The sequence below is a fragment of the Luteibacter sp. CQ10 genome, assembly GCF_040900725.1.
Lineage (GTDB): Bacteria > Pseudomonadota > Gammaproteobacteria > Xanthomonadales > Rhodanobacteraceae > Luteibacter.
In genome coordinates this window covers 742,341-800,011 of the sequence record NZ_JAEUYM010000002.1, presented here as the reverse complement: position 1 = coordinate 800,011, position 57,671 = coordinate 742,341, and the positions used below count along the sequence as shown (strand labels likewise).

The 57,671-nt window shown below is 67.6% G+C and carries 45 protein-coding genes and 1 riboswitch (2 of these 46 cut by a window edge); of the genes, 17 read left to right on the top strand and 28 right to left on the bottom strand.

Features of this window, described 5'->3' with window-relative positions:
- The 5 genes from JNG39_RS12390 to zwf form a co-directional block, all read right to left on the bottom strand.
- Positions 1 to 709, bottom strand: partial view of an EamA/RhaT family transporter gene (locus JNG39_RS12390; RefSeq protein WP_368311737.1) — the 5' portion only. 131 nt of this gene lie to the left of the window's left edge; 709 of the gene's 840 nt are visible here — the first part of the coding sequence; its start codon is at positions 707 to 709; its stop codon lies beyond the left edge, outside the window.
- A 228-nt stretch (positions 710 to 937) separates the two neighbouring features.
- Positions 938 to 1,582 (bottom strand): bifunctional 4-hydroxy-2-oxoglutarate aldolase/2-dehydro-3-deoxy-phosphogluconate aldolase, encoded by a 645-nt coding sequence (gene eda / locus JNG39_RS12385; RefSeq protein WP_368311735.1) that lies wholly within the window; start codon positions 1,580 to 1,582, stop codon positions 938 to 940.
- Between the two features lie 16 nt (positions 1,583 to 1,598).
- Positions 1,599 to 3,410, bottom strand: a complete 1,812-nt coding sequence (gene edd / locus JNG39_RS12380) for a phosphogluconate dehydratase (RefSeq protein ID WP_368311733.1) — start codon at positions 3,408 to 3,410, stop codon at positions 1,599 to 1,601.
- On the bottom strand, positions 3,407 to 4,108 hold the full coding sequence (pgl, locus tag JNG39_RS12375; protein ID WP_368311732.1) for a 6-phosphogluconolactonase: 702 nt from the start codon (positions 4,106 to 4,108) through the stop codon (positions 3,407 to 3,409). The genes edd and pgl overlap by 4 nt, the downstream gene beginning before the upstream one ends.
- Positions 4,105 to 5,631 carry a glucose-6-phosphate dehydrogenase gene (gene zwf / locus JNG39_RS12370; protein WP_368311731.1) on the bottom strand — a complete coding sequence of 509 codons (1,527 nt, stop codon included), beginning with the start codon at positions 5,629 to 5,631 and terminating at the stop codon, positions 4,105 to 4,107. Before zwf ends, pgl begins: the two co-directional genes overlap by 4 nt.
- 183 nt (positions 5,632 to 5,814) lie before the next feature.
- Here zwf and JNG39_RS12365 point away from each other — a divergent pair, with 183 nt between their 5' ends.
- From JNG39_RS12365 to nagA, 3 genes are read left to right on the top strand one after another with little or no spacing between them, the layout of a single operon-like run.
- A complete protein-coding gene (locus JNG39_RS12365) occupies positions 5,815 to 6,567 on the top strand; it encodes a GntR family transcriptional regulator (protein WP_247375376.1) in 753 nt (250 codons plus the stop codon).
- A 9-nt stretch (positions 6,568 to 6,576) separates the two neighbouring features.
- Positions 6,577 to 7,617, top strand: coding sequence for an SIS domain-containing protein (locus JNG39_RS12360; protein ID WP_368311730.1), 1,041 nt, complete (start codon positions 6,577 to 6,579; stop codon positions 7,615 to 7,617).
- Between the two features lie 41 nt (positions 7,618 to 7,658).
- Entirely contained in the window at positions 7,659 to 8,810 is a 1,152-nt protein-coding gene (gene nagA / locus JNG39_RS12355) for an N-acetylglucosamine-6-phosphate deacetylase (protein WP_368311729.1), read from the top strand.
- Positions 8,811 to 9,018: 208 nt separating this feature from the next.
- Here the strand turns inward: nagA and JNG39_RS12350 are convergent, their stop codons facing one another.
- Positions 9,019 to 12,048, bottom strand: a complete 3,030-nt coding sequence (locus JNG39_RS12350; protein ID WP_368311728.1) for a carboxypeptidase regulatory-like domain-containing protein — start codon at positions 12,046 to 12,048, stop codon at positions 9,019 to 9,021.
- Positions 12,049 to 12,270: 222 nt separating this feature from the next.
- Positions 12,271 to 12,510, top strand: a riboswitch (cobalamin riboswitch).
- A gap of 141 nt (positions 12,511 to 12,651) precedes the next feature.
- Here JNG39_RS12350 and JNG39_RS12345 point away from each other — a divergent pair.
- Positions 12,652 to 14,550: a TonB-dependent receptor gene (locus JNG39_RS12345; RefSeq protein ID WP_368311727.1), complete on the top strand. Its 1,899-nt coding sequence runs from the start codon at positions 12,652 to 12,654 to the stop codon at positions 14,548 to 14,550.
- Positions 14,551 to 14,761: 211 nt separating this feature from the next.
- Entirely contained in the window at positions 14,762 to 17,929 is a 3,168-nt protein-coding gene (locus JNG39_RS12340) for an efflux RND transporter permease subunit (RefSeq protein WP_368311726.1), read from the top strand.
- Positions 17,930 to 17,960: 31 nt separating this feature from the next.
- Here the strand turns inward: JNG39_RS12340 and JNG39_RS12335 are convergent, their stop codons facing one another.
- The 4 genes from JNG39_RS12335 to JNG39_RS12320 form a co-directional block, all read right to left on the bottom strand.
- A complete protein-coding gene (locus tag JNG39_RS12335) occupies positions 17,961 to 19,346 on the bottom strand; it encodes an MATE family efflux transporter (RefSeq protein WP_368311725.1) in 1,386 nt (461 codons plus the stop codon).
- Positions 19,343 to 19,909, bottom strand: a complete 567-nt coding sequence (locus JNG39_RS12330) for a DUF2239 family protein (protein WP_368311724.1) — start codon at positions 19,907 to 19,909, stop codon at positions 19,343 to 19,345. The genes JNG39_RS12335 and JNG39_RS12330 overlap by 4 nt, the downstream gene beginning before the upstream one ends.
- Positions 19,910 to 19,971: 62 nt before the next feature.
- Positions 19,972 to 20,751: a dioxygenase gene (locus JNG39_RS12325; protein ID WP_368311722.1), complete on the bottom strand. Its 780-nt coding sequence runs from the start codon at positions 20,749 to 20,751 to the stop codon at positions 19,972 to 19,974.
- Between the two features lie 119 nt (positions 20,752 to 20,870).
- Positions 20,871 to 23,828, bottom strand: coding sequence for an EAL domain-containing protein (locus JNG39_RS12320; RefSeq protein WP_368311720.1), 2,958 nt, complete (start codon positions 23,826 to 23,828; stop codon positions 20,871 to 20,873).
- A 253-nt stretch (positions 23,829 to 24,081) separates the two neighbouring features.
- Here JNG39_RS12320 and JNG39_RS12315 point away from each other — a divergent pair, with 253 nt between their 5' ends.
- On the top strand, positions 24,082 to 24,612 hold the full coding sequence (locus JNG39_RS12315; protein ID WP_368311719.1) for an acyloxyacyl hydrolase: 531 nt from the start codon (positions 24,082 to 24,084) through the stop codon (positions 24,610 to 24,612).
- Positions 24,613 to 26,154: 1,542 nt separating this feature from the next.
- On the opposite strand, the gene JNG39_RS12310 is transcribed toward JNG39_RS12315, so the two are convergent.
- The 5 genes from JNG39_RS12310 to JNG39_RS12290 all read right to left on the bottom strand — a co-directional run bounded on the left by JNG39_RS12310 (position 26,155) and on the right by JNG39_RS12290 (position 31,248).
- Complete coding sequence (locus JNG39_RS12310) at positions 26,155 to 27,681, bottom strand: DHA2 family efflux MFS transporter permease subunit (protein ID WP_368311717.1); 1,527 nt, start codon at positions 27,679 to 27,681, stop codon at positions 26,155 to 26,157.
- A 74-nt stretch (positions 27,682 to 27,755) separates the two neighbouring features.
- Entirely contained in the window at positions 27,756 to 28,967 is a 1,212-nt protein-coding gene (locus tag JNG39_RS12305; protein ID WP_368311716.1) for an HlyD family efflux transporter periplasmic adaptor subunit, read from the bottom strand.
- Positions 28,968 to 28,992: 25 nt separating this feature from the next.
- Positions 28,993 to 30,447 (bottom strand): efflux transporter outer membrane subunit, encoded by a 1,455-nt coding sequence (locus JNG39_RS12300; protein WP_368311714.1) that lies wholly within the window; start codon positions 30,445 to 30,447, stop codon positions 28,993 to 28,995.
- Between the two features lie 24 nt (positions 30,448 to 30,471).
- A complete protein-coding gene (locus JNG39_RS12295; protein WP_368311713.1) occupies positions 30,472 to 30,927 on the bottom strand; it encodes a MarR family winged helix-turn-helix transcriptional regulator in 456 nt (151 codons plus the stop codon).
- Positions 30,928 to 30,996: 69 nt separating this feature from the next.
- On the bottom strand, positions 30,997 to 31,248 hold the full coding sequence (locus tag JNG39_RS12290) for a hypothetical protein (RefSeq protein ID WP_368311711.1): 252 nt from the start codon (positions 31,246 to 31,248) through the stop codon (positions 30,997 to 30,999).
- A gap of 140 nt (positions 31,249 to 31,388) precedes the next feature.
- Between JNG39_RS12290 and JNG39_RS12285 the strand changes: the two genes are divergently transcribed.
- A complete protein-coding gene (locus JNG39_RS12285; protein WP_368311710.1) occupies positions 31,389 to 32,177 on the top strand; it encodes a helix-turn-helix domain-containing protein in 789 nt (262 codons plus the stop codon).
- Between the two features lie 82 nt (positions 32,178 to 32,259).
- Here the strand turns inward: JNG39_RS12285 and JNG39_RS12280 are convergent, their stop codons facing one another.
- From JNG39_RS12280 to JNG39_RS12235, 10 genes are all read right to left on the bottom strand, one after another.
- A complete protein-coding gene (locus JNG39_RS12280) occupies positions 32,260 to 32,619 on the bottom strand; it encodes a hypothetical protein (protein WP_368311709.1) in 360 nt (119 codons plus the stop codon).
- Positions 32,620 to 32,761: 142 nt separating this feature from the next.
- A complete protein-coding gene (locus JNG39_RS12275; protein WP_368311708.1) occupies positions 32,762 to 33,457 on the bottom strand; it encodes a response regulator in 696 nt (231 codons plus the stop codon).
- Positions 33,454 to 36,114 (bottom strand): ATP-binding protein, encoded by a 2,661-nt coding sequence (locus tag JNG39_RS12270; RefSeq protein ID WP_368311706.1) that lies wholly within the window; start codon positions 36,112 to 36,114, stop codon positions 33,454 to 33,456. Before JNG39_RS12270 ends, JNG39_RS12275 begins: the two co-directional genes overlap by 4 nt.
- A 132-nt stretch (positions 36,115 to 36,246) precedes the next feature.
- Positions 36,247 to 36,819: a potassium-transporting ATPase subunit KdpC gene (kdpC, locus tag JNG39_RS12265; protein ID WP_368311704.1), complete on the bottom strand. Its 573-nt coding sequence runs from the start codon at positions 36,817 to 36,819 to the stop codon at positions 36,247 to 36,249.
- A gap of 10 nt (positions 36,820 to 36,829) precedes the next feature.
- Positions 36,830 to 37,636: a TorF family putative porin gene (locus JNG39_RS12260; protein WP_368311702.1), complete on the bottom strand. Its 807-nt coding sequence runs from the start codon at positions 37,634 to 37,636 to the stop codon at positions 36,830 to 36,832.
- 22 nt (positions 37,637 to 37,658) lie between these two features.
- Positions 37,659 to 37,859, bottom strand: a complete 201-nt coding sequence (locus tag JNG39_RS12255) for a hypothetical protein (RefSeq protein WP_368311700.1) — start codon at positions 37,857 to 37,859, stop codon at positions 37,659 to 37,661.
- On the bottom strand, positions 37,856 to 39,928 hold the full coding sequence (kdpB, locus tag JNG39_RS12250) for a potassium-transporting ATPase subunit KdpB (RefSeq protein WP_368311698.1): 2,073 nt from the start codon (positions 39,926 to 39,928) through the stop codon (positions 37,856 to 37,858). Before kdpB ends, JNG39_RS12255 begins: the two co-directional genes overlap by 4 nt.
- Positions 39,929 to 39,932: 4 nt before the next feature.
- The gene (gene kdpA / locus JNG39_RS12245; protein WP_368311696.1) at positions 39,933 to 41,741 is read right to left on the bottom strand and encodes a potassium-transporting ATPase subunit KdpA; all 1,809 of its coding nucleotides are present in this window, start codon (positions 41,739 to 41,741) and stop codon (positions 39,933 to 39,935) included.
- Positions 41,738 to 41,830, bottom strand: coding sequence for a K(+)-transporting ATPase subunit F (kdpF, locus tag JNG39_RS12240; RefSeq protein WP_368311694.1), 93 nt, complete (start codon positions 41,828 to 41,830; stop codon positions 41,738 to 41,740). The genes kdpA and kdpF overlap by 4 nt, the downstream gene beginning before the upstream one ends.
- Before the next feature lie 285 nt (positions 41,831 to 42,115).
- On the bottom strand, positions 42,116 to 44,506 hold the full coding sequence (locus JNG39_RS12235) for a prolyl oligopeptidase family serine peptidase (RefSeq protein WP_368311692.1): 2,391 nt from the start codon (positions 44,504 to 44,506) through the stop codon (positions 42,116 to 42,118).
- Positions 44,507 to 44,732: 226 nt separating this feature from the next.
- Between JNG39_RS12235 and JNG39_RS12230 the strand changes: the two genes are divergently transcribed.
- The 5 genes from JNG39_RS12230 (at position 44,733) to JNG39_RS12210 (ending at position 49,964) form a co-directional block, all read left to right on the top strand.
- A complete protein-coding gene (locus JNG39_RS12230) occupies positions 44,733 to 46,835 on the top strand; it encodes a prolyl oligopeptidase family protein (protein ID WP_368311691.1) in 2,103 nt (700 codons plus the stop codon).
- Positions 46,836 to 46,946: 111 nt separating this feature from the next.
- Positions 46,947 to 47,324, top strand: a complete 378-nt coding sequence (locus JNG39_RS12225; protein ID WP_368311689.1) for a BlaI/MecI/CopY family transcriptional regulator — start codon at positions 46,947 to 46,949, stop codon at positions 47,322 to 47,324.
- Positions 47,325 to 47,431: 107 nt separating this feature from the next.
- Entirely contained in the window at positions 47,432 to 48,568 is a 1,137-nt protein-coding gene (locus JNG39_RS12220; RefSeq protein WP_368311687.1) for a M56 family metallopeptidase, read from the top strand.
- Positions 48,489 to 48,860, top strand: coding sequence for a hypothetical protein (locus JNG39_RS12215; RefSeq protein WP_368311935.1), 372 nt, complete (start codon positions 48,489 to 48,491; stop codon positions 48,858 to 48,860). Before JNG39_RS12220 ends, JNG39_RS12215 begins: the two co-directional genes overlap by 80 nt.
- Positions 48,861 to 48,881: 21 nt before the next feature.
- Positions 48,882 to 49,964, top strand: a complete 1,083-nt coding sequence (locus tag JNG39_RS12210; RefSeq protein ID WP_368311685.1) for a hypothetical protein — start codon at positions 48,882 to 48,884, stop codon at positions 49,962 to 49,964.
- A gap of 107 nt (positions 49,965 to 50,071) precedes the next feature.
- On the opposite strand, the gene JNG39_RS12205 is transcribed toward JNG39_RS12210, so the two are convergent.
- Positions 50,072 to 51,007 carry an alpha/beta fold hydrolase gene (locus tag JNG39_RS12205; RefSeq protein ID WP_368311684.1) on the bottom strand — a complete coding sequence of 312 codons (936 nt, stop codon included), beginning with the start codon at positions 51,005 to 51,007 and terminating at the stop codon, positions 50,072 to 50,074.
- A 143-nt stretch (positions 51,008 to 51,150) separates the two neighbouring features.
- On the opposite strand from JNG39_RS12205, the gene JNG39_RS12200 reads away from it, so the two are divergent.
- Genes JNG39_RS12200 through hemC form a run of 4 tightly spaced genes read left to right on the top strand, consistent with a single transcriptional unit; the run spans position 51,151 to position 54,580 of the window.
- A complete protein-coding gene (locus tag JNG39_RS12200; RefSeq protein WP_368311683.1) occupies positions 51,151 to 51,819 on the top strand; it encodes an alpha/beta hydrolase in 669 nt (222 codons plus the stop codon).
- Between the two features lie 45 nt (positions 51,820 to 51,864).
- Positions 51,865 to 52,908: a sensor histidine kinase gene (locus JNG39_RS12195; protein WP_368311682.1), complete on the top strand. Its 1,044-nt coding sequence runs from the start codon at positions 51,865 to 51,867 to the stop codon at positions 52,906 to 52,908.
- Positions 52,886 to 53,599 (top strand): LytR/AlgR family response regulator transcription factor, encoded by a 714-nt coding sequence (locus JNG39_RS12190; RefSeq protein ID WP_368311680.1) that lies wholly within the window; start codon positions 52,886 to 52,888, stop codon positions 53,597 to 53,599. The genes JNG39_RS12195 and JNG39_RS12190 overlap by 23 nt, the downstream gene beginning before the upstream one ends.
- A gap of 60 nt (positions 53,600 to 53,659) precedes the next feature.
- Positions 53,660 to 54,580 carry a hydroxymethylbilane synthase gene (hemC, locus tag JNG39_RS12185; protein WP_368311678.1) on the top strand — a complete coding sequence of 307 codons (921 nt, stop codon included), beginning with the start codon at positions 53,660 to 53,662 and terminating at the stop codon, positions 54,578 to 54,580.
- Positions 54,581 to 54,728: 148 nt separating this feature from the next.
- Here the strand turns inward: hemC and JNG39_RS12180 are convergent, their stop codons facing one another.
- Both JNG39_RS12180 and JNG39_RS12175 read right to left on the bottom strand, forming a co-directional pair.
- Entirely contained in the window at positions 54,729 to 55,595 is an 867-nt protein-coding gene (locus JNG39_RS12180; protein WP_368311676.1) for a YdiY family protein, read from the bottom strand.
- Positions 55,596 to 55,683: 88 nt separating this feature from the next.
- Positions 55,684 to 56,607 (bottom strand): hypothetical protein, encoded by a 924-nt coding sequence (locus JNG39_RS12175; RefSeq protein ID WP_368311675.1) that lies wholly within the window; start codon positions 56,605 to 56,607, stop codon positions 55,684 to 55,686.
- Positions 56,608 to 56,799: 192 nt separating this feature from the next.
- Between JNG39_RS12175 and JNG39_RS12170 the strand changes: the two genes are divergently transcribed.
- Positions 56,800 to 57,671, top strand: the 5' portion of a protein-coding gene (locus JNG39_RS12170) for a helix-turn-helix transcriptional regulator (protein WP_368311674.1). The gene runs 121 nt beyond the window's last position; 872 of the gene's 993 nt are visible here — the first part of the coding sequence; its start codon is at positions 56,800 to 56,802; its stop codon lies off the right edge, out of view.

Here is a 57,671-nt window from a genome sequence, read left to right as displayed (position 1 = left end):
AGACGAGCGATGGCGAGTCGGGCAACGCCCGGTGACCTTTCACGTAGAACAGGATGTTCGCGAAGTTGAAGGCCCCCAGCAGCACGCCGAATGCGAGGTTGCGCCCGGCGATCGACGCCTTGCCGGTGCCCGCGCGAACGAACGCGGCGATCCAGCACGGCACCAGGGCGATCAGGAAGGAAGCGAGCAAGCCGCTGGCGAAACTGGCGCCGGCCTGGGCCACGAGCTTGAAGCAGATGTCGATGGCGCCGAAGCCCGCGAAGACGAGCAGTGGCGCCCACCAGCCGCCCTTTTCGGCCGCGCCTTTTCGCCAGAGCACGCAGCACACCGCCGCGAGCGCGATGGCGATGCCGAGCGCCTTGTGCAAGGTGATCGTGTCGCCGAGGAAGACGAATGCCGCGAACAGGGAGACGAACAGCGAGAGCCGCTGCGCGACGTCGGTGCGCACGATGCCCGCCGTTCGCACCGAATGGGCCAGCACGACGAAGATCGCGGGCAGGAGGATGCCCAGCGCGATCAGCGGCGGCCAGGTGGCCGGGGCGTCGACGGCCGCCTGCGGCGTGGCGCCGAGCAGCCACCAGGCCATCAGCGAGGCCACTACGTAGTTCGTGGCCACCGCCTGCACGATGTCGATGTTCGCGCGACGGGCGAGCTTGAGCAGGACGGAGACGGCGACGCTGAAGGCGACGGCGAGGAGGATGTAGATCATGGGGCGAAGGATCGCATGAACGGGGTGGCGACGACCGGACTCACCGCCCTGGCTTCCGGCGTACGCGGGAACGACGCGAGGTAGAAATCCCCCTATCGTTATCCCTGCGCACACGGGTTCCCCAACACCGGACAACGACAAGGGGCAAAAAGTACCTCGCCGTCATCCCGGCGTACGCCGGGATCCAGCGCGGGGCATCCGGTTATCGTCCCGGCGTCGGATCGGCTCTCAACGGCGAAGCAGCGACGCCTCGCGCGCCAGCGCTTCGATCCCGGCGAAATCCCCCGCCGCCAGCTTGTCGGCCGGGGTCAGCCACGAGCCGCCTACGCAGGCCACGTTCGGCAGCGCGAGAAATTCCGGTGCGTTGGCGAGCGTGATGCCGCCGGTGGGGCAGAAGCGGATCTGCGGCAACGGCGACGCCCAGGCGCCGACCAGCTTCGGTCCGCCCGCCGGTACGGCGGGGAAGAACTTCTGGAAGCGATAGCCGCGCTCGAGCAGTTCCATCGCCTCGCTCGAGGTGGCCGCACCCGGCAGCAGCGGCAATTCGGAATCGTCGGCCGCGTCGAGCAGCCTCGGGCTGCTGCCCGGCGAGACGGCGAACTTCGCACCGGCCTTCCACGCCGCATCCAGATCCTTCGCCGTGAGCACGGTGCCCACGCCGACGAACGCGCCTTCCACCTCGGCCGCGATCGCGCGCACCGCGTCGAGCGCGGCGGCGGTGCGCAGCGTCACCTCGATGGCCGGCACGCCGCCGGCGACCAGCGCGCGCGCCATGCCGACGGCTTTCGAGGCATCGTCGATGATCACCACGGGAACCACCGGCGCCAGACGCAGGGTCGATTCCACGAGTCGCTGTTTCGCTTCGTTGCTCATCTCTACTCCGGGGGAATCAGAAAACGCCCGCGCCCAGGTCGGCCGCGACGGCCGACTGGCGGAACATGGCGAAGAGTTCGCGGCCCATGCCGGTGTGGTGCACCGAGAGGTCCACGTCGTCGGGAACGCGGGCGTTCCATTCATCGGCGTCGACCAGCACCTCGATGCTGCCGGTCACGGCATCCAGGCGGACGAGGTCGCCCGTGCGGATGCGCGCGATGGGGCCGCCGGCTTCCGCTTCGGGCGTGACGTGGATGGCGGCGGGCACACGGCCCGACGCGCCGGACATGCGGCCGTCGGTGAGCAGGGCCACGCGGTGACCGCGGTCCTGCAGCAGGCTGAGCGTGGGCGTGAGCTTGTGCAGTTCGGGCATGCCGCGCGCGCGCGGCCCCTGGAAACGCACCACCGCGACGAAGTCGCGATCCAGCTCGCCGCGATCGAAGGCAGCCTTCACGTCGTCCTGTTCGTCGAACACGATGGCGGGCGCCTCGATCACCATGCGATCTTCGGGCACCGAGGAAATCTTGATGACGCCGCGACCGACGTTGCCCTTGAGCATGCGCAGGCCACCGTCGTGACGGAACGGTTCGGCGATGGTGCGCAGCACGCCGCGGTTGCCGCTTTCCTTCGACACCGGCTTCCAGACCAGCTTGCCGTCCTCGAGCGTCGGCACCTTGCGGTATTCGCCCAGCCCGCGGCCCATGATCGTGTGTACGTCGTCGTGCAGCAGGCCGGCATCGAGCAGCTGGTCGATGAGGAAGCCCATGCCGCCGGCCTCGTGGAAGTGGTTCACGTCGGCGTAGCCGTTGGGATACACGCGGGCCAGCAGCGGCACCACGGACGAGAGCGCGTCGAAGTCGTCCCAGCGCAGGTCGATGCCGGCCGCGCGGGCGATGGCGACCAGGTGCAGCAGGTGGTTGGTGGATCCGCCCGTGGCGTGCAGGCCGACCACGCCGTTGACCACGGCGCGCTCGTCGATGATCCGGCCCAGCGGCAGGTAGTGCTCGCCCATCCAGTCGGTGGCGAGCACGCGTTCCACCGTGGCGGCGGTCAGCGCGTCGCGCAGCGGCGTATCCGGAGCCTCGAAGCTCGCGCCCGGCAGGTGCACGCCCATGATCTCCATGAGCATCTGGTTGGAGTTGGCGGTGCCGTAGAAGGTGCAGGTGCCCGCGCCGTGGTACGAGCGCGCCTCGGCCTCGAGCAGTTCGGCGCGCGTGGCCTTGCCGGCGGCGAAGGCCTGGCGCACCTTCGACTTCTCTTCGTTGGGAATGCCCGACGGCATCGGTCCCGACGGCACGAAGGCGCTGGCCAGATGGCCGAACGACAACGCGCCGATCATCATGCCCGGCACGATCTTGTCGCAGATGCCGAGGTAGAGCGCGCCCTCGTACATGTCGTGCGACAGCGACACGGCGGTGGCCATGGCGATGAGGTCGCGCGAGAACAGCGACAGCTCCATGCCCGGGCGGCCCTGGGTGACGCCGTCGCACATGGCGGGCACGCCGCCCGCCACCTGAGCCGTGGCGCCGAGCGAGCGCGCGACGCCGCGGATCAGCTCGGGGTAGCGCTCGTAGGGCTGGTGCGCCGAGAGCATGTCGTTGTACGAGGTGACGATGGCGAGGTTGGCGGCGTGACCGTGGCGCAGCGCGTGCTTGTCGTTTTCGGCGCAGGCGGCGAAGCCGTGAGCGAGGTTGCCGCACGACAGGTGGTGCCGCTTCGCGCCCTTGCCGCGCGCCGCGTCGATCTTCGCGAGGTAGGCGGCGCGCGTCGCGTGGCTGCGCTCGACGATGCGCTGGGTGACTTCGGCGAGGACGGGATGGATGGTCATGGCGCCCAGTACACGTCGAGCGCGACACGCGCGTGGGTGAGCACCGAACGGATCGGGAAGTCCTCGCCGGCCTCGGCCTTGGCGAGCACGTCCTTCTTGTCGGCTCCTTCGATGTGCAGGAACAACGCGCGCGTGTCGAGCACCTTCGGCAGCGTGAGCGTGATGCGCGGTTCGCCCGCGCCGCCGGCACGCATCGACAGCACGGTCTTCGTGCCGTTCGGATCGGTCGCTTCGGCGAGGTGGTCGCCACCGGGGAAGAACGACGCCGTGTGGCCGTCGCCACCCATGCCGAGGATCACCACGTCGAACGGCAGGCCGAGCGCGTCGATGCGTTGGCCCACGCCGGCCAGCGCGGCGTCGACGTCGTCCTTGTGCGCGCCGTCGAACAGCGGCAGGAAGGTGGCCGTGTGCGCTTCGTGATGCAGCAGATGCTCGGCGACGAGGCGCGCATTGGAACGATCGCTGTCGGTGTCCACCCAGCGCTCGTCGACGAGCGTGATGGTGACCTTCGACCAGTCGATCTCCTGCTCGGCGAGCACGGCGAACATCGTCTTCGGCGTGCTGCCGCCGGACACGGCGAGCGTGGCCTTGCCGCGCGCCTGGATGCCGGCATCGAGCTTCGCGGCGACGTCGCGGGCGAGCTGGTCGGCGAGCGTCAGCTTGTCGGTGAATTCATGGCGTTGGATGGTGGCGTTCATGCGGACTCCTCGGCCCAGGTACGGCCGTCGCGTTCGATGAGCGCCACGGCGGCGCTCGGGCCCCAGGTACCGGCGGTATACGGCTTGGGCGTGTCGCCGCCGGCTTCCCATGCATCGAGGATCGGACCCGCCCAGTTCCATGCGGCCTCGACCTCGTCGCGGCGCATGAACAGGGTGGGATTGCCGCGCACGACGTCGAGGATCAACCGCTCGTACGCATCGGGCTGCTGCACGCCGAACGCCGTCGCGAAGCTCATGTCCAGCGGCACGTGACGCAGGCGCAGGCCGCCCGGACCGGGATGCTTGATGGTCAGCCACAGCTTCACGCCTTCATCCGGCTGCAGGCGCAGCGTGAGGCGGTTGGGCAGCAGCGGGCCGCTGGTGGGGTCGAAGATCGAATGCGGCAACGCGCGGAACGTCACCACGATCTCCGACACGCGGCTGGGAAGCCGCTTGCCGGTGCGCAGGTAGAACGGCACGCCCGCCCAGCGCCAGTTGCCGATCTCCGCCTTGAGGGCGACGAAGGTTTCGGTCCGGGACTGGTCGCTGCCCAGTTCGTCGAGGTAGCCCGGCACGCCCTGGCCTTCGGCCGCGCCGGCGCGGTACTGGCCACGCACGGTGAGCTGCGCCGCGTTGGCGCCGTCGATGGGACGCAGCGAACGCAGCACCTTGAGTTTTTCGTCGCGCACGGCATCGGGTGCCAGCGACGACGGCGGTTCCATCGCGAGCATGCACAGCAGCTGCAGGATGTGGTTCTGCACCATGTCGCGCAGCGCGCCGGCACGGTCGTAATAGCCCGCGCGATGGCCCACGCCCACGGTTTCGGCCACGGTGATCTGCACGTGGTCGATGTGCTGGGCGTTCCACAGCGGTTCGAACAATGCGTTGCCGAAGCGCAGCGCCAGCAGGTTCTGCACCGTTTCCTTGCCCAGGTAATGGTCGATGCGATAGGTCTGCGATTCGGTGAACACCTCGGCCACCGCGTCGTTGATGGCGTTGGCACTGGCGAGGTCGCGGCCGATGGGCTTTTCGAGCACCACGCGCGAACCTTCGCCGTTGAGGCCGAGCGAGCCCAGGCGCTGGCAGATGTCGGTGAAGATCTCCGGCGACGTCGAGAGATAGAACACGCGGATGTGGTCGGGCCTCTCGCCCATCAGCTGGGCGAAGTCGTCCCAGCCGTCGGGCTTGCGGGCGTCGAGCGAACGGTAGGCGATCATCGCCAGGAACGCCTCGAGCTGCGCGGGGGCCACGTGGGCCACGCCCTTCTCGATCGCGGCGCGCACCTGTTCGCGATAGCCGGCGTCGTCCAGGCCTTCGCGGGCCACGCCGACGATCCGGCTCTTCGCCTGGATCTGGCCGTCCACGAAACGGTGGTACAGCGCGGGAAGGAGCTTGCGCACGGCGAGGTCGCCGGTGCCGCCGAAGATGACGAGATCGAAGGGTTCGATCAGAGGGAGGGGAGCGCTCACGACAGTCGCCTCAATGGAATCGATGGGTATGCCCAAGGATCGTACCAGTGACATACCAGGGGCTACCAGCCCCGTACCAGTCGGCGGACCGTTATCGGGCCTTTAACGGGGCGCTGACGTCCGAAAAACGTTTCCTTTGAAATTTAAATCGAGTCAAACGACCGTTGGGATGGTGGGCGCCCGGGCGGCAGGGGCATGGCGCTTGCCCGAGTGGTCGGCTATTGGTATCTTCGCTGGATGGAAAGCGCCCTCGTCGCCGAGTACCAACGCCTGCAGCACGATCCGGCCGCCCGGCAGCCGCTGGCGTACATGCGCCTGCGCCGTGCCATCCGCAACGTGATCGAAAACGGCGAGGTCCAGGTAGGCCACGCGCTGCCCAGCGAGCGCGATCTGGCCCGGGTGCTGACCTTGTCGCGGGTGACCGTGCGCAAGGCCATCGGCGGCCTGGTGGAAGATGGCCTGCTCACCCAGCGCCACGGCGCGGGCACCTTCGTTTCCGAGCGCATCGTCAAGCCGCTGTCGCGGATGACCAGCTTCACCGAAGATCTCCGGGCCCGTGGGCTCAACCCGCGATCGGAGTTCTTCGAGCGCGCCATCGGCGAGGTCACCCCGGAAGAATCCATGGCGATGAACCTCTCGCCGGGTACCCAGGTGGTACGCCTGCATCGGCTGCGCTACGCCGGCGACGAACCGCTGGCGATCGAGCGCAGCGCGGTGCCGCTCTCCCTGCTCCCCGATCCGCAGCTGGTGGAGGATTCGCTCTACGAAGCCCTCGACAAGCTCGGCAATCGCCCGTTGCGCGCCCTGCAACGCCTGCGCGCGGTCGTCCTCGGCCCGGCGCAGACGCGCCTGCTGCGCCTGTCGGCCGGCAGTGCCGGCCTCAATATCGAGCGGCGCAGCTTCCTGGAAGACGGACGCATCGTCGAATTCACCTGTTCCTGGTATCGCGGCGATATCTACGATTTCGTCGCCGAACTGCAAAGCGACTGACGGAAGCCCATGTCGATGACCACCTCGCCGCAAGACACCCTGATGTACCGCGAAGCGCACGAGACGGCCGACGTCGTCGAGCGGCAGCTCCAGCTCAACGAAGCCGTGGTGTCCGCGCTGGCCGAGCGCCTGCGCGCGCATCCGCCACGCATGATCATCACCTGTGCCCGCGGCAGCTCAGACCACGCGGCGATGTACGCCAAGTACGTGTTCGAGACCCAGCTCGGTGTGGTGACCGCGTCGGCCTCGCCGTCGGTCACCTCGATCTACCACGCCGACCAGCACCTGGATGGCGCGCTTTACGTCGCCGTGTCGCAGTCGGGCAAGAGCCCCGACCTGGTCCGCAACGCCGAGGCCGCCAAGAAGGCAGGTGCTTACGTGGTGGCCCTGGTCAACGTGGTGGATTCCCCGCTGGCGGACATCGCCGACGTCGTGGTGCCGTTGCATGCCGGCCCCGAGAAGAGCGTGGCCGCCACCAAGAGCTACCTCGGCGCGCTGTTCGCCATCCTGCACATCGCCGCGCGATGGAGCGGCAAGGCCGATATCGCCGACGCGCTCACCGCCCTGCCCGCGCAGCTGCGCGAAAGCTGGAACGCCGACTGGTCCGCGTTGACCGACGGCCTGGTCGATGCGCACAACCTGTTCGTGGTGGGCCGCGGCTTCGGCTTCGCGGGCGCGCTCGAGGCCGCGCTCAAGTTCAAGGAAACCTGCGGGCTGCACGCCGAGGCCTTCAGTGCCGCCGAGGTCAAGCATGGCCCGATGGCGCTCGTGGGCCCCGACTTCCCCGTGCTGTTCTTCGCGCAGAACGACGACACCCTGCCCGGCGTGCTCGACGTGGCCGCCGAATTCCGCAAGCGCGGCGCCCGTGTATGGGTGGCCGCGCCCGGCGCCCGGGGCGAAGACATCCTGCCGCTGGTCGCCACCGCCCCCATCGCGGCGCCGCTGCTCACCGTACAGAGTTTCTACCGGGCCACCGCGGCGCTCGCGCTCAAGCGCGGCTTCGATCCCGACGTGCCGCCGCACCTGAACAAGGTGACGGAAACGGTCTGACGCGGGCTCCGGCGCATCGATCCATCCTCCAAGGACTTCCCATGACCATCGCCCTCGTCAACGGCCGGGTACTCACCGATAACGGATTCCAGGGCGGCTTCGCCGTGCTGGTGGACGGCGACACGATCACCGGCCTCGCCCTGCACTCCGATCCCCGCGTGCGCGCGGCGGAACGCCACGACCTGGGTGGCCGCACGCTGCTGCCGGGTTTCATCGACTGCCAGGTCAACGGCGGCGGCGGCGTACTGTTCAACGACGCGCCCACCGTCGACACCATCCGTGCCATCGGCGAGGCGCACGCGAAGTTCGGCACCACCGGGTTCCTGCCGACGCTGATCAGCGACGACGCCGACGTGATGGCGAAGGCCATCGACGCGGTGAACGACGCCGTGGCGCAGGGCGTGCCCGGCGTGCTCGGCATCCATCTGGAAGGCCCGTTCATCGCGCCGGAGCGCAAGGGCGTGCACGACGCGGCCAAGTTCCGCATCGCCGATGCCGACGACATCGCGATGGTGGCGCGCCGCCATGGCGGCGTCACCCTGCTCACGCTCGCGCCCGAGCGCGCCAGCCCCGAGGTGCTTCGCCAGCTGATCGACAACGGCGTGATCGTCTGCGCCGGCCACACCGCGGCCAACTACGAGGTCACGCGCGATGCGCTGGCGATGGGCGTGCGCGGCTTCACCCATCTGTTCAACGCGATGACGCCGTTCACCAGCCGCGAACCCGGCGTGGTCGGCGCAGCGCTGGAAGACGCGGCGAGCTGGTGCGGATTGATCGTCGACGGCCATCACGTACATCCGGCCGCCCTGCGCGTGGCCATCGCCGCCAAGGCGCCGCACAAGATGATGCTGGTCACCGACGCCATGCCGCCGGTCGGCTCCGACAACCCGAATTTCGTGCTCAAGGGCGAAACCATCACCGCCCGCGACGGCGTCTGCCAGACCGCCGACGGCACGCTGGCCGGTTCGGCGCTGGACATGGCCGGTGCCGTGCGCAACACCGTGAACATGGTCGGCGTCGCGTACGACGAAGCGGCACGCATGGCGTCGACCTATCCGGCCGCGTTCCTCGGCCTCGGCGGTACGCACGGACGCATCGCCGCGGGATGCCGGGCCGACTTCGTGGTGATGGATGACGCCTACGCCGTGGGCGAGACGTGGATCGGCGGCAAGCGGGTATTCGTCGCCGCCTGACGATGTCGCTTCGCAGGGTTCGCCGATACGATCGGCTCCCACCCCTTCGGTAGACAACCTTGCTACCGAAGGGGTGGGAGCCGATCGTATCGGCGAACCAAGGGTGCCTCTCGCGCAAAAAAAGCCGGCGACTCCGCGCCGGCTCGAGTACAGGGGAGAGGATGGAAAGCCGCCCGGATACGCTGCCCGGACGGCCGTGCGGGAGCCGTTAAAGCGAGAAGTCGTACCGCACTCCGAAGCGGAAGTACCGCGGCGACTGGAACGCGATCGGGCGACGGTAATCCGGATTCACCGCCGGCAGCCCGTTGGCGTCGACCGTATCCAGCTCACCGGTGTCCACCTGGCCCACCACGCGCTGCTTGCCCGCCACGTTGAATACGGCGGCGGTGAAGGCCAGCGGCTGCTCGGCCCCGGCCCACATCGGACGGTATTCAGCGTTGAGGTCGAGACTCCACGTCCACGGCAGGCGGCCACGCGAACCGCGGGGCGCCGGCTGGAAGCCGCATTCGAAATACGACGCGCCGTACTGGATGGCATCGACCGGATCCTGGCCCAGGCAGTTCTTCGGACGGCCGGTGGCCATCGCGACGTTGGCGCCGACCAGCCACTCGGGGCTGGCCTGCCAGTAACCGTAGGCCTTCAGCTGGTGCGTACGGTCGTTCGGCAGCGGGCCGTTCGAATACTGCATGATTTCCGGCGCGTCCCAGTCCTGCGTCACCGACGGGTCGAGCTGGCCGATGTCCGATTTCAGCTGGCCTTCGGAGTTGCCGTAGCTGCGCGAGAACGTGTAATCGACGCGACCGTACCAGTTGTCGGCCAACTGGTGCTCCAGGTAGAGCTCCAGCGAGTAGTACTTGCGCTTGAGCGGGGGGAACGCCACGCCGGCGGGCGAGGTGAAGTCGTCCTTGGTGAGGTGGAACGGCACCAGCGTGCCGTTGCCGTCCACGTCGACGTTGAAGGTGTTCGACTCGCCCGGATTGAACAGGTAGCAGCCCGGGATCGAGGCGTTGCTGATGTCGATGCCGTTACGCGCCGCGTACTTCTCGAAGGGACGACTGTCGCAGAAGTCGTCGATCGAGCTCCTCAGCTTGCGGTACGTGGCCTTGGCACCGAAGCTCCAGTTGGCGCCGAGGGCCTTGTCGAAGCCGAGGATGTACTCGTCCTGGTAGTACGCCTTGATGCCGACCGCCGCGATGGTCTTCGGATTCAGCGGCGTGCCGTCCTCGCCATTGAGATACGCGCGCGTGCCGATCTGTACCGGATCCGCCGGTGCCCCGGTGATGGGGTCGATTCGCGTATAGGTGTAGTACTCGGAGTAATACGTGGACGCCGATGCGCCGCGAATGGCCACGTTCGACGGAATCGCCAGGTGATAGCGGCCCGCGTTGGCGTACAGCTTGAACGTGGAATCGCCGAACACGTCCCAGGTGACGCCCAGGCGCGGGGCGAGCTGGTGGCGCTGCTTCACGTAGGTCTCGCCGTCGCCGTTGATGTTCTTGAACTGCTCGTTGCGCAGGCCGATGGACGCCATCCAGCGATCGGTGATCTGCCACTTGTCTTCGATGAACTGGGCCTCCTGCTCCACCTTCACGTTGGCGCCGGTCTGGAACAGGCGTTTCTGGGCGAAGTAGTCGACACCCGGCGGCACGACGATGCCACGGCTGGGGATGTCGCCGGCGGCGGCGTAGATCCAGCGATAGCCACCCTCGTAGATGTTGCCCGAGTAGGACTCCAGCGTCTGGTTGTCGACACCGGCGCGCAGGTCGTGGTCGCCCACGTGGTATTCCACGTCGAGGCGCCAGCCCTTGGTCTTGTCCTTCGCGCCGTCGCCGAGCACCGTGCCGTTGACCAGGCCGCAACCGACGATCTTCTCGCCGGCCGGGATGCCCGCGCGGTTGTCGAGGATCCACGGGCAGTTCGATGCACCGGCGTAGTTGAGGTTGCGCTCATGGCGCGTATAGCTGTGACCGTACAGCGCGTTGACGGTGAGTTCGTCGGTCAGGTACCCGGTGTACTTGCCGATGTAGACGTCGCCGCCCGGTGCCGAACCCGCGCCCGCGTCGAAGTTCTTCAGGTTGTCGGTGCCCAGGTACTGCGCACGGTTGCCGGTGGCGTAGTCGTACGCATACACGCTGCGCTCGATGTTCGACTTGTCGCCGAGGCCGGTCACTTCGAGCAGGTGGTTATCGGTGATGTTCCAGTCGATCTTGGCCATCCACTTGGTGGCCTTGGCTTCCTGGTTGGTGCGCTGCGCCGTGACGCTGTTCGAGGTGCTGGTGAGGTTGGAACGGGTGAAGTCGCCCGCGGCGAACAGGAACAGCTTGTCCTTGATCAGCGGACCGCTGATGTAGCCGGTGTACTGCGTGTCGCCGCTCTTGTTCTCCTCGCGGTACTGGTACAGCTCGCCGTTGGTGCGATAGATGTTCTTCGGATTCTGGCGCAGGCCCTTGGGCGTGACGTACAACCCGAAGCCGGCCTTCCACTCGTTGCCGCCGCGCTTGGTCACGATGTTGATCACGCCACCGGTGGAGCGGCCGTATTCGGCACCGTAGCCGCCGGTGTAGATCTGCTGCTGGTCGATGGCGTCGAACGGCAGGCTGGTGAAGCCCAGGCCGGTGAGCGCGTTGGTCACCGCGTAGCCGTTGATGTAGTACTGGTTTTCCGACGCCGACGAGCCACCGAACGAGGCCACGTTGCCGTAGCGGGAATCGCCCGATACCACGCCGGGCGCGAGAAGCGCGGCCGCGGTGACGTCACGCGCCAGCGGGATTTTCTGCAATTGCTGCGAGGTGAGCACGGTGCGCGAGTCGACCGACGAGACGTCGATCGCCGGCAGGGCGTTGCCGGTGACCTGCACGCCTTCGAGGGTCTGCGCCGAGGCGGTGGTCGCGGCGCTCGCGCCGGCGAAGGAAACGTCGACGCCGCCGCCGATGTTCACCTGCACGTTATCGCGAGTTTCCACCGTCTGGCCGCCGCGTTCGAGCGTGACCTTGTAACGGCCGATCGGCAGCGAGGGCACGCGGTAGCGGCCTTCGGCGTCGACGCCGGTGTCGCGGGCGAGACCGGTATCGAGATTTTCCAGGTGCACCGTGGCGCCCTCCGGCTGCGCGACGCGACCGAAGACCACGCCCGAGGCATTGGACTGCGCGAAGACGGAGCCGCTGGCGAAACAGAGCGCCAGGGCGACACAGAGAGTGGAACGGCGCGGCACGCGGCCGCCGGAATGGATGCGAAGCATGATGTGACCTCCCCGAAGTGAACCGCAAACGAGCCCTTCCACGGCATGGCCGGGCCCAACGTTTCAATCGACGCCGTCACACCCGCCCGGTATCTCTCCGGCTCGAGCGCCCCCTGTCAACGCAACATCTTGCGTTCGACAGCATCCCGTCCCGTTTACTCGCAAATGTTTGCGAATGTCAAGCTCTCGTTAGAAATTCGTGACTTGGACCCCGTCGGGGACTAAAGTGGCGCCCGTTCGGGTGTCCCGACCGGCGTTCGGCCGGCGGGATGAAACGGGAAGCCGGTGCGCCGCTTGGGCGGCAAGGCCGGCACTGCCCCCGCAACGGTAAGCGCAGGGAGGGAAGGCCCTCCTCGGACCGGCCATCGGCCACTGCCCTCGCGGGCGGGAAGGCGCCGGTCACGAGCCACGAGCGGTGGCGACGCGCGAGTCCGGAGACCGGCCCGAGTGGACGTCTCTTCTGAGAAAGGTCTCAGGGGAGCGTTTCCTGTTACGGACGATTCGCGGCGGGCGGATCCGGACAGCCCGGCGGCTTCGTCCGCGTGTGCCGTTCGCCTTCCTCCGCCACGACGTCCATCGCATCGTGATCGAGGAACCCGTTCCATGAAGAAGACCCTGCTCGCGGCGGCCCTGCTGTCGTCGATTTCCATCGTCGCCCACGCGGACGAGGCCGACCGGCTCGACCCGGTGGTGGTGACCGCCAACCGCGCGCCCACGCCGGCCGACGAGGTAATCGCCTCGGTCACCGTGATCTCCCGCGACGACATCGAGCGCATGCAGCCGGTGAGCGTGCAGGATATCCTCACCGGCTTGCCCGGCGTGGTGGTGTCCAACACCGGCGGCATCGGCCAGCAGACCTCGCTGTTCATGCGCGGCACCAACAGCGCGCACACCCTGGTGCTGCTCGACGGCGTGCGGGTGGGCACGGTGGGCGCCGGCCTGCCCGCGTACGAGCAGTTGCCGGTCGAGCAGATCGACCACATCGAGGTGGTGCGTGGCCCCCGCTCGAGCCTCTACGGTTCGGATGCCATCGGCGGCGTGATCCAGATCTTCACCCGCCACGGCGAGGCCGGGCAGGCGCCGACCCCGACCGTGTCGGTATCCGGCGGCAGCCACGGCTACACGGCGGGCCAGGTCGGCGTCTCCGGCGGCACGCGGCACGGCTGGTACAACGCCAGCCTGGGCGGCCAGTACACCGCCGGCATCAATGCCTGTCGCGTCGGCGCGGGGGACGTCTTCAAGGGCTGTTTCACCAACGAGCCCGACCACGACGCCTCGCGCACCTACAACGGCGCCCTCTCGGGCGGCTACCGCTGGGACGACGGTACCGAGCTGACCGGCAGCTGGCTGCGCAGCAAGGGCGACATCGAGTACGACGGCGACTTCCAGAACCTCACCCGCCGGTCGCAGCAGGTGGCCGGCGCGAAGCTGGCCTTCGACGTGGCGGCCGCCTGGCGCATGTCGGTAAGCCTGGGCCAGAACCAGGATCGCGCCGACAACTACCTCAACGGGATCGGCAAGGCGGTGCTCGACCCCGTCACCTTCGCGCCTGTCGTGGTGGACCCGGACAAGTACCGCGTCGGCTACCTGTATTCGAAGCGCAACCAGGCCTCCTGGCAGAACGATTTCACCCTCGCCACGGGCCAGACCCTGAGCGCCGGCGTGGATTTCCAGCAGGAGAAGCTGCGCAGCGATACCGATTACCTCAAGGACAAGCGCAACAACACCGGCGTTTTCGCGCTCTACCAGGGTGTGTTCGGCCCGCACGAGATCCAGCTGGTGGCCCGCCACGACCATAACGAGCAGTTCGGCAACCACGACACCGGCTCGGCCGCCTACGGTTTCTCCTTCGGCGAGGGCATGAAGGTCACCGCGTCGTACGGCAGCGCGTTCCACGCGCCCACGTTCAACGACGAGTTCTATCCCTACGGCGCGCCGGTCGACCTCAAGCCGGAGACCTCGCGCACGGCCGAGATCGGGTTGTCGGCCCACCGAGGCGTGTGGAACTGGGCCGTCAACGCCTACCAGACCAAGGTGGACGACCTGATCGGCTCCGATGCGCACTTCATTCCGGTCAACGTGAGCGAAGCACGCATCCGCGGGCTCGAGGGCCAGGTCGGTGCCGACGTCGACGGCTGGCACCTGCGCGGCTACGCCACCTTCCAGCAACCGAAGAACCGCGACGGCGGCGTCGAGCACGACAACCTGCTGGCCCGGCGCCCCGAGCGCACCGCCCGCGTGGACGTGGACAAGGACGTCGGTTCGTTCACGGTCGGCGGTTCGGTCTACGCGGCCGGATACAGCTACGACGATGCCGCCAATACCGAACGCCTGGGCGGTTACGCCACCGCGGACCTGCGCGCCACCTGGCACGTGGACCGCGACTGGAGCGTGCAGGGGCGCGTGGCGAACGTGGGCGACAAGCGTTACGAGACCGCCGCGTACTACAACCAGCTCGGTCGCACGTATTACCTCACCGTGCGCTTCTCGCCCTCGCGCTGAACCGTTCGCCGATGCGATCGGCTCCCACCCCTTCGGTAGCGGGCTCACTACCGAAGGGGTGTGAGCCGAAGCGGTGAGTAAGCAGGGACCGAAACGCCAGGCCCCTGCCTTCCGGCAGGGGCCTGACCATAGGCACACGCGACGGCATGGTGCCTTGGCGGATAAAGTTCGCGGGCGCGGGGAGGGTTTCCTCGCGATCACAGGGAGTCACGTGAACTTCTTCGCACCATTCATCCGCCGGCCGATCGGCACGTCGCTGCTGGCGGCGGGCCTCCTGCTGGCCGGTACGCTGGCCTACCAGTTGCTCGGCGTCGCGGCGCTGCCGTCCATCGACGTGCCGGCCGTGGCGGTGTTCGCCCAGTTGCCGGGCGCCAACGCGCAGACGATGGCATCGACCGTCATCGCCCCCCTGGAGCGCCACCTCGGCCGCATCCCCGGGGTGGACGAGATGTACTCCAGCAGCAACGACTCCAGCGGATTCGTGCGTGTGCGCTTCAACATGGCCCGCAACACGGACGCCGCCGCGCGCGACGTGCAGGCCGCGATCAACGCCTCGCTGGCCGACCTGCCCCAGATGCCGGCGCCGCCGCAGTACTTCAAGTTCGACACCAGCCAGATCCCGGTGCTGCTGGTGACGCTCACCTCCAAGACGATGCCGCCCGACCGGCTCTACGACATCGTCGATACGCAGATGAAGCCGGCGGTGGCGCAGATTCCGGGCGTGGCGCGCGTGCAGGTGTTCGGCGGCACGCCGCATGCCGTGCGCATCGAACTGGACACCCGCGCGCTGGCCGCCAAGGGGCTTACCGCCAACGACGTCGGCAATGCGCTGCGCGCGGCCAACGTCACCTCGCCGCAGGGCCTGTTGAGCGACGGCAAGACGCAGATGACCGTCATCGCCAACGACGGCCTGCACGAGCCGGAGGAGTTCGCGCGCATCCTCATCGCCTCGAAGAACGGCACGCCGGTGAGGCTGTCGGACATCGCCAAGGTCTACAGCGGCCAGCAGGACCAGTACCAGGCGGCGTGGTTCCAGGGCGAGCGCTCGGTGACGATGCAGATGAGCCGGCGCCCGGAGGCGAACGCCATCGCCACGGCCGAAGCCATCCGCGCGGCGCTGCCGCGTTTCCGCAGCATGCTGCCCGCCGACGTCGAGATCACCCCGATCTTCGACCTCACCCAGACCACGCAATCGGCACTGCACGAGGTCAAGGTCGCGCTGCTCATCAGCATCGTGATGGTGGTGCTGGTGATGCTGGTGTTCCTGCGCCGCCTGGGGCCGACGCTCATCGCCACGCTCAGCGTGCCCCTGTCGCTGGCCGGTGCGTTCGTGGTGATGTGGACGCTCGGCTACACGCTCAACACGCTGTCGCTCATGGCGCTGGTGCTCTGCATCGGCTTCGTGGTGGACGATGCCATCGTGGTGATCGAGAACATCGTGCGACACATGGAGAACGGCTCGGAGGCCATGCCCGCGTCGCTCGAAGGCGTGCGCGAGATCGGTTTCACGGTGATCTCGATCACGCTCTCGCTGGTGGCGGTGTTCGCGCCGCTGCTGTTCGGCAACAGCCTCATCACCAAGCTGCTGCGCGAGTTCTCGGTGACCCTGGCCGCGGCGGTACTGATTTCCGCCGTGGTATCGCTGACGCTCACGCCCGCGCTGTGCGCCTACTACCTCAGGCACGACGAACCCGGGCGCCAGCCGGGCCGCATGGAACGGGCCCTGGAGCGCTTCGACAAGGGCTTCCTGCGCCTCTACCAGCGCGGGCTCGACTGGGCCATGCACCATCGCCGCCTCATGCGCTGGCAGCCGCTCATCCTGCTCATCGCCACGATCGGTCTGGCCATCGCGGTGGTGAAGACCGCGGGCGGCAACTTCATGCCCGACGAAGACACCGGCATGCTGCAGGTGCAGGTCAACGCCGACGCCAATATCTCGCCCGAGGTGCTCACCACGCGCCTGAAGCGCGTGGCCGAGATCATGCAGAAAGACGCCACCGTCGCCGATGTCACGGCCATCCTCGGTGGCGACAACGGCGGCGCCGTGGGGAGCAACGGCGTGATGTTCGTCGACCTGAAGCCGAAGGGCAACGGACCGAACGAGCGCAAGGAGTCGTTGAAGTCCATCGTCGAGCGCCTGGGCAAGGAGTACGACAAGCTGCCCGACGTGCAGGTCTTCATGACGCCGATCCAGTTCCTGGGTGGCGGCGGCGGCAACAACAACCGCGGCCAGTACTCCTTCCAGCTGGTGAGCACCAGCGGCGAAGATCTCCAGCCCTGGACGCTCAAGCTCGTGCGCCACCTGCGCGGACTGAAGGAATTCCGCGACGTCGGCAGCGATTTCGACGTGACGGGCAAGCAGCAGATGCTCGAGGTGGACCGTAACGCCGCCGGCCGGCTCAACGTGAGCCTGGGCCAGGTCGATACCGCGCTGTACGGCGCGTTCGGGCAGAGCCAGATCTCGGTGATCTACTCGGACATCAACCAGTACTGGGTGGTGTTGACCGCCGCCGCAGCCGAAACGCTCACCGCCGACGCGCTGCTCAACACCTACGTGAAGAGCAGCACCGGCAAGATGATCCCGCTGTCGGCCGTGGCGAAGATCGCGCCGCGTGCCGCCCCCACCTCGGTCACCCACCAGAACCAGCTCGAATCGGCCGACATCACCTACAACCTCGCGCCGAAGATCACGCCCGACAAGGCCACGCCGCTGGTGGAACAGGCCGTGCGCGCGATCCACCTGCCCGAGGGCATCCGCATGGACGTCACCGGCACCAACCAGCGCATCCGCGACGCGCAGTCCAATGGCATGGTGCTGCTGATCGGTGCCATCCTCGCCGTCTACATCGTGCTGGGCGTGCTCTACGAGAGCCTGATCCACCCACTGACGATTCTCTCGACGCTGCCGGCCGCGGGTTGCGGTGCCTTCCTCGCGATGCTGGTCACGCAGACCCAGCTCACTCTGATGGCGATCATTTCAGTGCTGCTGCTCATCGGCATCGTGAAGAAGAACGCCATCCTCATGGTCGACTTCGCGCTGGTGGCCGAACGCGAACACGGCATGTCGCCGGTGGAGGCGATTCGTCAGGCCGCGCTGGTGCGTTTCCGCCCGATCACCATGACCACCCTCGTGGCGATGGGCGCGGCGTTGCCGCTGGCGATCGGCTTCGGCGTGGGTTCGGAAATGCGTCGCCCGCTGGGCATCGCCATCGTCGGTGGCCTGCTCGTGTCGCAGTTGCTCACCCTGCTGAGCACGCCCGCCATCTACCTGTTCAACCACGATCGCAAGGAGCGCAAGGCGCGTCGCAAGCACCGGCGCATGCTGCGTCGGCGCTACAAGCGCTGGCTTGCGATCCGCAAGGGCAAGAAGAAAAGGTAAAGAAAAGAAGGGCGCCGAGGCGCCCTTCTTTTCATACCGCCGCGGCGGCGGGAATCATCTTCGCCCGTTTCCACCGGCCGCTCTGGTAATACACCGCGGCGATGGCCAGCGATACCACCGAACTGACGGGAAAGCTCCACCAGATGGCGTCGGCGCCCCAGCTGGGTCCAAGCAGCACCGCGAAGGGATAGCGTACGCCCCACATCGAGATCGCCAGCGCCGCCAGCGGCATCATCACGGCACCGGTGGCGCGCACCACGCCGAACAACACGAAGGTCACGCCGAAGAGCAGGTACGACCACACCACCAGGCTGTTGAGATGGCGGGCGATGCCCAGGGCCGTGCTGTCCGAACCCAGGAAGATCGAGGCGGCCGCGCCGGCGAACACGTAGACGACGAGCACCAGCGTGCCGGTGAGCACGAGGCTGGCGAGGATGCCGACGCGACCGATCGAGGCGACGCGATCCCAGCGATGCGCGCCGACGTTCTGCGCCACCATCGACGACACCGCCATGCCCACCGCGAACGCGGGCATCTGGATGTAGTTCCACAGCTGCACGGCGGCGCCGTAGGCGGCCGTGGTCTGCGAGCCGTGTTCGTTCACGAGCGACATCATGATGATCGCCGACGAGGAGATCACGATCATCTGCGCGCCCATCGGCAGGCCCTTCAGCACCAGGGCCTTCAGGATGGCCGGATCGGGCTTCAGCAGGCCGATGTCGCCCGCGCGCAGGCAGAGGAAGTGCTGCTTGCGGTACATCCAGAACACCAGGCCGCCGAGCGAGAGCACCTGTGCGATGAGCGTCGCCACCGCCGATCCGGCGATGCCCAGCGCGGGCACGGGGCCCGCGCCGAAGAGAAAGAGCGGGTTGAGCGCGATGTCGAGCACCACGGACACGATCATGAAGGCGAACGGCGTGCGCGAGTCGCCCGCGCCGCGCAGCACCATCATGAGAAACGTGTAGAGATACATGAAGGGCAGGGCGAGGAAGATGATGCGCAGGTAGGCGATGGCGAACGGACGCGCATCGTCGGGGGTGCCCATCGCGTGCAGCATCGCCGGCGTGGCGAAGTAACCGGCCACGGACACCACCAGCGACACCGTCACGAAGAACGTCAGCCCCGTGCCGACGACGTGCCGCGCACCGTCGACGTCGCGCGCGCCCAAGGCCTGGCCGACCAGGATGGTGGTGGCCATGCCGATGCCCAGCACCACGCCGAGCAGGAAGAACAGCACGAGCGTCGCGTTCGCCGTGGCGGCGAACGCCGCCTCGCCGAGGTATCGACCCACCCACATCACGTTGACCGAGGCGTTGAGCGATTGCAGTACGTTCGTGCCCAGCATCGGCAGGGCGAACAGCAGGAGGGTCCGCGTGATCGGGCCCTCGACCAGGGCATTCCCGGCGGGGCGGTTCATTCGGCACCTTCCGCGCGCGTGGCGAGCGTGGTCACGTAATCGCGCACGTCGTCGGGCCACGCGGCGATCCATTCGGCGAAGCGCTCGGGTTCATGCCGGTGGAAGGCGCGGGAGGCTTCCTCGTAATGGGGCAGGTCGCCCGCCAGCGCGAACATCACGCGGTCCACCGCCTCGCGCCGCTGCCGCCGCCTGTCGGCGGGCGCGGCGTCGCGGCTGGCGGTTTCGACGAGGCGTCGCAGCGCCACCGACGCGCCGCCGGGTTGCGCGGCGAGCCAATCCCAATGGCGCGGCAACAAGGTGACCTCACGCGCCACCACGCCGAGACGCGGTCGGCCCGGCCCGCGTTTGACGGGAGCGTCGGGTTCCGGCGACATCAGGCGCCCGAGCACCTCCTGGAGAGCTCCCCGGTAGTCGACGTCGCGCGACCGGCCGGTGGTGTCGTCATAGATGATGGGCTGCGCGTCCGGATGCTCGTCGAGCAGGGATTTGCACTGTTCGGCCACGAGCGGGAGCGGGCCGGAGGCGATAAGGCGATGGCCGTCGAAAGCGGTGTAGGTCGTCATGGCGCGCATATTACCCGGGCTAAATGCGTGCCGCAATACTACCCGGGTTAAATTCCGCCAGGTCAGTGGGTTCCCCACGCATAGCTGTCCATCGACAGCACGCCGTAGGTGATACCGCCATCGATGGCCTTCGGCGCGTCCCCACCTGCCGCCCCGACGGCCACGAGCAGCGGCAGGTAATGCTCCTCGGTCGGATGCGCCCGGATGGCACTCGGCGCGAGGCGGCGATAGGCCAGCAACGACTTCACGTCGCCCGCGAGCACGGCCTCGCGGCTCCACGCGGCGAACTCGACGGCGTATGCCGCGTTCACGCCATCGCGGCGCACCTCGTAGAGGTTGTGCGTGAGGCTGCCCGAACCGACCACGGCGACACCGCGATCGCGCAGGCCGCCCAGCGCCTCGCCGAGCCGCAACGCGCCGGCCGTGTCGAGGTTGTGCGGCATCGATACCTGGATCACCGGCACGTCGGCATCGGGGCGCAGGTAGCGCATCGGCACCCAGGCACCATGGTCGTACCCGCGCTCGTCGTCCACCGTCGTCGCGAAGCCGTGGTCGATCAGCAGCGACGCGGTTTCCGCGGCGAGGGACGGCGCACCGGGTGCGTCATAGGTGAGCGAATAGAGCGCCGGGGGGAAGCCGCCGAAGTCGTGGATGGTCGAAGGCGTGGCCGCGCCGGTCACCCGCACGCCGCAGGTCTGCCAATGCGGCGAGACGACGACGATCGCCCTCGCGTCCGCCAGGTGGCTTTCACCCAGGTCGGTCAGGCGGGAGCCGAGCAGGCCGGGCTCCAGTGCGAAGGTGGGAGCACCGTGGGAGGCGAAGATGGCGGGCGCGCGAGTCATGGGTGAGCACCGTGGGGAAGGGGCGGGGGATGGCCACCTCACCAATGTAGGTGTTCGTCCGGGCGCGATAAATCCATGTTTCGCGAACGCATTGGCGCCCTATCGAAACGATGGCCCTCTTAGGACGCCACCGGATCGAGCGGAGCCGGACGCGCGCCCAACTGGTCCAGCGGCACCGCGCGCGAGAACAGCCAGCCCTGCATCGCCGTGCAACCCTCCGACAACAACCAGCGACGCTGCTTCTCGGTCTCCACGCCCTCGGCCACCACTTCGAGGTTGAGGCTGCGCGCGAGGAAGACGATGGACCGGCAGATCGAGGCGTCCACGTCGTCCTGCAAGAGCGTGCTGGTGAAATGCCGGTCGATCTTGATCTTGTCCAACGGCAGTCGCGACAGGTAGGTGAGGTTGGAATAGCCCGTGCCGAAGTCGTCGAGCGCGATGCTGACGCCCATCGCGCGCAGTTCGTGCAGGGTGCGGATCGCCCGCTCGGGCTCGAGCATGAAGGCGCTTTCGGTCAGCTCCAGTTCCAGCAACGAGGCGCTCGCGCCGGTTTCCATCAGTGCCTGGCGCACCTCGGCCACCAGGTCGGTATGCGCCAGCTGCATCGCCGACACGTTCACCGCGACGCGGCAATGCGGCCCGAGCACCTCGGCCACGCGACGCTGGCGGCGACAGGCCTCGCGCAGCACCCACTGGCCGATCTGCACGATGGCGCCGGTTTCCTCCAGCAGCGGCACGAGGCGGTCGGGCGAACCGAGGTCGCCCGGAGCCGACGGCCAGCGCAACAGGGCTTCCACGCCGATGACGCGGCCGTCGTCGCCCGAGTGCTGCGTCTGCCAGGCCAGCGACAATTCCTGGTCCAGGTGCGCGCCGGACAACCGCGTGAGCACCGTGAGCCGCGCCATCGCGGTGGCATGCATCTCCGGCGAATAGCGCTTCCAGGTGTGGCGGCCCGAGCGCTTGGCGTCGTACATGGCCGTATCGGCGTTGCGGATCAACGTATCGGCATCGGCACCGTCGCGGGTGGCGAAGGCCACGCCGATGCTGCACCTCAGGCGCTGGACCGTGCCGCCGACCTCGAGCGGTTCCTCGATGGCGTTCTGGATGCGCGGAAGCACGTCGAGCGCCTTGGCCGGCGAACAGGTGAACGGCAGCATCGCCACGAATTCGTCGCCGCCGAAACGGCCCACGTGGCCTTCGCCTTCCAGGGCGTCGCCCAGGCGCAGCGTGATGTCACGCAGCACCTGGTCGCCCAGTTCGTGGCCGAGCGCATCGTTGATGACCTTGAAATGGTCCAGGTCGATGAACAGCACCATCAGGCCCGAACCGTCCCGCGTGCTGTTCGCGATCATCCGTTGCAGGGTGCCGCGCAGCGAGCGACGGTTGGGCAAGCCGGTGAGCTCGTCGTGGGTGGCCTGGTAATTGAGGCGCTCCTCGTAGCGACGCTGCTCGGTCACGTCGCGCACGATCACCAGCGTGCCCCGGCCGCCGTCGCGCACCTCGGACAACGCCAGCTCCGCCTCGAAGGGCATGCCTTCCTCCGGTTCGAGCCAGGCGGTGACGCTGGCGCTCTCGCCACCGCGACGGATGGCGTCCAGCGCATCGTCATCCATGAACGCCGATGCCTCGCGGCCGACCAGCGTGCTGCCTTCGCGGCCCAGGCGCTGCTCGGCGAGGAGGTTGGCGTATTCGATACGGTCGTCGCGCACGATCACCAACGGCAGCGGCACGCGCGCCAGCAATTGGCGATAGGCGGCTTCGCTGGCGGCGAGGTCGCGATCGCTGTCGCGCAAGCGAAGACGCGTTTCGTGCAGGTCGGTGATTTCGGTGATCGTGCCGGCCAGGATCGACGCGCCTTCCTCGTCGGTGATGCGCGCTCCGCGCATGGTCACCTGCACCTCGCTGCCGTCGGGACGGCACAGCCGATGCTCGATGTCGTAGGGGCCGTCGCCGTGGTCGAAGCGATGCAGCCACTCGACGATCAAGGGCTGGTCGTCGGGATGCACGAGCTTGTAATAGGTGCCCTGGCGCCCCTCGACGCGCTCCGGCGGCAGGCCCGTGATCTCATGCACCTGACCGGACCAGGCGATGGTCCCGGTGCTGAGGTCCGCCTCCCATAGGCCGATGTGGCCGGTGCGTTGCACGTCGCCGAGGTGGCGCGCGGTGCGGGTGAGCGCGTCCACCAGCCGTACCTGGCGGCGATAGGCACGGGCGAACAGCGCGGCGCCGACGTTGAGGACCAGCACCAGCACCAACGTGGCGAGCATCGAGGGTTGCGCCTGGCGCATCCAGTCGTCGCGCACGCCGGCGCGATCCACGCCGATCACCACCACGAAGGGATAACGCGCCGACGCCGCGCGTGCGAAGAGGTGCTCCGCGTCTTCGTCGGAAACGGCGCCCCCGGCGATGGCCGGCGCGCCATGCCAGGGGGGAATGCCGTCGTCGCGACAGCTGACGAAGAAGCGGCCCTCGGGCGAGAACACGGCCATGCCGGCCCGGCCCAGCATCATGTGGCGCATGCCCTCGCGCACGCGCGCGGCCTCGATGAGGGTGCCGACGGCCGACGGATACGCGACCCGCGTATCGACGATCACGCGAAGGCTCGCGGCCATCGTGGGCGTGGCGGGGCTGATCGACACTCGCACCCCGGTGCCGAGCACCGTGCGACGGGGGACGTCCATGCTGGGCCTCCAATCGACGCTCGACGTGCCGACGGCGGCGACCGGTTCACCCTGCGCGTCGAGCGCGACGAAACCCGGCAGTTCGGGATGGCGCGCCAACACTTCCGTCAGGTGCTGACGAAGCGAGTCCTCCGCGGGTCCGTCAATGGCGTTGCGCAAGGCCAGGAGCGGGCCGAGGCTCGAGTCGATCTGCTGGTCCACGATCCGGACCAGCGCGCTCGCCGCCGCGGAGGCCTGCCTGCGCTGGCCGGCGAGCATGCGCTCGTAGCCATCGACCTGGAGCACGGCCACCAGCGCCACCACGCCGACCGACACCGCCAGGGAGACGGCCCACGTCGCCAGCCGTACCTGCCGGGCGCGCGCGTTTCTCGCTCCTGTTGGTCTGCCCCATCCCACCGTCCCAGTAACCCCGTCGTCCCGCTGAACCGCCCATGCCGACCGTCGGCATGGGGCACTCGTTGCGTCATTAACGGCAGGCCCGCGGCGGTCTTGAACGCACGCCACGGTCCGTATTGTCAAAACTCCGCACCCGCATCTTCCTACCATGTGTAGGAAAAATCTCAGCCCACCCCTTTATTCACGCAGGGTGAACACCATTTACCGAACGATTCAGTTCACAAACCTCCAGACCTCAAGGATTTTCGTCCCCATGCGCTCGTCCCGCCTCGCCCTCGGCGCTCTCGCCGCCCTGTCCCTCGCCGCCGCAGCCGCTCCGGCCGCCGCCGCCCACCTGGAAATTCAGGGCGGCCGAAGCTACATGGACGACCATGGAACGCCGGCCTTCTTCATCGAGTCGATCTTCGAACCCGAGCAGATGGGCCAGAGCCGCTTCACCTGGTCGCCGGACATTTCCATCGGCTACATCAAGGGCCGCGACATCGGCCGCTACCGCGATTCCCACCCCGGCGTGACCAACAACGTATGGATCGGCGCCGCCGGTGCGCGCTTCCACTACGGCAGCGCCGGCGACTGGTATCAGCCGCTGTTCTTCAGCTTCCAGGTGGCCGGCACCGCCGGCGGCCGCACTCAGGCCCTGTCCAGCGGCTACGAGTTCGTCAGCACGCTGGGTTACCAGTGGAAGAACGTCAGCTTCCAGGTTCGCCACATCTCCAACGGCAGCTTCAAGGAGCCGAACCGCGGCGAGACGATGGCGCTGGTGGGTGTGGGCTTCGATATCTGATTCTTACGAAAGCCTTCGCAAGAAAAAAGAGCCCGGTCGGCGACGGCCGGGCTTTTTTGTGGCTCGGCTTCCGCCATCGTTTTGGGTCCTTGGCGTTGAGGTACGGAGCAAGAGTGTATCTGCCCGTCATCCGAACTCACTCCTCAAGTCCGCGCGTACTCGCTCACCTCACCGGACCTACCCCTCACGTCGCTCCTGCGCAGGCAGGAGCCCAGCGCCTTGAACCCGGTCATCGCGGAGCAGTCATGCGGCTCGTAGCTCAAACGCCATAAAAATGCCCGGCGACACGATGTCACCGGGCATGTCTTACGACGATTCGCAGGACTCACTACCCGATCAGGAAGAGATGCAATCTATCGATTCCGAATCATGGCTCCCGGCTTCGCATTTTCGTCTAGAACACCCGAGAGAAAAGCAAGATCGATACGTCCACCGATATCAACAAACTTCCGCTGCAAAACAGCGCTCCCAGCCGTGTAATACTGAATTTTTAGCTGCTTGTCACCTACCCACAAAAGGTTGACCCCATAGGCTGATTCATTACGCACAGCATCATATAGAATCGCTACAACCTGTTCTTTAGAACACATCGACCCAGTCGGAACGACGCAAATCCGATACGTGTATGACGTCGTAGCGCCCTGATTCGTTTCCAGTACGATGGCATCTGCCCGATTAGACGGGCTAGATTTACGGGCAACCTCGTCCCCCTCGTCGCTACACCCCAACAGCGTCGCAACCGGTAGCAGTATCCACCAGCGCTTCCCTTTCACAACGCAATCCATACCACCTCTTTTATCACTGGCTTGAAGTACCGCTACAGGGACGAAGTGACCAGAGAAACAAATAGCAGCGGGATACTGAAGACATTCTTCATGATCCGTCCTTGATCTTCGGTGGAGAGGAAGCGATCGGCATAGCGTTTCGATCCATCGAAGCTTCGTGAATTCCGCCTTTTCGCGATAGAAGATCAGGTCGATGTCCGCTGTACGGCGGTGCCCGTGTCCATATGTGGGTGCCACCCCGGCGCCCTTTCACTTGGCGAGACGTCAGGCAGCCAAGCATGAAATGCTGTTCGTCGGTCGCTCATCATCTTCGCTTCTTGCTCCGGCACATGAGGCAACGTTTGCTACCGGGACTAGCAAGGCCATTCGCCGCAAATCAAAAAAGCCCGGCGACCTGATATCGCCTGGCTTCGGTTCGCAGCGAAAGCCGATGTGATGCTGTCGCCTGCTCTGACGTGAGGCGCTGGGTTCCTGCCTGCGCAGGAACGACGTGAGGGATAGGAGGGGTAAAGTATTCCGAGGGCACCGACTCCGTATCGTCCGCGAACGGCAGTTCGCCGGCCGCACCACGAAGATCATCGGCACTAAGGTTTGTACCGGGCCCTGCAATGCCATTCGCCGCAAACGAAAAAGCCCGGCGATCCGATATCGCCGGGCTTCGTTTCGTAGCAAAAGCCGATATGGTGTTGTCGCCTGCTCTGACGCCGGGCGCTGGGTTCCTGCGTGCGCAGGAACGACGTGAGGGGTAGGGAAGGGCTTAGTGTCCCGAGGCTGCCGGGCCAGCTTTCGCCGCGAATGGCGGCTTCGCCAGCCATACCACGAAGATCAGCGCCATGAAGATGAAGCCGAGCAGTTCGAACACTTCATTGAACGAGATCTGGTAGCCCTGCTGCGTGATCGCTTGGTTCAACGCGGCGGCCGCATACGTCGGATCGCCGTGGCCCATCTGCGCCAGCGCCTGCTGAGCATCGGGGTTGTACGGCGTGATGTTCTCGGCCAGCCGCTCGTGGTGCACGATCGCGCGGTGATCCCACAGGAACGTGGTGAGCGACGCCGCGAAGCTACCGCCCAACGTACGCAGGAACGTCGCCAGGCCGGAGCCCGCCGCGATCTCGCGTGGTTGCAGGTCGGATAGCAGGATCGACAGCACCGGCATGAAGAACAACGCCACGCCGAGGCCCTGGATCAGCTGCACGCCGGCCACGTGGTAGAAGTCCACGTCGAGGTAGAAGTCCGAACGCATGAAGCAGGTGGCGCCCATCACGATGAACGCGCCCGATGCGAGGATGCGCAGGTCCACCTTGTGCGCGTAGCGGCCCACGAACGGCGTAAGGATCACCGGCAGGATGCCCAGCGGTGCGGCGGCGAAACCGGCCCATGTCGACGTGTAGCCCACGTTGCGCTGCAACCACTGCGGCACGAGCAGGCCGATGGCGAAGAACGCCGCGTAGGCCAGCACGAGGCACAACGTGCCCATCGCGAAGTTGCGATGGCGGAAGAGCTTGAGGTTGACGATCGGATCCTTGTCGGTGAGTTCCCAGATCAGGAACACCGCCAGGCCGATCGCGGCGATGATCGCGGTAACGACGATGAAGGTGGAATTGAACCAGTCCTCGTCGTTGCCCTTGTCGAGCACCACCTGCAACGCGCCTACGCCGATGATGAGCGTGATGAGGCCGACGTAATCCACCTTCGGCTTCTCGGTGGTTTCCGGGCGTCCCTTCATCTGGTTGGCCACCACCATGCTCGCGAAGATGCCGATGGGCACGTTGATGAAGAAGATCCACGGCCAGGTGTAGTTGTCGGTGATCCAGCCACCGAGGATCGGGCCCGCGATGGGCGCCACCACGGTGACCATCGCCAGCAGCGCGAGCGCCATGCCGCGTTTGGCCGGTGGATAGATCGAGATCAGCAGCGACTGCGTGATCGGGTACATCGGACCCGCCACCGCACCCTGGATGGCGCGGAACAGGATCAGCATGCTCATGCTCTGCGCGATGCCGCACAGGAACGAGGCCAGCGAGAACAGCAACGTGGCCCACACGAACAGCTTGGTTTCGCCGAAGCGGCGGGTGAGGAAGCCGGTGAGCGGCAGGGCGATGGCGTTGCTCACCGCGAACGAGGTGATCACCCACGTGCTCTGGTTGGAGCTGACGCCCAGGTTGCCCGCGATGGTGGGCAGGGAGACGTTCGCGATCGTGGTGTCCAGCACCTGCATGAAGGTCGCGAGCGACAGTCCCACCGTGGACAACGCCAGATTGGGCGGTCGAAATTCGGTGCTCATGGATAAGCCTGGTCGTTGGAGGACGTGTCGAAGAGGCGTCGGGGTGCGGCATGCGCCGCACCCCGGTCACGCGCTTACTTCGGCGCCTTTTCCTGCTCGCCTTCGCCGGCCGACGCATTCTCGTGGATCACCTTGGCGATCTCGGCGTCGGCGCCCGCAAGGCGCTGTTCATATACGTCGGTGGAGAACTCGGGCTGGGTCGGCGCCTGCTTGGCCAGCAGCGGGCCGTTCTGGTCGTGCAGCGACACCGTCACCTTGGTGGAGAGGCCCAGGCGCAACGGCTTCTCGTCGAGCTGTTTCGGATCGGTGAACACCACGCGAACCGGCACGCGCTGCACGATCTTGATCCAGTTGCCGGTGGCGTTCTGCGCCGGCAGGATCGAGAACGCGCTGCCGCTGCCGATGCCCAGGCTGCGGATCTTCGCCTTGTACACCACGCTGCTGCCGTACAGGTCGGCGGTGACGTCCACCGGCTGTCCGATGCGCATGTGCTCCATCTGCGTTTCCTTGAAGTTGGCGTCGATCCACACTTCATGCAGCGGCACCACGGCCATCAGGGCCGCACCCGGCTGCACGCGCTGGCCGAGCTGCACGCTGCGCTTGGCGACGTAGCCGTCCACCGGCGCCACGATCACGGTGCGCGCTTCTTCGAGCAGGGCGTTACGCAGCTTGGCGGCGGCGGCGCGCACGTCGGGATGCGAAGCGACCACGGTATCGTCGACCAGCACCTTGCTGGTGCTGTAGCTCTGCTTGGCCGAGGCCAGGCTGCTTTCGGCGGAGGTCAGCGTGTCGAGCGCGTGGGAGAGTTCTTCGGCCGAGATGGCCCCCGACTTCGCGAGGTCGCGGCGACGGTTGTAGTCGGCACGGGCGCGATCGACGGCGGTCTGACGAACCGAGACATCGGCCTGGGCCGAACTCACGTTGTTGTAGAGGCCACGCACGCGACGCACGGTGTTGGCCAGCTCGGCGCGGGCGCTCTCGACCTGGATCTTCGCGTCGCTGTCGTCGAGTTTCACCATCACGTCGCCCTTGTGCACGAGGTCACCGTCGTCGGCGGTGATCGAAAGCACGGTGGCGGCGATCTGCGGCGTGATCTGCACGACGTTGCCGTTGACGTAGGCGTCGTCGGTGTCCTCGTACCAGCGGCCGTCGACGTAATACCAGACGGTCCAGGCGATCGCGGCGATGACGATCAGCACGACGAGAAGCTTGAGGAAGAACCCGCGACGGCTCTTCGGGGGCGGCGCGACGACGGCGCCGGCGGGGGCGGTGGTTTCTTGTGACATCGTTAGCTGCCTTGGGTAACTGTGATCAGTGGTGTTCCGGCGCCGTCGAAGCGACCGGCTGGTCGCCCGCCTCGGGGCGGAAACCGCCGCCGAGCGCCTGGATCAGTTGAACGGAGGTATCGACCTGCTGCGCCTGGAGCGAGGCCAGGCGCTGCTCGGATTCAAGCAGTTGCTGGCGCACCACGAGCGAGTCGAGGTAGCTGCCGACACCGGCCTTGTAACGCTGCTGGGCGAGGTCGTAGGCCTGCTGGGCGGCATCGCGGGCGCGCTGCTGCGCCTGGAGCTGAGTGCCGACCGAATCCAGCGCCGAGAGATCGTCGGCCACCTCGTTGAGCGCGCCGACCAGGATCTTGTTGTACTGGGCCACGGCGAGGTCGTATTGGGCGTCCTTGCTCGACAGGTTCGCGCGCAGGCGGCCGCCGTCGAAGATCGGCAGGCTGAAAGCGGGCAGCACCTGCCAGAAGCGGGCGCGCGAGTTGAACAGGTTGCTCGACCCGCCGGCGACCTGCGCGGCGAGGATGCCCAGGCTGACGTTGGGCAGGAACTCGGTCTTGGCTGCGGCGATGTCCTTCGACGAGGCCTCCACGCGCCAGCGCGCGGCGACGAGGTCGGCGCGATGGCCGAGCAGGTCGGCCGGCAGGTTGGCGGGCACCGCGACGGCGGTCGGGTTGAGGGTGGCCGGGCGCGCGATGTCGAGGCCACGATCCGGGCCCTTGCCGAGCAGCACGCTGAGCTGGCTGCGCGACGCGTCGATGGCGCGCTGGGCCACCGCCATCTCGCGTTCGGCCGACGCCACTTCGCTGTCGGACTGCTTGACCTGGATCTGGTTGTCGACGCCAGCGGCGACGCGCTGGCGCGTCAGGTCGCGCGAGGCGCGACTGCGATCCAGCTCGGCCCTGGCGACGTCCATCTGGGTGAATGCATAACCCAGCTGCACGTACGCGCGGGCGACGTTGGTGGACAGTTCGATACGCGCCGCGCGGGCGTCGATCTCGGCCGCGTGCTGCGCGCCGACCGCCGCTTCCCATGCGTCGCGCTTACCGCCCCAGAGGTCGATATCCCAACTGAAGTTGCCGTAGCCGTACTTGGTCCAGGAGAAGTGGTTGCCCAGCGGCGCGGGGAACAGCGTGCCCGGCAGATGCGCGCCGGCCACGCCCGCGCCCACGCTGGCGTCCGGGCCGCGCCCGGCGTTGGCCGCGTCGACCTGGGCCTGGGCCTGGCGCACGCGCGTATCGGCGGTGACGAGGTCCGGATTGTCCTTGAGCGCTTCTTCGATCAGCCCGCTGAGCTGGGCGTCACCGATGCCCGTCCACCAGTCGGCGGCGGGCCAGTTGGCCGGCGACACCTTGGCCAAGCTGCGCTCGGCATGGAGCGTGGACGGGTCGGTGAGCCTGCCCTGCGGATCCAGTCCACGGCTGGTGACGCAGCCGGAAAGGATCAATGCGGCCCCGACGGCCGCCACGAGAGTGTGCAGACGCATGCGTTTTGCCTCGAACGTGTGGGTTCAGTCTTTGTCGCGAAGCGCGTCGAGCACGCGCCCCAGGTAATCGTGCAGTTGCTCGCGCTCGGTGGCCGACAGGCCCCGTTGCGCCCGCTCGAGCGTGGCGGTGTTGCTCTCGTAGAGGTGCTTCCACAGCGCCTCGCCCGCCTCGGTCAGTTCGATGCGCAGGGCGCGCCGGTCCTGTTCGTGCGGCTGGCGGCGCAGGTAACCCTTCGATTCGAGCTGGTCGAGTTGGCGGGTCATGGCACCGCCGTCGAGATCCACGGCCCGGGCCAGCTCGGTGGCGGTCATCGGACCGCAGGCGGCCAGGCGCTTGAGCACGTGGAACTGGGTGAACTTGAGGTCGGCCCCTTGCGAGGCGAGGTCCGTCTCGATCGCGCGGACGATCTCGCTGCGAACCATGCCGATCAGGGCACCAAGGCTTTCGCGACCGTCCGGCTGGGGGCAATACATGTTCATGGCCGCATATTCTATTGCCCGAAATATAGTTGTCAAGGCAAATATACGGGGTTCGAATAGTTCAGGTTTCTACATATTCAGGTTTTCGTCGGCGAGCATCGCGGCGAGGGCCGGATCCTTTATGTCGAACAGTTCGAAAACACCCAGCGCCCGCAGGGTGGGCAATTGCGCCAACAGGCGCGGTTCCAGCCTGCGGAGCCGGTCTTCGGGGGTGCCCGGGTCGAGCATGGCATGCGCGCAGGCCACGAACGTGACCAGGGCATCGCCCGCTTCGCGCCCCTCGGTGGCTTCAGACAAGTCGGTGGTGACGAGACGGATCATGGGGACCTCCGGCGTCGGTTGCCCCTTGCACGGCCGTCAGGACGCCGCACGGGGCAGTTACTTGGGGAAGCAAATGTTAGCCGTGATAGGTAAAGGCCTGATAACGTTATCCGGCCAACTTATGTCGAGGATGGGCCAAGATGCACGATGAGCGCCTCCACCAACTCCTGGAAAGCCCGGACGGTCCGCCGCTGATCTGCTACGAAGCGCGCGGCGAGATTCCCCTGAAGGAAACCGAGTGGCATCGCCATGTGCGCGGGCAGTTCTACTACGTGGAGGAGGGCGTGTTCGTCTCGCGCACCGAGCGTGGATCCTGGTTGCTCCCGCCGCGCCGCGCGGGCTGGATGCCGCCGGGCGAGCTGCACACCGTGAGCATCGCGGGCCCCAGCCTGGCCTGGGGCGTGTTCATCGCACCGTCGATCGCGGGTTGCCTGCCCGACAAACCCTGCGTGATCGGCGTGGACGACATGCTGCGCGAGATCATCAAGCGCGCCGCGCGCTGGCCGCTGGACAGCGAGACCACGCCCGAACGCGAACGACTGCTCGCCGTGCTGCTCGACGAGATCCGCCGCGCGCCGGAAGAGGAGCTGCACCTGCCGATGCCGGTGGACCGCCGCCTGCGCCGCATCGCCATGGCGATGCTGGAGAATCCCGACGACACGCGTGGCATCGACGAGTGGGCGAGCTGGGCGGGCATGTCCACGCGCACGCTCACGCGACTGTTCCGCGAGGAAACGCAATGGAGCGTCGCGCAATGGCGCCAGCAGGCACGCCTCACCCGCGCGCTGGAACGCCTGGCGGTTGGCGAGCCCGTGGCGGTGGTGGCCGACGCACTCGGCTATGCCACGCCCAGCGCGTTCGTGGCGATGTTCCGCAAGGCCTTCGGCGATTCGCCGGGGCGTTACCTCGCACGCCAGGCCTCGGCCTGAAGAAAAGGCGGCATCGACGGCCGTCACGTACCGCCGATGCCGCGACGACCAGCGTGGATCGTCGAAATCGTCCATAGCGCCGTCAATCCACGACGGCGCCCACCTCATCGCGAGCGACCGACGGCTTGCACATCCACAGCGACTCGAAGGTGGCCGCCTGCCCGGTCCGTCGGTCGACCACGTCCATGGCGACGCGACCGTGCGCCCACGGGCCGTACTCTCCCGGGGTGCCGGCGTCGTAACAGGAGCGGGCACGGGTGTAGGTGCCGCTCGCCGGGTCTGTCATCGCGGCCTCTTCCGCACGGCATTGCGCCAACGCCTCGGTATAGGTGGGCATGCGATGCTCGCCGCTGACGAAGTGTTCTTCGCCGCAGTCGACGACGGCGGCGAACGCGGGCGTGAACAGGCAGGCCGAAACGATCAGCCCGGTGAGCCGTGGCATGCGCCTGAGTCCGTCTTGAAGCGATTCCATCGTCTGCCCTCGCGGATTCCCCGTATCGGAAGCGGAGAGTGGAGGACGGACGAAAGGCGTGGAATCAGACTATTCTGAAAATCCGTGAAGATGCCGTGCCGCGTGACGTGCGTCACGCCGGGAAGCGATATCCCACCCCGGCTTCGGTCTTCAACCAACGCGGCGTCGAGGGATCGTCGCCGAGTTTCTGGCGCAGTTTGCCCATCACGATGCGCAGGTAATGCGTGTCCTGCACATGGGTGGCGCCCCAGACCTCGCGCAGGATCTGCTGCTGGCTCACCACGCGGCCGGGATGCCGCACGAGCAGCGAGAGCACCGCGAATTCCTTGCGCGTGAGCGAGACGGGTTGCCCGTCGAGCGTCACCTCGCGACGGGCGAGATCCACTTCCAGGCGATCGTCGCGGTAGCGAACGGACGCCTCCGGCTCACCGCCCTTCGCGCTTTGCCTCAGGAGCACGCGCAGGCGGGCCATCAATTCCTGGATGCCGAACGGCTTGGTCACGTAATCGTTGGCCCCGGCATCGAGCGCTTTCACCTTTTCGCTTTCGGCATCGCGCACCGAAAGCATCACCACGGGCACGGTGCTCCAGCCGCGGATCTCACGCAGCACGTCGTGGCCCTCGAGATCGGGCAGGCCGATGTCGAGGATGACCACGTCGGGCGACTGGGTGGCCGCGAGGCCGAGGCCTTCCTCGCCCGTGGCGGCGAGCAGCACCTGGTAACCCTCGGCGCGCAGGCCGATGTCGAGGAAGCGGCGGATCTGGGCTTCGTCGTCGATCACCAGCACGCGGGGGGCGGTGGGGTTCATGGCGTGTCGTCGGGAGGGGGCGGCAAGGGCAGGGATACGCGAATGGTCGTGCCACCGCCCACGTTCGGCAAGGCCTCCACGCTGCCGCCGTGCGCGCCGATCATGCCGCGGCAGATGGCCAGGCCCAGGCCCGTGCCCTGCTTGCCGCGGTCGCCGCGCGACACGGAGTAGAACATGTCGAAGATGCGCGCCCGCTCGTCTTCGGGAATACCCGGCCCCCTGTCGGCCACGTCCACCAGCAGGCGGCCCGCCTCGGTGCGGACGATGACGCGCACCGCCTCGTTAGGCGGCGAGAAGCGCGCCGCGTTCTCCAGGATGTTGAACAGCGCCTGCTCGATGAGCGCCGGATGCACGTGCAGCAGCACCGTGTCTTGCGGCAGCGTGACGTCCACCCGGGTGTCGGTGAACAGCTTGCGCATGCGCGATACGGCCGCCGCCACGATCTCGCCCGCGTCCACCCAGTCGCGATGGAGCTGGAGCGTGCCGTGGCCGAGGCGGGTCATGTCCAGCAGGTTCTGGATGTAGCGATCCAGGCGCTGGCCTTCGCCGAGGATGGCCTGCAGCAGGTCGCGGCGCTCGTCCGCGGGCAGTTGCGCCTCGTAGCTCAGCAGCGTGCCCGCCGAGCCGATCATCGAGGCCAGCGGCGAGCGAAGGTCGTGCGACACCGACGAGAGCAGGGCGCTGCGCAGGCGCTCGGTTTCGCCCTGCACGCGGGCGCTCTCCAGTTCGTTGGCCAGGCGCGCGCGTTCCAGCGCCTGGCCGATGTCCTGCACCATCGCCAGCGCGAGGCCGCGCCGGTCGGCATCGGGCTCGCGCACCTCGGCCGGAAAACGCAAGGCGACCACGCCCAGGCGCTGCTGCTCGTTGCCCAGCGGCACCATCCAGCACGATGCCGCGTTGAGCGTGTCGGTGTAACGGCCCGCCGGCTCGGCGTGCACCTCGCTCCAGTCGGCGGCCGCGCGATCCTGGGTGGACAGTTCCAGCGTGCCGGGCGAGGACGTGACCACGACCAGCTGGCCCGCCGCGTCGCGGGCCAGCACGGCCACGTCGACGTCGAGCGTGCGACTCAGGGCGCGCGCGCCGACGGCGCGGATGCCGTCGCCATCCGCGCTGGTGGCCAGTTGCTGGCCCAGTGCGATGAGGGCCCGGCCGCGCACCTGCGCCGCGCGCAACGACGCCACCTGCCCCGCCAGCCGCGTGGCGAGGCGGCTGCATACCAGGGCCGCCGCGAGGAACAGCACCACCGCCAGCACGTCGTCGGCGTTGGCGATCGCCAGCGTGTAGCGCGGTGGCGCGAAGAAGAAGTTGTAGCCCAGGAAGCACAGCAGGGCCGTGTACACCGCCACGGCCATGCGCGTGCGCACCGCCACGGCGAGCACGGCGGTGAGGAAAATCAACGAGAGGTTGGCCACCGAAAGAAACCGGTCGGCGACGAACGACAGGCCCATCGCCACGGCCGTGGCGCCCGTCGCGAAGAGGTACTCGCGCTTCGCCCCCATGGTTCCGGCCAGGCGCATGCGCCGACGCGAGCGGGCCCGCTCGGTGGGCGTGGCGACGATGGTCAGTTCGAGGTGGGCACCGCGGCGTAACAGCTGCTGGGTGAGCGAATAACCCAGGCGGCGGGCGACGGGCCGCTCGCGCGTGCGGCCCACGATGATCTGGCCCACGCCCTCGCGATCGGCCCAGGCGAGCAGTTCGTCGGCCACGGCGTGACCGCGCAGGATCACCGACTCGCCGCCCAGGCGGCGGGCCAGGCGCATGGCGGCATCCACCCGCTCGCGGCGCTCGGGGTCGGTATGGCCGCGATCGACGAACACCACGCTCCACGGGGCGCCGCGCCGCTCGGCGATGCGCCGTGCGATGCGCACGAGGTATTCGCTCTGCGCGTGCCCGTCGATGGCGGCCATGCAACGACGGCGAACCGGCATGGCGCCGCCGCGCGCGAGCATGTGCTCGCGCAGGTCGCTGTCCACGTGCGCGGCCACGGTTTCCACCGCCAGTTCGCGCAGGGCGGCTAGGTTGGTCGGCGAGAAGAACGCATCCAGCGCCACCGCGGCGGTTTCCGGTACGTAGACCTTGCCCTGCTTCAGGCGGCCGATGAGTTCGCGCGGCGGCAGGTCGACCAGCACGATGTCGCGCGCGCGATCGAGGAAGGCATCGGGCACGGTCTCGCGCACGGCCACGTTGGTGATGCGGCGCACCTGGTCGTTGAGGCTTTCCAGGTGCTGCACGTTCAGCGCGGTGTACACCTCGATGCCCGCGTCGAGCAGTTCGGCGATGTCCTGCCAGCGACGCGCGTGACGGCCACCGGGCAGGTTGGTGTGGGCCAGCTCGTCGACGAGGATCACGGCGGGCTTGCGGGCCAGCGCGGCTTCGAGGTCGAACTCGCGGAAGTCGCGGCCGGCGTAACGCACCGGCCGGGTGGGCAGCACCTCCATGCCCTCGAGCAGCGCGGCCGTTTCCGCACGCCCGTGCGTTTCGACCAGGCCCACCACCACATCGATGCCCTGGCGACGCAGGTCGCGCGCGGCGGAGAGCATGGCGAAGGTCTTGCCCACGCCCGGCGCCGCGCCGAGGAACACCTTCAGGCGCTGGCCGATGTCATGCGACACCGCATGGAGCAGGGCATCGGCGCGGGCGTCTCGGGTGTCGGTCATGGGGATCCAGATTACTTGATACGGTGTCGTAGGCCCTGTTCGCCGATACGATCGGCTCCCACTCCTCCGGTAGCGAGGCTGCCGACATTCTTGCCTACCGGAGGGTAGAGCCGATCGTATCGGCGAACCCGGTTACCTCAGGCCATCGAGGGCCAGGTTCAGCTCCAGCACGTTGACCCGGGGCTCGCCCAGCACGCCGAGCTGCCGCCCCCGCGTGTTCGCCGCCACCACCTCGCGCACCTTGGCGGGATCCAGGCCACGCGCCCGCGCCACGCGCCCAACCTGGTACTCGGCCGCCGCCGGGCTGATCTCCGGATCGAGCCCGCTGCCCGACGCCGTGACCAGGTCGACCGGCACCGGCCGGGTATTGGTCGGATCGGCAGCACGCAAGGCGGCCATCCGCTGCTTCGCCGCGTCGGTCAGTGCGGGATGGGTCGGGCCCAGGTTGGAGCCCGACGAAGAGGCGCCGTTATCGGGACCGGGCGACGTGGCCGACGGCCGCGACCAGAAATATTTCGCCTCCGTGAACGCCTGGCCGACGAGCGCGGACCCTATGACGCGGCCGTCCTTGCGAACGAGGCTGCCATTCGCCTCCCCGGAAAACATCGCCCTGGCCAGGCCGGTGGTGATAAGGGGGTAGAGCACACCCGTTACCACGGTCATGAAGAGAAAGAGTACGGCGCATTGCCTGACGAGCTTGCCCATGTCGGTATCCTCAGAATGTTGCCTGGACCATCACCAGCCCGCGTGTCCCGCCGACGTCGCGCGTGTCGTCCGCGTCGACGAAGCTGGACACGTGTCGATAGAACGCGCCGTCGGTGGCGTGGGTCACCACGGCGCTGACCGACCAGTGCGGGTCGAACTGGTACTTGAGCGTCGCGGCGTAGTCGCTGTAGCTCGCATCGCGCGCGCCGTTCGCCAGGGACATCGCGAGCCCCGCGGGGTAATGCGTGCGGCCGGCGTGCAAGGCGAGCGACCATGCGGCATCGAGGGGAAAGATCGCATCGAGTTGCAGGTAGGTCGTGCCACGGGTGTCGCCGGTGTAGCCCTGTTCGCGATCGGCGGCGAAGTAATCGGTGAGCGAGCGGTTGTACTTGAGCGTGACGTTGCGCCAGGTGAGGGCGGCATTCGCCTCGGCGGTGTCGAACGAGCGTGACCGCAATCCGGCTTCACGGAGGTCGGCGCCGGGATACAGGTAGGCATAGATGCCTGCCCTCCACGACCAGTCCTCTCCGAGGGAGTGCCCAAAGCTCGCGTAGACGTCCCACTCCATCGATCCGCCGGGATAGCTCCTGTCGCTCACGCTGGACGCCCACGTGCCGGCGGCGAAGCCGGAGGGATGCACGTAGTCAGCGCCCCCCTGGATGGCGGGGTGGGCCCAGCTCTGCGTGATGCCGCGAAAGACGTAGTCGGAGACGACGGCAACGTTTCCGGTGACTGGCGATGCATCCTGCGCGCGTGCGCCAGGGGTGAGGCAGAGCGAAGCGATGGCTGCCGAGACGATCGGCAAAAGGGTTTTCATGATCGGTTCCGGGTAGTGCGTGTCAGATGCCGGCGTAGCCGCCGAGCACGTAGTCGTCGTCGACGCGACCCTCTATCGGGTCGCTGTCGGATCGCCCGCTGGGGGAGGCGATCGTGGGGTGGGTCTGTCGAGGGACCGCCAGCCTGACCTCCATGTCGACGTCCGAAGAATCTTCGATGAACACGGTGAGCTTCACGGTGTGCATGGTGATGACCTCTTTCATGCCAGCCCGAGCAGGACCAGCAGCATGTCGATGAGCTTGATGCCCGCGAACGGCACCGCGATGCCGCCGAGACCGTAGACGAGCAGGTTGCGCCGCAGGAGCGCACCGGCGCCGAGCGCACGATAGGCCACGCCCTTCAGCGCGAGCGGTATGAGGAAAACGATGATCAGCGCGTTGAAGATCACCGCCGAGAGGATCGCGCTCTGCGGCGTCGCCAGGCGCATCACGTTGAGCGTGTCCAGCGCCGGGTACGTGGTCGCGAACGCCGCCGGGATGATGGCGAAGTATTTGGCAATATCGTTGGCGACGGAAAAGGTGGTGAGCGCACCACGGGTGATCAGCATCTGCTTGCCGATCGCCACGATCTCGATCAGCTTGGTCGGGTTGGAATCCAGGTCGACCATGTTGCCGGCTTCCTTCGCCGCCTGCGTGCCGCTGTTCATGGCCACCGCCACATCGGCCTGTGCGAGGGCCGGCGCATCGTTGGTGCCGTCCCCGCACATCGCCACCAATCGGTTCTCGGCCTGGATGTCGCGTATCAGCCCGAGCTTGGCTTCCGGAGTGGCTTCGGCGAGAAAGTCGTCCACGCCGGCCTCGGCCGCGATCGCCGCCGCCGTGAGGGGGTTGTCGCCGGTGATCATGACCGTGCGGATGCCCATGCGGCGCATTTCCGCGAAACGCTCCTTGATACCGTCCTTGACGATGTCCTTGAGTTCGATCACCCCCAGGGTCAACGCGCCGTCCACGACCACCAGCGGAGTGGCGCCGCGACGCGCGACGTCTTCGGCCATGCGCTTGACCAACGGCGGCATGTGGCTCTCGTGCGCTTCGAGGTGGCGTTCCACCGCGTCCATCGCGCCCTTGCGGATGCGGCGGTCGCCGATGTCCACGCCGCTCATGCGAGTCTGCGCGGTGAAGGGCACGAAGAGGGCGCGGCCGTCGCGTTCGTGCTGACCGCCTCCACCCGACAGGCCGGCGGCCAGGGTCACGATGCTGCGTCCTTCCGGCGTCTCGTCGGCACGCGAGGCCAACTCCGCGGCTTGGGCCAGTTCACGCTCGTCGATGCCCGGCGCGGCGTGGAATGCCACCGCCTGGCGATTGCCCAGCGTGATCGTGCCGGTCTTATCCAGTAGCAGGACGTCGACGTCGCCGGCGGCTTCCACCGCGCGACCCGAGGTGGCGATCACGTTGGCCCGGATCATGCGATCCATGCCCGCGATGCCGATGGCCGAAAGCAGCGCACCGATGGTGGTCGGGATCAGGCACACCAGCAATGCGATCAGTACCGTCAAGGTGATGGGATTGCCGATGCCCGCGGCCTGAACGCTGTAGATCGAGTAGGGCAGGAGCGTGGCGCACGCCAGCAGGAAAATGAGCGTGAACTTCGCGAGCAGGATGGTCAGCGCGATTTCGTTGGGCGTCTTGCGCCGCGAGGCGCCTTCGACCATGGAAATCATGCGGTCGAGGAAACTCTCCCCCGGATTGCTGGTGATCCGGATGACGATCCAGTCCGACAGCACGCGCGTGCCGCCGGTGACGGCGCTGCGGTCGCCGCCGGATTCGCGAATGACCGGTGCCGACTCACCGGTGATCGCGCTTTCGTCGACGCTGGCCGCGCCTTCGACGATCTCGCCGTCCCCCGGGACGATGTCGCCCGCCTCTACCAGCACGAAGTGCCCCGCACGCAACTCGCTCGACGGCGTGAACACGATGGAGGCCGCCCGGTCGGCCGATGCCAGCTTCTTGGCCGCCACGTCGCGGCGCGAGCCGCGGAGCGCATCGGCCTGCGCCTTGCCCCGCCCTTCGGCCAAGGCTTCGGCGAAATTGGCGAAAAGCAGGGTGAACCAGAGCCACACGCTCACCCAGAAGATGAAGCCCGCGGGCGCCTCGCCGTGGCCGGCCAGCGCTTGCACCCAGAGCAGGGTGGTCAGCACGCTGCAGACGAACACCACGAACATGACCGGATTGCGGAACTGCAGGCGTGGCGACAATTTGAGGACCGCATCGCCGAGTGCGCGGGCGAGCAGGGCGCGATCGAAACTGCGCCGTTGGGAAGTCGAATGATTCATCGGATCAGTGCCCCGTCGAGGACATCAGGTGTTCGGCGATAGGCCCCAGGGCCAGCGCCGGCAGGAAGGTAAGCGCGCCGACCACGATGACCACGCAGGCCAGCAGCACCACGAACAACGGTGTATGCGTCGGCAGCGTGCCGGCGGAGGGCGGTACGTGGCGCTTGGCGGCCAGCGATCCGGCCATGGCGAGCATCGCGATGGCGAGCGGATAGCGGGCGAAGTACATGCAGATGCCCAGCAACGTGTTCCAGAAGGGCGTGTTCGCCGATAGTCCGCCGAATGCGCTGCCGTTGTTGTTCGACGCCGAACTGACCGCGTAGAGCATCTCGCTGAATCCGTGCGCGCCAGGATTGGCGACGCCCGCCACGCCTGCCGGCGACATCACGGCGACGGCGGTGCCGATGACGACCAGCGCGCAGGGAAGGAGGACGGCGAGGCTCGCCATCTTCATCTCGTGCGCCTCGATCTTCTTGCCGAGGTATTCCGGGGTGCGCCCCACCATGAGGCCGGCGATGAACACCGCCACGACGGCGAAGGCGAGCATGCCGTAGAGCCCCGAGCCGACGCCGCCGAAGATCACTTCGCCCAGTTGCATGAGCCACATCGGGACGAGGCCACCCAAAGGCGTGAGCGAGTCATGCATCGCGTTGACCGCGCCGCATGAAGCGGCCGTCGTCAAGGCGGCGAACAAGCCGGAAGACACGATGCCGAAGCGGGTTTCCTTGCCTTCCATGTTGCCTCCGCTCTGCGACGCGGAGGCGTGCGCATCGATGGCTAGCCCATGGAACGCCGGATTGCCTGCCTGCTCCGCCGAAACCAGGCCGACAAGCAGCGGTACGAAGATGAACAGCATGGTGGCGAGAATCGCCCAACCCTGGCGGCGGTCGCCCACCATCCTCCCGAAGGTGTAGCACAGGCTGGCGGGGATCAGGATCATTCCCAGCATTTCGAGGAAATTCGACAGCGGCGTGGGGTTTTCGTACGGATGGGCGGAGTTGGCGTTGAAGAAGCCGCCCCCGTTGGTGCCCAGCATCTTGATGGCGACTTGCGACGCCGCCGGTCCCATCGGCAGCACCTGCTCCTGCGTGGTTACCGGTCGCGTGACGGGCTTGCCGCCCGCATCGACCACCGGGTTGCCATTCGCGTCCTTGACGGGCTCTTCGTACGTCACCGCCTGCACGGTGGTGGCGTGCTCATAGGGGCGTACGTTCTGCACGACACCCTGGGATACCAGCAGCAAGGCCAGCAGCAACGAGAAAGGAAGCAGCACGTAGAGGGTCGCGCGGGTGAGGTCGACCCAGAAATTGCCCAGCGCAGCGGCACCCTTGCGCACGAAGCCGCGGATCACCGCCACGAGCACCGCGATGCCCGTGGCGGCCGAAAGGAAGTTCTGCACGCACAGGCCTACGGCCTGGGTGAAATAGCTCATCGTCGATTCACCGCCGTAGCCCTGCCAGTTGGTGTTGGTGGCGAAGCTGATCGCGGTGTTCATCGCCGAATCGGGAGTGATCGCTCCCATGTGCTCGGGGTTGAACGGAAGCCACGCCTGGGCGCGCTGGAGTAAGTACACGGCCAGCATGCCCATGACGTTGAAGCACAGCATGGCGAGCGCGTAGGTTTTCCAGGACATGTCCTGCCGGGGATCGACGCCGGATAGCCGATAGACCACGCGCTCGACGCGCGCGCCGAACCGGGTGACGCGATTGGGCGAATCATCGAAGACCAACGCCATGTAGCTGCCGACGGGCTTGACGAGCGCCAGCAGAACGACGAAATAGACGGCTATTTGGATCCAGTCGTTGGTACTCATTCGAACCACTCCGGCTTGAGCAGCGCGACGACCAGGTAGCCGACGAGGGCCACGGCGATGAGCCCGGCCAGCAGATAGGAAAGGGACATGGCGGCTTCCTCAGCGGCGACCCAGGCGGTCGCAGATCATCAGGAAGCCGATCGTCATGGCGGTGAGCACGACGATGAGGAGGACGTAAAGGAATTCCACGGTTGCGGTCCGTCGGTTGGGGACGGTGCGCATTCTTGGGTTTCGTGGATATTTACGGTGTATCGCCGTGGGGGCGAGGCGTAACGTTTGCGTAAATTTTCAGGTCGGGCCGATGAGATTCCGGCGAAAACCGATTGCCAGGCGCTGGATTCCTGCTTCCGCAGGAACCCAGCGCCTCGGTCCCACTACTGCGACAGGCGCTCCCGGAACAGCTCATCGATCCGCCGGTACTCGTCGAACCACGAATCGGCATGCACGAACCCGTGCCGTTCCATCGGATACAGCGACATCCAGAAGTTCTTCTTGTGCAGCTCGATGAACCGCTGATATAGCCGGATCGAATCGCTCGCCAGCACGTTGTCGTCGATCAGGCCGTGCTCGATCAGCAGGGGATCGGCCAGCTTGTCGGCATAGCGGATCGGCGAGCTGGTGGCATAGGCCTCCGGATCGAGCTGCGGGTCGTTGAGGATGTTCGAGGTGTATTCGTGGTTGTAGCTGGTCCAGTCGCTGACCGGGCGCAAGGCGGCGCCCGCCGCGAATTCACCCGGCGCGCGCAGGAGGGCCATCAGCGTCATGAAACCGCCGTAGCTGCCGCCGTAGATGCCCACGCGCTTGCCGTCGACTCCCTGCTGCTTCACCAGCCAGGCCTTGCCGTCGAGCAGGTCTTCCAGCTCGGGATGGCCCATCTTCCGGTAGATCGCCGTGCGCCAGTCGCGACCGTAGCCCTTCGACGCGCGGTAATCCATGTCGAGCACCACGTAACCGCGTTCCACCAGCAGGTTGTGGAACATCTGCTCGCGGAAATACGCCGGATAGGACAGGTGCACGTTCTGCAGGTAACCCGCGCCGTGCACGAAGAGCACGGCCGGTCGGCCCGTCGCACTGCCCTTGGCGTAGAGTTTCGCGTAGATCGTGCCCGCGCCGTGGGTGGAGGGAATCTCCACGATGCGCGGCGCCAGCCAGTCATGGGCCTTGTAAGCGGGCTTGAGCGTGTCGGTGAGGTCACGCGCGCCGTTGCCGTCGGTGCCGCTCACCGCCAGTTGCGAAGGCACGTAGGGCGAGGAATGCAGCACCGCCAGCATGCGGCCGTCGGGCGAGAGCGTGAAGTCGTCCATGCCTTCGTAGCGGGTGAGGCGCGCGAGGTCGCCGCCGGCCGACGGCACCTTGTAGACGTCGTAGCTGTACGGCGCCACCTTGTTGCTGCGCACGTAGAACGTGGCGCCATCGGGCGAGAGCACGGGGTGGTCCACTTCGAAACGCCCGTTCGTGAGCGCGCGCGGCTTGCCGTCGAGGGGGCGCACGTAGAGCTGCGAGTAGCCGCTTTCCTCGCTCAGGTACCACAGCGTGCGACCGTCGCGCAGCCAGCCGAAGTCGTTGTCGTCCCAATTGATCCAGGCGGTGTCGGTGAGGCGGTGACGGCTCACCAGCGCATGGCGGTCGAAATCCACCGTGGCGATCCAGCGATCCTTGTTGTCGATGGCGCGCAACTGCACGGCGACCTGGCCGCCGTCGTCGCTCCAGACGATGCCGGGGCTGTATTCGGCATTGACGATCAGCGGGCGCTTCTTGGGCGCAGCCAGCGCGTCGGCGCGCTCGGTCTTGCCGTCCTTGCGCAGGGCGGCCACGGTCTTCGCACGGATGTCGGCCAGCGGATCGTCGCCGATGCCGGGCAGCGATGCCGTGTCGAGGTCGAAGCTCAGGTGCCGGCGCAGGTCGAGCAGGCGCAGCGACTGCGGCGCCGGATCGTTGCGGCCCACGTAGGAGCGCGTGGCTTCGCTTTCGGCATAACCGGAGTCGGTCACGTAATGGGTGAGGTCGGCGATCTTGCCCGCGTCGACGTCCTTGGGCTGGGTGACCACGAGCATCCAGCGCCCATCCGGCGAGAGCGAGGTATCGGCCACGGTGAGGTTTTTGCCGAGGTAGAACGGCTCCGGTGCGCGGCCCGGGTCGACCGCCGCTAGCGCATCGGCATCGGCATGCATCGCGTCCTCGTCGCCGCGCAGCTTGCGGAGCGTCGAGAACAGCGCCTGCTGGTCTTCCTTGAGGTCGTCGTCCTTGCGTACCTTCGGATCGTCCTCGGTCTTCAGCACGGCGGCCGGTGCGGCGGCTCCCGAGCCGCTCCACACGAACCAATCGTTGCCGCTGCGATAGGTCAGCAGTCGGCCGTCGAGCGAGAAGCGTGGATCGCGCTCGGTCGCGGTGCTGCGGGTGACCTGCACGGTGGTGCCGCCGGCGAGATCGCGTACGAAGATGTCGCCATGGCGCACGAACGCCGCGCGGCGATGCGCTCGATCGAACACGGGTTGCGAGCCGTCGGCCGCCGCGACGGCGGCGGGATCGAGGCGCTCCGGCGCGCCGCCGGTGGCCGCCACGCGGTAGAGATCGCGCACGGGGCTGCCGTCGCGCTTGAGCGAGTAGTAGACGTGGCTGCCGTCGACGCTCCAGTAAGGCGTTTCTACCGCGGGGCCGATCCAGTCGGGGTCGGCCATGATCGTTTCCATGTCCAGCGGCGGGGAAGCGGCGAGCGCCGGTGCGGCGGACAGGGCGGTGAGGAGGGCGGCGGCGAGTACGCGCATCAGGACATTCCGCAAGTTACAAAACGGCGAGGATAACTCGATTCGCCGATACGATCGGCTCCCACCCCTTCGGTAGGAAGCTTGCTACCGAAGGGGTGGGAGCCGATCGTATCGGCGAAAGCACCCTGCCTCATGCACTCACTCCCGTAGCCGTTACTGCCGGCAGGGGTGCCGAAGGTCACCCCTTTGCTAGGCTCGGGCTCTCCTTCCTCCCCGGGGACATCCCATGCGCACCCTCTACCCTCGCCTGCTCGCCGCGAGCCTGCTCGTGGCCTGCGGCGCCCACGCCGCCACGAATACGCCGCCGCCGACGCCCAAGCGCATGGTGTCCGAAACCCTCGCCGGCATGCCGGTGAACGATCCCTACCGCTGGCTGGAAAACCCCGACGCGGCCGACGTGAAGCAGTGGATCGACGCGCAGAACGCCTACACGGAAGCCACCATCGGCAAGGCGCCGCTAGGCAAGGAGCTGAGCGCGCGCATCCGCGAGCTGGCGATCACCTCGACCACGCGCTCGTCGCCCACGCTGGCCGGCGGCACGCTGTTCTATTTCGAGAACACGCCCCCGCAGCCGCAGCCCGTGCTGGTGGCGAAGGCCTGGCCCGATGGACCGGTGCGTACCCTGGTCGACCTCAATAAGGGCGACGGCAACACCGCCATCACCGAATACTGGCCCTCGCCGAGCGGCCGCTACCTCGCCTACGGCACCGCCGAGGGCGGCAGCGAGTTGACCACCATCCACGTGCTCGACACGACCACCGGCAAGGCCTTGCCCGATGAACTGCCCTGGGCAGGCGGCGGCACCACGCCGCAGGCGCTGGCCTGGGATGCCGACGAGAAGGGCGTTACCTATGCCCGCTTCGACGCGCCCACTCAGGACAAGCCCCTGCGCGAGTTCGACGCCTACCTCGCCCACCACGTGCTCGGCCAGCCGGCGTCAAAAGACACCGTCGTCTTCGGCAAGGGCTACTCCGACGTGGCCGAATACGTTCTCCACGACGGCAACGGCGGCAAGAGCACGGCGCTGCTCGCCAACGAGGGCGACGGCGGCCCGGCCGAGGTGTTCCTGCGCAATGGCAACGGCGCGTTCCGCAAGCTGCTCGGTCACGACGCCGACGTGCGTTCGGCGAGCTGGGTGGGTAACCGCCTGTTCGTGGTGACCTTCGCCGGCGCGCCGCGCGGCAAGGTGGTGGCCTTCGATACCGACGGCAAGCGCAGCGATGTGCTGCCCGAAGGCGAGGGCGCCATCCAGCGCGTCACCGCGTTGGGCGACGGCTTCCTCGTGGTGCGCAGCGCCGGTCCCGACTGGTGGGCCGACCAGTACGACGGCAAGTCCGCCTTCGTGCGCCGCGTGCCCCTGCCCGCCACCGGCATCGTCATCGGTGGCGTGGCCGCCGAGAAGGGCCAGGCCAAGGCGCTCATCACCTATGCCGGCTGGACCGTGCCGCCGCACTGGGCCGAATACGACGGCAACACCGGTGCGCTCAAGACGGTGTTCGAGGTGAAACCGGCCGCCGATTACTCGAAGGTGCGCGTGACCCGCGTCGAAGGCACCTCCAAGGACGGCACCAAGATCCCCGTCACCGTGATCGCGATGGACGGCACCACGCCCAACGGCAAGCGCCCCACCATCCTGTATAGCTACGGCGGCTTCGACATTCCGGTGACGCCGAATTTCATCGGCCCGAACCTCGCCTGGATCGAACGCGGCGGCGTGCTCGCCTACGCGAACATCCGCGGCGGCAACGAATACGGCGAGGCCTGGCACGAACAGGGACAGAAGACGCGCAAGCAGAACGTGTTCGACGACTTCTATGCCGCCTCGCAGGCCTTGATCGCTACGAAGTGGACCGACACGAAGCACCTGGGCATCCTCGGCGGTAGCAACGGCGGCCTGCTGATGGGCGCCTCGCTCGTGCAGCATCCGGAACAGTACCGCGCGGTGGTGGCGATGGTCGGCATCTACGACGTGCCGCGCCACGAGACCGCCTTCGCCAACGGCCCCTACAACCGCAGCGAATACGGCTCGGTGAAGGATCCCGCCATCGCCAAGGCGATGCTCGCCTACTCGCCGTTGCATAACGTCAAGCCGAACACCAGGTACCCGGCCGTGCTGTTCACCACCGGCGCCAACGACCCGCGCGTGGCCCCGTGGCAGTCGCGCAAGTTCGCCGCCGCCGTGCAGGACGCCAGCACTTCGGGCTACCCCGTGCTGCTGCTCACCCGCATGAACGCCGGCCACGGCATCGGCGCGCCTTTCAGCCAGCGCGTGGGCAACGCGGCGCTGTCGATGACGTTCTTTGCCACGGAACTGGGCCTGGGCGAGTAACGCGTCCGGGCTCCAACCGCCGGGCACGCCGCATCAACTAGTTCTATAGTTGACAAGCGTGTCCGGCGCGCGTATCTCTATCGCGGCCGTAGTGGACGGGATGGGGCGCGCATGAAAATTCTCCTCACGGATCGGGAAGCGGACATCATGCACGTGCTGTGGACCCACGGTCCCTCGCTCGTGGCCGAGGTTCGCGAACACCTGGCGGACGACCTCGCCTACAACACGGTGCTCACGGTGTTGCGCACCCTCGAAGCCAAGGGCTACGTGGGACATGAGGAAGCGGGGCGCGGGCACCGGTACTTCGCCAGCGTCAAGCAGCAGGCGGCACGCAAGAACGCCGTGCAACACCTGACCGACAAGCTCTTCAAGGGTTCCGCGGAGCTGCTCTTCACGCATATGGTGACGGAGCAAAAACTGAGCGGCGAGCAGATACGACGCCTGCAGCAGTTGCTGGCCGAACATACCGGCAAGGACGCTTCGCGGTGATCGCATGGATGCTCTATGCCTTGCTGGTGTCGACGGCATTGAGCATCGCGGCGTTCGTGGCGGAGCATGCGGGCAGGGTCCGCGGAGGTGTCACGCGGTGGGCATGGGTGGCCGCGCTCGTCGGATCGCTTGTCCTGCCCACCGCGCTCGCCTTTGGCTCTTTGACCATTCCCGACATCATCGGGTCGACCCGTTCGCCGGCACCAATCGTCCTGCGCGACGTGACGTCGATTCCGACACCGGGTTTGTTGCTGGATGTCGATGGCGCCTTGCCGCTGGCCCGGACCGTCGACATCGACACGCTCGCGCAAGCGACCTGGGTGACGACGTCGGCTTTCATGGTGTCCCTGATGGCGGCGGCAAGCCTATGGCTGCGACGACGCAAGCGCGGATGGCGCGAAGCACGCCTTTGCGGCGAGCGCGTCCTCGTCGCGAGCGACGCCGGGCCGGCGGTCGTCGGCATCGTACGCTCTCGCATCGTCGTTCCCGCATGGTTGCTCCAGGTCGGCAAGGATCGGCAGCGATGCGCGATCGCGCATGAACGTTCGCACCTGTCGGCTCGCGACCCGCAAGTCGTCGCGCTGGCACTGGCGGTCGTCGCATGCATGCCGTGGAATCCCTGGCTGTGGTGGCAGTTCCATCGGCTGCGCCGCGCCATCGAGATCGACTGCGACGCCCGCGTCCTGCGGGACGGGCATGACCCCGTGGTGTACTGCGAGACGCTGCTCCACGTCGGCAGGCACCGTTCGCGCGCCACGCCGATCCTCCCGGCCATGTCGGCCTCCGCGTCCTTTCTCGAACGACGCATCCGCCAGATACTGCGCAGGCCGGGCCGGTGGGCCCGCGTGTCGGCCGCCACGCTGGGATGCGTGGCGTCGGCCATGGCCGTCGTCGCGGCACAGGTGACGCCGCCCGGCAACGTATTGGATCGCTACACGGGCTTCTACGAGATCAGCCCGATCTCACTCGTTACCGTCGAGCGCGAAGGCAACGGCCTCACGATCGGCATCACGGGACAGGTGTCCGTACCCCATCCCTTCCATGTCGTGCCCACCGGCGACGCACGGTTCGCGGTCGAGGGGAAAGAGGGGACTACGGTGCGTTTCGTCGACGATGCGCAAGGCCGGGCCCGTTCGATTCGTGGCGACGCAGGACGGACGCGACGTGATCGACCGGCCGCGTGTCGACACAGCCCGGGCCACCTGGATCCAGGCCGCGCTCGCGGCCCGCATCGAGGCAAATAAGCCTTTCCCGGGCAGCGAAAAGGCTTTGCAGCTGCTTCTCAGCGACACGCGCTCCAGCGCGGGAATGAGCGCCGAGCTGGCCCACGTTCGATCCGAGAACCGCGCCTTCCGCGAACGGTTCCTCGCCGATCTCGGCCCCGTGCAGTCGTATGCCTTCACCGGCGTCACGAAGTTCGGCTCCGACAGCTATCGCGTGATACGCCAGCACGACACGGAGACCGTCCTCCTGGTTCTCGACGAGGACGGGACGCTGGTGAGCGCCCTGCAATACACCGGAACCCGGAACTGGTAAGCCCCAAGGAGCCGTGAAGCCATGAAACGTCACGCATCGCGCTACGCCCTGTTGTCCTGTCTCGCGTGGGCGTCGTGCGCCACGGCGACCGCGAGAGCCGCCGACGCGCCGCCGGGCGTCCACGCGGGCACGCTGCAGGGAGCGTCCTACCGCATCGATATCCCCGCGAACTGGAACGGCGACCTGGTCATGCTGATGCACGGCTACCAACCGGTGGGCGCGCCCGTGACGACGCCGATGGAAGCGGCCGACGCCACGCCCGTGTTCCTGAAGAAGGGTTACGCGGTCGCGCAGAGCCAGTACGCCTCCCAGGGCTGGGCCGTTGGGGATGCCATCGCCGACAACGAGCGCCTGCGCCAGTACTTCACCCATACCTACGCACGCCCTTCGCATACCTACCTCTATGGCTTCTCGCTCGGAGGCCTGGCGGCGGCGGCCAGCATCGAACGCTATCCCCACGCCTACGCCGGCGCGATGATCACCTGCGGCCTGACGGTATCGACACCCGATTTCCTGGCACGTGGCGTCGTCGAGCCGCTCGTCGCGTTCGACGCGTTGTTCCCGGGCGTTCTGCCCGATCTGGCGGCGCCCGACTCACCGCCGTCGATCGCGCCGGACGCCATCGCCAAGGCCTTGCAGACGCGCCCGGACGAAGCGGCCCTGCTCGAAAAGCGCCTGCAGGAAACGCCGGAAACGCTGCCACCGCTCCTGGGTCTCTACTACATGGCGTTGCGTGAGCTGGAACAGCGCGCCGGCGGCATGCCCGTGGACAATCGCAAACAGGTTTACGAAGGCTTCGGCGACGACGCCGACGTCAACCGCCGCATCCATCGCTACACCGGTTCGCCGGCCGCCATGGCGTATGCCCGACGAAACGTTACGCTCACCGGCCACGTGGCCACGCCCGTGGTGATGCAATGGAACGTTTTCGACGAGACGGTACCGGCGCGGTTCCACGACGTGTATCCGCAGCAGATCCGCGCCGCGGGCAATGGCCGGTGGCTGACTGTCCTGCCGCCCACGGGCAACGGCCACTGCAACTTCACCGAAGCGGACACGGCTACCGCCTTCGATGTGCTCGTGGGCAAGGCCGGGGGCCGGTAGCGCCCTCGACACGCCGCACGCTCCGCCGCACTGGGGCCGCGATGGCGATCGCATCACGCGGAACACCCGTGGTTTCGTGCCGCACCTGTTCCGCTGAGGCGTTCGCCTCAGCGGACATGTCTGTCGAGAAACGGAAGCACGTAGCCGGCGATCGCATCGACCTGCTCTTCCCACGGAAAATGGCCGGCATCGAGCAGATGCACCTCCGCTTCGGGCACGTCGCGCCGATAGGCTTCGCCGCCCGCACCGATGAACGACGGATCATTCTTGCCCCACACCACCAGCGTCGGCGGACGATGGCTGCGCAGCCAGGCCTGCCAGGCGGGGTAGGCGGCCACGTTGGTGCGGTAGTCGTAGAGCAGCGACGCCTGGATCTCGCGTTGACCGGGACGGGCGAGATGCGCAATTTCGTCGCCCCATGCGTCGGGGTCGTATTTCTCCGGATGTGACGTACCCGCCGTATGGCGTTGTTCGGTCGCCGCGGGGGAGATGAAAGTCTCGAAGACCTCCGGATGGGCCTTGGGATCTTTCCAGTATTCGCCGATCAGTGTCCATTTCTTGCCGAGCCCTTCGGTGTACGCGTTGGCGTTGGACACCACCAGCGCGGTGACGCGCTCGGGATGCTTCAGCATGACGCGGAACCCGACCGGGCCGCCGTAGTCGTGGAGGTAGAGCGCGTACTTGCGCAAGCCCAGCGCGTCGAGGAAACCGTCGGTCGTCTCGGCCAGGTGATCGAACGTGTAGGCATACGCGTCCGGCGCGGGCGCGTCGCTCTGGCCGAAGCCCGGAAAGTCGGGCGCGATCAGGTGGTAACGCGTGGCCAGCAGCGGAAAGAGCGTGGCGAACTCGCGCGACGACGACGGAAAGCCGTGCAGGAGCACCAGCGTGGGCGCGTCCTTCGGGCCGGCCTCGCGGTAGAAGATGCGCACGCCGTCCACCGATACGTAGTGGTAGGTGGTGCTGGCATGCGTGGCTACGAGGGGTGCCGCCTGCGCGGCGGCGGCGAGCAGCATGCCGCCCGCGAGGATGCCCAGGGTCTTCATGTCGTCGTCTCGTCCGGAAAAGGGGATACACCCTGGTTCGCTCGGGCATCCCGTGGGGTTACATCACGACGTTCCTCCGTGGCTGCGTCGCGCGCCGGTGCTTCCGCTAGGATGCATGGCTGTCGAACTACGGACGAACCCCCATGCCCCTGCCCACCGTCGAACACGAAACCCAAGCCTCGCCCACCTGGTCGGTGATCTGGCTGCACGGCCTGGGCGCCGACGGCAACGACTTCGTGCCGATCGTGCCCGAGCTGGTCGATCCCTCGTGGCCGGGCGTGCGCTTCGTCTTTCCGCACGCGCCGGTGCGGCCGGTGACGGTGAACAACGGCGTGCCGATGCGCGCCTGGTACGACATCAAGGGCCTGGCCATCGCCGACAAGCAGGATGCCGAAGGCATCCGCGCCTCCATCGCCGAGGTGGAGTCGCTCATCGCGCGTGAGAACGAGCGCGGGGTGCCCACCTCGCATATCGTGCTGGCCGGCTTCTCGCAGGGTGGCGCCATGACGCTCTCCGCCGGCCTGCGCCACCGCGAAGCGCTGGCCGGGCTGCTCGTGCTTTCCGCCTACCTGCCGCTGCACGACGCCATCGAGGCCGAGCGCCATGGTGCCAACCACGCTACGCCGGTGTTCTGGGGCCACGGCACGGCCGATCCGGTGGTGCCGATGGCGCTGGGCCAGCAGTCGCGCGAATTCCTCGAAGCGCTCGGCCACCGCATCGACTGGCATACCTACCCGATGGGCCACCAGGTCAGCCTGCCCGAGATCGCCGACATCCGCGCCTGGCTGACGGAGCGCTTCGCCGGCGCGTGACCCGGCGCGCGCCGTAGCAGACGGGCATCCGGCATACTCCGCCGCATGCCCGCCGAGCCGCGCCCGTCCACGCCCCTGCCCGACTTCTGCAGCCTGCCCGTGCTGTTCGCGCTGCTCGTGGTCGGCGCGCTCACCGTCACCCTCATGCGGCTTGCGCCCGGCGCCACGGGCGGCTGGCGCGAATACTGCGCGGCCGTGCTGTTCACGAGCTGGCTGTCGATCCTGCTTACCGTGGCGCTGTGCAAGCTGCGCGCGCCGATGCAGCGGCTGCCGGGCCATTGGCCTTACGCCGCCGTCTGGCTGCTGCTGGTGGCGCTGACCGCGGTGGCCGCCGCCGTGCTGGAGTGGATCGACCGCGGCCTCGCACTCGGCATCGGCCCGTCGGCGCCGGCCCGCTTTACCCTCCAGGCCGGGCTGGCGGCCGGCCTCCTCGGCGCCTGCCTGCTGCGCTACTTCTACGTGGTGGCGCAATGGCAGGCCCGCGTCGCGGCGGAGGCGCAGGCGCAGGTGGCCGCGCTGCAGGCCCGCATCCGGCCGCATTTCCTCTTCAACAGCATGAACACCGTGGCCGCGCTGGTCGGCATCGACCCGCGCGCCGCGGAGCGTACCGTGGAAAACCTCGCCGAGCTGTTCCGCGCCGCCCTCGGCGACGATCGCGACGGCACGGGCACGCTCGGCGACGAGTGGCGCCTCGTCGACCGCTATCTCGACATCGAGGCGTTGCGCCTGGGTGGGCGCCTGCGCGTGGAGCGCCGCCTGGAAGCCTCCGAAGCGTTGCCGATGCCGCACCTGCTGTTGCAACCGCTGGTGGAAAACGCCATCCGCCATGGTATCCAGCCCCGCGTCGACGGCGGCCTGCTGCGCATCGTCGCGCGCGCCGTGCCCGGCGGCACGGAACTGTGCGTGGACAATCCCCTGCCGCCATCGCCCGCGCCGGCCGGCACGGGACATGGCCTGCGCAACGTGCGCGAGCGCGTGCGTTATCTCTACGGCGACCGTGCCCGCGTGCACGTCGAAACCGTCGGCGATCGCTTTGCCGTCACCCTGTTCCTGCCGGAGGCGGCGCATGCGCGTGCTGATCGCCGATGACGAACCGCTCGCGCGCACGCGGCTGGCCGCGTTGCTCGCGCACCATGGCGACGTCGAGGTCGTCGGCAGCGTCGCCGACGGCGAGGCGACGATCGCCGCGTGCTCGACGTTGCACCCCGACCTCGTGCTGCTCGACATCGACATGCCCGGCCTGCGCGGCACCGAGGCGGCGAAACGGCTCGCCGCCTTACCCGTGCGACCGCAGGTGGTGTTCTGCACGGCTTATGAAGCGCATGCCCTGCAGGCTTTCGACCTGGGCGCCACCGATTACCTGCTCAAGCCGGTGCGCGCCGAACGCCTCGAGGAAGCTCTGCGCCGTGTCGCGGCCCGGCTCACGGCCACGTCCGCGCCGATACCGTCGCCCGACGCATGGTTGCGCGCGCGCAGCGGCAACGGCGAATGGCGCATCGCGCTCGCCGACGTGATCTACCTGCTGGCCGACGAGAAATACGTCGCCGTGCACCATGTGGGCGGCACGCACCTGATCGACGATTCGCTGCGCCAGCTCGAAGCGGCGCACGGCGAACGTCTGGTACGCCTGCACCGCAATTGCCTGGTGCCGCGGCATCGCCTGCTCGGATTGAAGACCCTCGCCGACGGCCGCGTGCTGTCCCGGCTCGACGGCAGCGACGAAACCCCGGAAGTGAGCCGACGCAACCTGCCGGCCGTACGCCAGCTGCTGCGCGGCTGAGCGAAGGGCCATCGATTGGGCGACAATACCGGGCAACGCTCCATCCCTTCCAGGACCCCCATGACCGCACCGCTTCGCATCGCAACGCGCAAGAGCGCGCTGGCCCTATGGCAGGCCGAACACGTGGCCAGCCTCCTGCGGGCGGCCCATCCGGGGCTCGCCGTGGAACTGGTGCCGCTGTCCACGCGGGGCGACGAGATTCTCGACCGCTCGCTGGCCACCGTCGGCGGCAAGGGCCTGTTCCTCAAGGAACTGGAGATCGCGATGCAGGACGGCCGCGCCGACATCGCCGTGCATTCGCTCAAGGACGTGCCGGCCGAACTGGAGCCGGGCTTCACGCTGGCCGCGATCCTCGAGCGCGCCGACGCCGCCGATGCCTTCATCAGCAACGGTTACGAAAAGCTCTCCGACCTCCCGCACGGCGCGAAGGTCGGCACCTCGTCGCTGCGCCGGCAGGCGCAGGTGCACGCCCTGCGTCCCGACCTGCAGCTGCTCGACTTGCGCGGCAACGTGAACACGCGCCTGGCCAAGCTCGACGAAGGCCAGTACGACGCCATCATCCTCGCATGCGCGGGCGTGGAGCGCCTTGGCCTGGGCCATCGCATCCGCACGCGCCTGGCCAGCCCCGACTGGTTGCCCGCGCCGGGGCAGGGCGCGATCGCGGCGGAAGCCCGCGCCGACGACATTCGCACGATCGAGCTGCTGAAGGCCGTCGACGACGCGCACACGAGGCTCGCCATCGATGCCGAGCGCGCACTCAACGAGAAACTGGGTGGCAGCTGCGCGGTGGCGATCGGCGCGCTTTGCGTGCTGGGCGAGCGCGGGCTCACGCTGCATGGGCTGGTGGGGGATGCGGCCAGCGGCGAACTGGTTCGTGCCGAGGCCAGCATCGAAGGCGACCGACCCGTGGAGCTGGGGCATGAAGTGGCGGCGTTGTTGCTGTCGCAGGGCGCCGACGAGTTGCTCAAGCCCCAACGCTGATTCGCCGATGCGATCGGCTCCCACCCCTTCGATAGCCCCGTTGGGAAGATCCTGCTGCCATGGGCGTTACCCTCGGTAGCCGGGTCGCAAAAGCCCTGCTACCGAAGGGGTGGGAGCCGATCGCATCGGCGAAGGATTCGCGACGGACTCAGAAGTTGTAGACGAGGTTCGTCGTCATCAACTTGTCGGTGCTGACCGTGCCCGGCTGCGTATCGCTGTTGTAGCGGATCTGGTAACCCACCTTCAGCGCCATCTTCTTGGTCATGCTCACCGAGACGCCGATGTCGTTCTGGTAGTACTGGTTCTTCGAGCCCGCTTCGACCAGCAGCGTGTCTTCCAGCGCGGTGTTGTCGGTGAGGCGGTACTTGCCGTTCAACAGGCCACGACCCACCACCTCGCTTTCCGCGTCTGGCGTATAGCGCTCACTGACGGGGTTACCGTCCGCGCCCAGCACCGGGGTGCCGTCGGCATTGAGTACCGCGCGATCGGACTTGGCCGGCTGGTAGCGCTTGAAACCGGGACCGATTTCGAACGAAAGCTCGGCGCGCTCGTTCTTCAGGGCGATGTAGCCGTAGCCCACCGAGACGATGCCCTGCCAGGTGTTCGCGCCGAAGTCGTCGTGCTCGTAACGCGCGGCGGTCACCACGTAGCTGCGCGGATCGAACTTGTAGCCCACCGACGCGCCGGTGTCGTAGCGGTTGGCGGTGGTGCTGAACTTGTCGACGGTGTTGCCGTCGGGGTCGGTGACCGAGACCTCGCCCTTCGAACGTAGGCCGTTGAGGAAGAAGTTGTTCTTCCAGACCTCGTTTTCCTGGCTCAGGCCGAGCTTGGCGTTGGCGTTCTCCGAGCGGGAGTTGCCGCGCGAGGAGGCGAAACCGAATTCGCCCGAGCCGGTCCAGCCGCCGTTCTGCGAGGGGTTGGCATCCTGCGCCGGGGCGGCGGTGGCGGCGTCCTGGGCCTGCGCGGCGAGGGGCAGCGCGGCAAGGACGAGCGTGGCGATAAGCAGTTTTTTCATCGTCTACCCGAAGTGTGTTTGAAACAGGTTGTCATACGGCCGTCCAGACGGCCATGGGTGGCGCACCCCCGCGCCGAAATACCTTTGCCTAGCCCGTGGCCAACTGCGCGTAGGCCACGCCGTAGAGCCGATGCTCCAGACATTGACCGATAGCGCAGCTTAACGTCGCCACACCGGCCGTCAGCAGCTGAGTCGTGGGCTCGCCGTGGGTCACCAGCAGCACGCAGGGCAGGCCCACCGAGAGCGCCGCCACGCCGAAGCGGCTGCCCAGCAACGACAGGCCCCAGCGTCCGCCGACGATCCGCGCCTCCGCGCCGTTGTCGGCGGCGAACCGGCGCAGCGCCCGCCAGCGCATGCCCTCGACCACGCCCGCGGCCAGCGCGACCGCGAGCAATCCCAGCCGCCACAGATTCCCGGGGCCAGTGGGCATCTGCCCCTCGATGCACAGCCAGAACCACAGGCCTCCGGCGAAGAGGCCGGATACCGTGCGGCCGAAGGGCAGCAGGTTGGCCAGCGCCGCCAGGTCGGCCGACAGGGGGCGCGCCGCCGCGCGGGCCGTATAGACCAGGGTCGCCAGGCTGCACAGCGTAAGGGCCGCGCCGGCCAGGCGCGTGGCCCAGAAGTCGTTACCGCCCCGCGCCAGCCCGGCCAGCGCCAGCATGGGCAGGTAGTTGGCCATGGCGACCAGGCCTTCCCGCGTCGGCATCATCCGCTTCACCGGATTCCACCCGTGCCATTCCGGGGCGAATCGCAATCTCAGGCAGGTTGCGACCAGGCCCGTGCTTGCGAGCACCAGGCCGATGGCCAGCGGCACCAGTACCTCGCCGCGGCCGTCGGGGTACAGGCCCAGGGCCAGCGAGGTGCCCAGCACCATCCATAAGCCGTAACCGCCCGCCGTGGCGGTCTGGACGATCGCCATCGGAACGGAAAACAGGCTATGGGCGCGAGTCGCGTCGCCGTGGGGTTCATGCCGGTCCAGGGCGACGGACGACGCTTCGTTCGGTTCCGTCATGCTCGAGGGGCCTTGCGGCGAATCGCAAAGCAGCATTTTTGCGCCTATCGCCCCCGGGCGCAAACCCGGCCTCCCGCCCTTGCGGACGGCCCCGGCCGACGCCATGCTTGGTGCGCGTAGATACGGGCGTCACGACCCATTCGGTCACACTAGTTCGCGCATCCTTTTTCGCTCCACCTGCCGGCGACATCCATGGACCGCTACGAGCGCATTCTCACCCTGCACCGCCTGCTGAAATCGGCCCATTACCCGGTGCCGCTTTCCCGCCTCATGGACGAGCTGGAATGCTCGCGCGCCACGCTCTATCGCGATGTCGCCTTCCTGCGCGATGCGCTGGGCGCCCCGGTACAGAGCGTGGCCGGCGAACAGGCCTCGTTCCGCTACGAGGCCGGCGAGGGCGACAGCTTCGAGCTGCCGGGCCTGTGGCTGACCAGCGACGAGCTGGCCGCCCTGATGGCCCTGAACGAACTCATCGGGCGTTCCGACCCGGGCGTGCTGGCCGGCGCGCTCGCTCCGTTCAAGGCGCGCATCGAGCGCCTGCTCTCCGACCACGGCAGCGGCAAGTCGCTGCCGGTGGACCGCATCCGGGTGATTTCCTGGGGTGCGCGCAAGATGGACCAGCAGGTGTTCCGCGTGGTGGCCGGTGCCGTGCTCGAACGCAAGCAGCTCACCTTCCGCTACCGCGCGCGCACCACCAACGCCGACAGCAAGCGCAAGGTGTCGCCGCAGCGCCTCACCCACTACCGCGACAACTGGTACCTCGACGTGTGGGACCACGACCGCGAGGCGCTACGCAGCTTCGCCGTGGACCGCATCGCCGAACCCCACGCGCAGGATGCCCGCGCCCGCGACGTGGAGGAAGCCGAGCTCAACGACCTGCTCGCCTCCAGCTACGGCATCTTCGCCGGCAAGCCGAAAGCCTGGGCCGTGATCCGTTTCTCCTCGCACGCCGCGCGCTGGGTGGCCGACGAGCACTGGCATTCGCAGCAGAAGGGCGAGTGGATGCCCGACGGCCGCTACGAGCTGAAGGTGCCGTATTCCAACCCGCGCGAATTGCTGATGGA

What these genes read in the sequence shown, in the direction of transcription:
- eda (WP_368311735.1), bottom strand. Translation starts at nt 1,582, where the DNA reads ATGAGCAACGAAGCGAAACAGCGACTCGTGGAATCGACCCTGCGTCTG.
- edd (WP_368311733.1), bottom strand. Translation starts at nt 3,410, where the DNA reads ATGACCATCCATCCCGTCCTCGCCGAAGTCACCCAGCGCATCGTCGAG.
- pgl (WP_368311732.1), bottom strand. Translation starts at nt 4,108, where the DNA reads ATGAACGCCACCATCCAACGCCATGAATTCACCGACAAGCTGACGCTC.
- zwf (WP_368311731.1), bottom strand. Translation starts at nt 5,631, where the DNA reads ATGTCACTGGTACGATCCTTGGGCATACCCATCGATTCCATTGAGGCG.
- JNG39_RS12365 (WP_247375376.1), top strand. Translation starts at nt 5,815, where the DNA reads ATGGAAAGCGCCCTCGTCGCCGAGTACCAACGCCTGCAGCACGATCCG.
- JNG39_RS12360 (WP_368311730.1), top strand. Translation starts at nt 6,577, where the DNA reads ATGTCGATGACCACCTCGCCGCAAGACACCCTGATGTACCGCGAAGCG.
- nagA (WP_368311729.1), top strand. Translation starts at nt 7,659, where the DNA reads ATGACCATCGCCCTCGTCAACGGCCGGGTACTCACCGATAACGGATTC.
- JNG39_RS12350 (WP_368311728.1), bottom strand. Translation starts at nt 12,048, where the DNA reads ATGCTTCGCATCCATTCCGGCGGCCGCGTGCCGCGCCGTTCCACTCTC.
- JNG39_RS12345 (WP_368311727.1), top strand. Translation starts at nt 12,652, where the DNA reads ATGAAGAAGACCCTGCTCGCGGCGGCCCTGCTGTCGTCGATTTCCATC.
- JNG39_RS12335 (WP_368311725.1), bottom strand. Translation starts at nt 19,346, where the DNA reads ATGAACCGCCCCGCCGGGAATGCCCTGGTCGAGGGCCCGATCACGCGG.
- JNG39_RS12330 (WP_368311724.1), bottom strand. Translation starts at nt 19,909, where the DNA reads ATGACGACCTACACCGCTTTCGACGGCCATCGCCTTATCGCCTCCGGC.
- JNG39_RS12325 (WP_368311722.1), bottom strand. Translation starts at nt 20,751, where the DNA reads ATGACTCGCGCGCCCGCCATCTTCGCCTCCCACGGTGCTCCCACCTTC.
- JNG39_RS12315 (WP_368311719.1), top strand. Translation starts at nt 24,082, where the DNA reads ATGCGCTCGTCCCGCCTCGCCCTCGGCGCTCTCGCCGCCCTGTCCCTC.
- JNG39_RS12310 (WP_368311717.1), bottom strand. Translation starts at nt 27,681, where the DNA reads ATGAGCACCGAATTTCGACCGCCCAATCTGGCGTTGTCCACGGTGGGA.
- JNG39_RS12305 (WP_368311716.1), bottom strand. Translation starts at nt 28,967, where the DNA reads ATGTCACAAGAAACCACCGCCCCCGCCGGCGCCGTCGTCGCGCCGCCC.
- JNG39_RS12300 (WP_368311714.1), bottom strand. Translation starts at nt 30,447, where the DNA reads ATGCGTCTGCACACTCTCGTGGCGGCCGTCGGGGCCGCATTGATCCTT.
- JNG39_RS12295 (WP_368311713.1), bottom strand. Translation starts at nt 30,927, where the DNA reads ATGAACATGTATTGCCCCCAGCCGGACGGTCGCGAAAGCCTTGGTGCC.
- JNG39_RS12290 (WP_368311711.1), bottom strand. Translation starts at nt 31,248, where the DNA reads ATGATCCGTCTCGTCACCACCGACTTGTCTGAAGCCACCGAGGGGCGC.
- JNG39_RS12285 (WP_368311710.1), top strand. Translation starts at nt 31,389, where the DNA reads ATGCACGATGAGCGCCTCCACCAACTCCTGGAAAGCCCGGACGGTCCG.
- JNG39_RS12280 (WP_368311709.1), bottom strand. Translation starts at nt 32,619, where the DNA reads ATGCCACGGCTCACCGGGCTGATCGTTTCGGCCTGCCTGTTCACGCCC.
- JNG39_RS12275 (WP_368311708.1), bottom strand. Translation starts at nt 33,457, where the DNA reads ATGAACCCCACCGCCCCCCGCGTGCTGGTGATCGACGACGAAGCCCAG.
- JNG39_RS12270 (WP_368311706.1), bottom strand. Translation starts at nt 36,114, where the DNA reads ATGACCGACACCCGAGACGCCCGCGCCGATGCCCTGCTCCATGCGGTG.
- kdpC (WP_368311704.1), bottom strand. Translation starts at nt 36,819, where the DNA reads ATGGGCAAGCTCGTCAGGCAATGCGCCGTACTCTTTCTCTTCATGACC.
- JNG39_RS12260 (WP_368311702.1), bottom strand. Translation starts at nt 37,636, where the DNA reads ATGAAAACCCTTTTGCCGATCGTCTCGGCAGCCATCGCTTCGCTCTGC.
- JNG39_RS12255 (WP_368311700.1), bottom strand. Translation starts at nt 37,859, where the DNA reads ATGAAAGAGGTCATCACCATGCACACCGTGAAGCTCACCGTGTTCATC.
- kdpB (WP_368311698.1), bottom strand. Translation starts at nt 39,928, where the DNA reads ATGAATCATTCGACTTCCCAACGGCGCAGTTTCGATCGCGCCCTGCTC.
- kdpA (WP_368311696.1), bottom strand. Translation starts at nt 41,741, where the DNA reads ATGAGTACCAACGACTGGATCCAAATAGCCGTCTATTTCGTCGTTCTG.
- kdpF (WP_368311694.1), bottom strand. Translation starts at nt 41,830, where the DNA reads ATGTCCCTTTCCTATCTGCTGGCCGGGCTCATCGCCGTGGCCCTCGTC.
- JNG39_RS12235 (WP_368311692.1), bottom strand. Translation starts at nt 44,506, where the DNA reads ATGCGCGTACTCGCCGCCGCCCTCCTCACCGCCCTGTCCGCCGCACCG.
- JNG39_RS12230 (WP_368311691.1), top strand. Translation starts at nt 44,733, where the DNA reads ATGCGCACCCTCTACCCTCGCCTGCTCGCCGCGAGCCTGCTCGTGGCC.
- JNG39_RS12225 (WP_368311689.1), top strand. Translation starts at nt 46,947, where the DNA reads ATGAAAATTCTCCTCACGGATCGGGAAGCGGACATCATGCACGTGCTG.
- JNG39_RS12210 (WP_368311685.1), top strand. Translation starts at nt 48,882, where the DNA reads ATGAAACGTCACGCATCGCGCTACGCCCTGTTGTCCTGTCTCGCGTGG.
- JNG39_RS12205 (WP_368311684.1), bottom strand. Translation starts at nt 51,007, where the DNA reads ATGAAGACCCTGGGCATCCTCGCGGGCGGCATGCTGCTCGCCGCCGCC.
- JNG39_RS12200 (WP_368311683.1), top strand. Translation starts at nt 51,151, where the DNA reads ATGCCCCTGCCCACCGTCGAACACGAAACCCAAGCCTCGCCCACCTGG.
- JNG39_RS12195 (WP_368311682.1), top strand. Translation starts at nt 51,865, where the DNA reads ATGCCCGCCGAGCCGCGCCCGTCCACGCCCCTGCCCGACTTCTGCAGC.
- JNG39_RS12190 (WP_368311680.1), top strand. Translation starts at nt 52,886, where the DNA reads ATGCGCGTGCTGATCGCCGATGACGAACCGCTCGCGCGCACGCGGCTG.
- hemC (WP_368311678.1), top strand. Translation starts at nt 53,660, where the DNA reads ATGACCGCACCGCTTCGCATCGCAACGCGCAAGAGCGCGCTGGCCCTA.
- JNG39_RS12180 (WP_368311676.1), bottom strand. Translation starts at nt 55,595, where the DNA reads ATGAAAAAACTGCTTATCGCCACGCTCGTCCTTGCCGCGCTGCCCCTC.
- JNG39_RS12175 (WP_368311675.1), bottom strand. Translation starts at nt 56,607, where the DNA reads ATGACGGAACCGAACGAAGCGTCGTCCGTCGCCCTGGACCGGCATGAA.